General features: G+C 49.4%; 48 protein-coding genes and 1 rRNA gene (1 of these 49 running past the window's edge). 28 read left to right on the forward strand and 21 right to left on the reverse strand.

Annotated features, from left to right (window positions below; all coding sequences use genetic code 11):
* Together IE064_RS10955 and gmhB are read right to left on the reverse strand one after the other, a co-directional pair.
* A 16S ribosomal RNA gene (locus tag IE064_RS10955) occupies positions 1–118 on the reverse strand; the annotation flags it as partial.
* A gap of 300 nt (positions 119–418) precedes the next feature.
* Positions 419–976: a D-glycero-beta-D-manno-heptose 1,7-bisphosphate 7-phosphatase gene (gene gmhB / locus IE064_RS10960; protein ID WP_189617856.1), complete on the reverse strand. Its 558-nt coding sequence runs from the start codon at positions 974–976 to the stop codon at positions 419–421.
* Between the two features lie 410 nt (positions 977–1,386).
* Between gmhB and IE064_RS10965 the strand changes: the two genes are divergently transcribed.
* On the forward strand, positions 1,387–2,463 hold the full coding sequence (locus tag IE064_RS10965; protein ID WP_189617857.1) for a ketoacyl-ACP synthase III: 1,077 nt from the start codon (positions 1,387–1,389) through the stop codon (positions 2,461–2,463).
* 83 nt (positions 2,464–2,546) lie between these two features.
* Here IE064_RS10965 and IE064_RS10970 read toward each other — a convergent pair whose 3' ends face one another.
* From IE064_RS10970 to IE064_RS11020, 11 genes are all read right to left on the reverse strand, one after another.
* Complete coding sequence (locus IE064_RS10970; protein WP_189617858.1) at positions 2,547–3,221, reverse strand: exonuclease domain-containing protein; 675 nt, start codon at positions 3,219–3,221, stop codon at positions 2,547–2,549.
* A gap of 1 nt (position 3,222) precedes the next feature.
* Complete coding sequence (locus IE064_RS10975; protein WP_189617859.1) at positions 3,223–5,070, reverse strand: DUF294 nucleotidyltransferase-like domain-containing protein; 1,848 nt, start codon at positions 5,068–5,070, stop codon at positions 3,223–3,225.
* Between the two features lie 115 nt (positions 5,071–5,185).
* Positions 5,186–6,919, reverse strand: coding sequence for a sodium:solute symporter family protein (locus IE064_RS10980; RefSeq protein WP_189617860.1), 1,734 nt, complete (start codon positions 6,917–6,919; stop codon positions 5,186–5,188).
* A 12-nt stretch (positions 6,920–6,931) separates the two neighbouring features.
* On the reverse strand, positions 6,932–7,198 hold the full coding sequence (locus tag IE064_RS10985; RefSeq protein WP_133039975.1) for a DUF4212 domain-containing protein: 267 nt from the start codon (positions 7,196–7,198) through the stop codon (positions 6,932–6,934).
* Between the two features lie 270 nt (positions 7,199–7,468).
* Positions 7,469–8,089 (reverse strand): thiol:disulfide interchange protein DsbA/DsbL, encoded by a 621-nt coding sequence (locus IE064_RS10990; protein WP_189617861.1) that lies wholly within the window; start codon positions 8,087–8,089, stop codon positions 7,469–7,471.
* Positions 8,090–8,118: 29 nt separating this feature from the next.
* Complete coding sequence (locus IE064_RS10995; protein WP_373295262.1) at positions 8,119–8,952, reverse strand: NAD(P)H-binding protein; 834 nt, start codon at positions 8,950–8,952, stop codon at positions 8,119–8,121.
* A gap of 36 nt (positions 8,953–8,988) precedes the next feature.
* Positions 8,989–10,188 carry a cyclic di-GMP phosphodiesterase gene (locus IE064_RS11000; RefSeq protein WP_189617863.1) on the reverse strand — a complete coding sequence of 400 codons (1,200 nt, stop codon included), beginning with the start codon at positions 10,186–10,188 and terminating at the stop codon, positions 8,989–8,991.
* Between the two features lie 140 nt (positions 10,189–10,328).
* Positions 10,329–10,814 carry a DUF2919 domain-containing protein gene (locus IE064_RS11005; protein ID WP_189617864.1) on the reverse strand — a complete coding sequence of 162 codons (486 nt, stop codon included), beginning with the start codon at positions 10,812–10,814 and terminating at the stop codon, positions 10,329–10,331.
* Positions 10,815–10,898: 84 nt separating this feature from the next.
* A complete protein-coding gene (ligA, locus tag IE064_RS11010; RefSeq protein WP_229799985.1) occupies positions 10,899–12,914 on the reverse strand; it encodes an NAD-dependent DNA ligase LigA in 2,016 nt (671 codons plus the stop codon).
* A 109-nt stretch (positions 12,915–13,023) separates the two neighbouring features.
* Complete coding sequence (gene zipA / locus IE064_RS11015) at positions 13,024–14,001, reverse strand: cell division protein ZipA (RefSeq protein WP_189617866.1); 978 nt, start codon at positions 13,999–14,001, stop codon at positions 13,024–13,026.
* 22 nt (positions 14,002–14,023) lie between these two features.
* The gene (locus IE064_RS11020) at positions 14,024–17,434 is read right to left on the reverse strand and encodes a chromosome segregation protein SMC (RefSeq protein WP_189617867.1); all 3,411 of its coding nucleotides are present in this window, start codon (positions 17,432–17,434) and stop codon (positions 14,024–14,026) included.
* A 210-nt stretch (positions 17,435–17,644) separates the two neighbouring features.
* Between IE064_RS11020 and cysZ the strand changes: the two genes are divergently transcribed.
* Positions 17,645–18,415, forward strand: coding sequence for a sulfate transporter CysZ (cysZ, locus tag IE064_RS11025; RefSeq protein WP_189617868.1), 771 nt, complete (start codon positions 17,645–17,647; stop codon positions 18,413–18,415).
* Between the two features lie 237 nt (positions 18,416–18,652).
* A complete protein-coding gene (cysK, locus tag IE064_RS11030) occupies positions 18,653–19,621 on the forward strand; it encodes a cysteine synthase A (protein WP_189617869.1) in 969 nt (322 codons plus the stop codon).
* A 72-nt stretch (positions 19,622–19,693) separates the two neighbouring features.
* Here cysK and tehB read toward each other — a convergent pair whose 3' ends face one another.
* On the reverse strand, positions 19,694–20,557 hold the full coding sequence (gene tehB / locus IE064_RS11035; protein WP_189617870.1) for an SAM-dependent methyltransferase TehB: 864 nt from the start codon (positions 20,555–20,557) through the stop codon (positions 19,694–19,696).
* Positions 20,558–20,662: 105 nt separating this feature from the next.
* On the reverse strand, positions 20,663–21,154 hold the full coding sequence (locus IE064_RS11040) for an Hsp20 family protein (RefSeq protein ID WP_133039965.1): 492 nt from the start codon (positions 21,152–21,154) through the stop codon (positions 20,663–20,665).
* A gap of 309 nt (positions 21,155–21,463) precedes the next feature.
* On the opposite strand from IE064_RS11040, the gene IE064_RS11045 reads away from it, so the two are divergent.
* Complete coding sequence (locus IE064_RS11045) at positions 21,464–22,474, forward strand: glutathione S-transferase family protein (RefSeq protein ID WP_189617871.1); 1,011 nt, start codon at positions 21,464–21,466, stop codon at positions 22,472–22,474.
* Positions 22,475–22,476: 2 nt separating this feature from the next.
* On the opposite strand, the gene IE064_RS11050 is transcribed toward IE064_RS11045, so the two are convergent.
* On the reverse strand, positions 22,477–22,704 hold the full coding sequence (locus tag IE064_RS11050) for a DUF3389 family protein (protein ID WP_133039963.1): 228 nt from the start codon (positions 22,702–22,704) through the stop codon (positions 22,477–22,479).
* A 155-nt stretch (positions 22,705–22,859) separates the two neighbouring features.
* Between IE064_RS11050 and IE064_RS11055 the strand changes: the two genes are divergently transcribed.
* From IE064_RS11055 to pstB, 7 genes are all read left to right on the forward strand, one after another.
* Positions 22,860–24,740 (forward strand): M1 family metallopeptidase, encoded by a 1,881-nt coding sequence (locus tag IE064_RS11055; RefSeq protein ID WP_229800000.1) that lies wholly within the window; start codon positions 22,860–22,862, stop codon positions 24,738–24,740.
* Between the two features lie 307 nt (positions 24,741–25,047).
* Complete coding sequence (locus IE064_RS11060) at positions 25,048–26,772, forward strand: acetolactate synthase 3 large subunit (RefSeq protein WP_189617872.1); 1,725 nt, start codon at positions 25,048–25,050, stop codon at positions 26,770–26,772.
* Entirely contained in the window at positions 26,772–27,269 is a 498-nt protein-coding gene (ilvN, locus tag IE064_RS11065; protein ID WP_189617873.1) for an acetolactate synthase small subunit, read from the forward strand. The genes IE064_RS11060 and ilvN overlap by 1 nt, the downstream gene beginning before the upstream one ends.
* A gap of 173 nt (positions 27,270–27,442) precedes the next feature.
* Positions 27,443–28,489 carry a phosphate ABC transporter substrate-binding protein PstS gene (pstS, locus tag IE064_RS11070; RefSeq protein WP_189617874.1) on the forward strand — a complete coding sequence of 349 codons (1,047 nt, stop codon included), beginning with the start codon at positions 27,443–27,445 and terminating at the stop codon, positions 28,487–28,489.
* 66 nt (positions 28,490–28,555) lie between these two features.
* Positions 28,556–29,491 carry a phosphate ABC transporter permease subunit PstC gene (gene pstC, locus IE064_RS11075; RefSeq protein ID WP_189617875.1) on the forward strand — a complete coding sequence of 312 codons (936 nt, stop codon included), beginning with the start codon at positions 28,556–28,558 and terminating at the stop codon, positions 29,489–29,491.
* Positions 29,488–30,318 (forward strand): phosphate ABC transporter permease PstA, encoded by an 831-nt coding sequence (gene pstA / locus IE064_RS11080; RefSeq protein ID WP_189617876.1) that lies wholly within the window; start codon positions 29,488–29,490, stop codon positions 30,316–30,318. Before pstC ends, pstA begins: the two co-directional genes overlap by 4 nt.
* A complete protein-coding gene (gene pstB / locus IE064_RS11085; protein ID WP_189617877.1) occupies positions 30,318–31,130 on the forward strand; it encodes a phosphate ABC transporter ATP-binding protein PstB in 813 nt (270 codons plus the stop codon). The genes pstA and pstB overlap by 1 nt, the downstream gene beginning before the upstream one ends.
* A 108-nt stretch (positions 31,131–31,238) precedes the next feature.
* Here pstB and IE064_RS11090 read toward each other — a convergent pair whose 3' ends face one another.
* Positions 31,239–31,883 (reverse strand): MBL fold metallo-hydrolase, encoded by a 645-nt coding sequence (locus IE064_RS11090; RefSeq protein WP_133039956.1) that lies wholly within the window; start codon positions 31,881–31,883, stop codon positions 31,239–31,241.
* A gap of 218 nt (positions 31,884–32,101) precedes the next feature.
* Between IE064_RS11090 and IE064_RS11095 the strand changes: the two genes are divergently transcribed.
* Positions 32,102–33,388: an alpha/beta fold hydrolase gene (locus IE064_RS11095; RefSeq protein WP_373295264.1), complete on the forward strand. Its 1,287-nt coding sequence runs from the start codon at positions 32,102–32,104 to the stop codon at positions 33,386–33,388.
* Between the two features lie 217 nt (positions 33,389–33,605).
* On the forward strand, positions 33,606–33,803 hold the full coding sequence (locus IE064_RS11100; protein WP_133039954.1) for a DUF4250 domain-containing protein: 198 nt from the start codon (positions 33,606–33,608) through the stop codon (positions 33,801–33,803).
* Here the strand turns inward: IE064_RS11100 and IE064_RS11105 are convergent.
* The 3 genes from IE064_RS11105 to fadI form a co-directional block, all read right to left on the reverse strand.
* The gene (locus IE064_RS11105; protein WP_189617879.1) at positions 33,800–35,818 is read right to left on the reverse strand and encodes a DNA topoisomerase III; all 2,019 of its coding nucleotides are present in this window, start codon (positions 35,816–35,818) and stop codon (positions 33,800–33,802) included. The two genes, IE064_RS11100 and IE064_RS11105, sit on opposite strands and share 4 nt — an antisense overlap.
* Positions 35,819–35,953: 135 nt before the next feature.
* Entirely contained in the window at positions 35,954–38,083 is a 2,130-nt protein-coding gene (gene fadJ / locus IE064_RS11110; RefSeq protein WP_189617880.1) for a fatty acid oxidation complex subunit alpha FadJ, read from the reverse strand.
* A 6-nt stretch (positions 38,084–38,089) separates the two neighbouring features.
* Positions 38,090–39,400: an acetyl-CoA C-acyltransferase FadI gene (gene fadI / locus IE064_RS11115; protein ID WP_133039951.1), complete on the reverse strand. Its 1,311-nt coding sequence runs from the start codon at positions 39,398–39,400 to the stop codon at positions 38,090–38,092.
* A 367-nt stretch (positions 39,401–39,767) separates the two neighbouring features.
* On the opposite strand from fadI, the gene IE064_RS11120 reads away from it, so the two are divergent.
* From IE064_RS11120 to IE064_RS11190, 15 genes are all read left to right on the forward strand, one after another.
* Entirely contained in the window at positions 39,768–40,724 is a 957-nt protein-coding gene (locus IE064_RS11120; protein WP_133039983.1) for an AAA family ATPase, read from the forward strand.
* Positions 40,725–40,726: 2 nt separating this feature from the next.
* Positions 40,727–41,665: a DUF58 domain-containing protein gene (locus IE064_RS11125; RefSeq protein WP_189617939.1), complete on the forward strand. Its 939-nt coding sequence runs from the start codon at positions 40,727–40,729 to the stop codon at positions 41,663–41,665.
* Positions 41,662–42,180, forward strand: a complete 519-nt coding sequence (locus tag IE064_RS11130; RefSeq protein WP_189617881.1) for a DUF4381 domain-containing protein — start codon at positions 41,662–41,664, stop codon at positions 42,178–42,180. Before IE064_RS11125 ends, IE064_RS11130 begins: the two co-directional genes overlap by 4 nt.
* Entirely contained in the window at positions 42,174–43,157 is a 984-nt protein-coding gene (locus tag IE064_RS11135) for a vWA domain-containing protein (RefSeq protein ID WP_189617882.1), read from the forward strand. The genes IE064_RS11130 and IE064_RS11135 overlap by 7 nt, the downstream gene beginning before the upstream one ends.
* Entirely contained in the window at positions 43,154–45,208 is a 2,055-nt protein-coding gene (locus IE064_RS11140; RefSeq protein WP_189617883.1) for a VWA domain-containing protein, read from the forward strand. The genes IE064_RS11135 and IE064_RS11140 overlap by 4 nt, the downstream gene beginning before the upstream one ends.
* On the forward strand, positions 45,202–46,833 hold the full coding sequence (locus IE064_RS11145; RefSeq protein WP_189617884.1) for a BatD family protein: 1,632 nt from the start codon (positions 45,202–45,204) through the stop codon (positions 46,831–46,833). Before IE064_RS11140 ends, IE064_RS11145 begins: the two co-directional genes overlap by 7 nt.
* 159 nt (positions 46,834–46,992) lie before the next feature.
* Positions 46,993–48,444 carry a sodium/proline symporter PutP gene (gene putP / locus IE064_RS11150; protein ID WP_189617885.1) on the forward strand — a complete coding sequence of 484 codons (1,452 nt, stop codon included), beginning with the start codon at positions 46,993–46,995 and terminating at the stop codon, positions 48,442–48,444.
* A 343-nt stretch (positions 48,445–48,787) separates the two neighbouring features.
* The gene (locus IE064_RS11155; RefSeq protein ID WP_133039945.1) at positions 48,788–50,086 is read left to right on the forward strand and encodes an OmpP1/FadL family transporter; all 1,299 of its coding nucleotides are present in this window, start codon (positions 48,788–48,790) and stop codon (positions 50,084–50,086) included.
* Between the two features lie 121 nt (positions 50,087–50,207).
* Positions 50,208–50,921, forward strand: a complete 714-nt coding sequence (locus IE064_RS11160; protein ID WP_189617886.1) for an SIMPL domain-containing protein — start codon at positions 50,208–50,210, stop codon at positions 50,919–50,921.
* A 142-nt stretch (positions 50,922–51,063) separates the two neighbouring features.
* Positions 51,064–52,092: an efflux RND transporter periplasmic adaptor subunit gene (locus IE064_RS11165; RefSeq protein WP_373295263.1), complete on the forward strand. Its 1,029-nt coding sequence runs from the start codon at positions 51,064–51,066 to the stop codon at positions 52,090–52,092.
* Between the two features lie 15 nt (positions 52,093–52,107).
* Positions 52,108–55,353 (forward strand): efflux RND transporter permease subunit, encoded by a 3,246-nt coding sequence (locus IE064_RS11170; protein WP_189617887.1) that lies wholly within the window; start codon positions 52,108–52,110, stop codon positions 55,351–55,353.
* A 1-nt stretch (position 55,354) separates the two neighbouring features.
* The gene (locus IE064_RS11175) at positions 55,355–55,567 is read left to right on the forward strand and encodes a YgaP family membrane protein (protein WP_189617888.1); all 213 of its coding nucleotides are present in this window, start codon (positions 55,355–55,357) and stop codon (positions 55,565–55,567) included.
* Positions 55,568–55,581: 14 nt separating this feature from the next.
* Positions 55,582–55,953 (forward strand): rhodanese-like domain-containing protein, encoded by a 372-nt coding sequence (locus tag IE064_RS11180; RefSeq protein WP_189617889.1) that lies wholly within the window; start codon positions 55,582–55,584, stop codon positions 55,951–55,953.
* Positions 55,954–56,046: 93 nt separating this feature from the next.
* On the forward strand, positions 56,047–56,394 hold the full coding sequence (locus IE064_RS11185) for a VF530 family protein (RefSeq protein ID WP_189617890.1): 348 nt from the start codon (positions 56,047–56,049) through the stop codon (positions 56,392–56,394).
* 162 nt (positions 56,395–56,556) lie between these two features.
* Positions 56,557–57,030: a hypothetical protein gene (locus IE064_RS11190; protein ID WP_189617891.1), complete on the forward strand. Its 474-nt coding sequence runs from the start codon at positions 56,557–56,559 to the stop codon at positions 57,028–57,030.
* A gap of 447 nt (positions 57,031–57,477) precedes the next feature.
* On the opposite strand, the gene bla is transcribed toward IE064_RS11190, so the two are convergent.
* Positions 57,478–57,671, reverse strand: the 3' end of a protein-coding gene (bla, locus tag IE064_RS11195; RefSeq protein ID WP_189617892.1) for a class A beta-lactamase. It continues 694 nt past the right edge of the window; 194 of the gene's 888 nt are visible here — the last part of the coding sequence; its start codon lies off the right edge, out of view; its stop codon occupies positions 57,478–57,480.

A 57,671-nucleotide genomic window follows, 5' to 3' on the forward strand; every position in this document is an offset into this window, starting at 1 on the left:
ACTCACCCGTCCGCCGCTCGCCGGCAGAGTAGCAAGCTACTCCCCGCTGCCGCTCGACTTGCATGTGTTAGGCCTGCCGCCAGCGTTCAATCTGAGCCATGATCAAACTCTTCAATTAAAAGTTTTTCGACTCTAATGAATGACTGTTCTATTCGAACACTCTTCAGTGAGTTTTAAATCGTTTTGCGATTTCATTCACTGCGAGTGCCCACACAGATTGCTTGATATTTTGTTAAAGAGCGAATAAAAAGCCGCGCCACAAATCAGCTTGTGTCAGCGACTTATTCTGGACCGTTGCATCGGTCAGTGGATGCGCATTATAGGGAATCGATTTTTTTGTGCAACATCTAAATTGCCTTAAATTTGCTTAACACTACACGGATGCTTAGTTTTCAGCCAAAAACACTATTAAACACTATTAATTACCCAGTTTTGAAAGGTACGCTGGCACATCTGCAATTGAATCCAGAACGACTGTTGCCTCGTCAATGCCTTCTTGGGTTAGCGCTTTACCACTGCGGACCAAAATGCGTACCGGGATTCCGGCAGCTTTTGCAGCCCGCATGTCATCGGCTTTGTCACCTACGAGTGCGCTGGCAGATAGATCCAATTTCAGGAATTGCTGTGCACTTACTATCATTCCAGGCTTGGGTTTGCGGCAATCACAATCCTGTTTATACTCGCCAATCCCCTTGTCGGGGTGATGGGGACAATAATAGATACCATCTAGATCAACGCCTTTATCAGCAAAGTTCCAATCCATCCACTCTGTTAACTGATGAAATTGGTCTTCACTATATAAGCCACGAGCAATACCCGCCTGATTGGTGATAACCACTAATTTAAAACCCTGCTGTTTTAGGGCCAGACAGGCGTCAAATACTCCTTCAATATACTGAAAATCATCTATTTGGTGGACATAACCGTGATCAACATTAATCACGCCATCCCGATCCAGAAATACAGCTTTGTTCACGCTAGCGCTCTCCCACTATTTTGTTGGCTATATTATTCCATTGCGTTGACGAAAATGCATCGATGGATTATCGCCAGTGAGCTAGATAAGTCAGTTAGCGTAAATAATCGATAAAAACCATCATTGTCCACATCCTGACGCCATTTTCCCCTGCGACATGCTTTATTTATGCGCTGACTAGGGGTAACCTTAGCCACAGCAATTAGGGTGAATATAGTATACTAGCCGTTATTGCACTGAGTCGTCTGGCGATAGCCGTTATTCTGAACCAATAGCACAGAACACCAAACGTCGGGACGCTAACATCTCTCTGCAGCTTTATGCCAAAGCGCCAGCGCTGCAGTTAAGCCGATAAGTGAACAGCAAATTGAAAGAACCGTCTCGGGTGATTTCTTAACGAGAGATTTTCCATGCAGTATGCAACTATTACCGGTTGGGGCAAATGTGTACCACCAGCCATTCTGAGCAATGATGATCTGGCAACCTTCATGGAGACATCCGATGAATGGATTAAACCAAGAACCGGGATCAGCCGCCGCCACATCAGTCATGTCAATACATCAGAGATGGCTACTGTCGCCGCCAAACACGCGCTGGCCGCTGCAGGCATAGAGGGCAGCGAACTTGACATGATTATCCTGGCAACTGCCAGCCCTGACACTTTGATCCCCAACATCGCTTCTACCGTACAAGCCAATATTGGTGCTAACTGTGCGGCCTTTGATATCAACGCTGCCTGCAGCGGTTTCCTGTATGGAATGGGATTGGCTACTGCGCAAATAAAAAGTGGCCAGTGCCAGAAAGTTCTAGTTATCGGAGCAGAGCGCCTGAGTTTTTATATTGACTGGTCACGCCGAGAAACAGCGGTACTTTTTGGTGATGGTGCAGGGGCTGTGGTGCTTGAGGCTTCTGATATCGCTGGCGGTGTACTAGGGTACGAATTGAATAATGACCCAGAAGGCCGTGAAATTCTGAAAGCCAGCTTTGGAACCTCAATGGATCGTTATGTTGCCGAGTCACTAGATTTCTACATCCAGTTTGATGGCAAAGAGATCTTCAAACGTGCCATCCACGGTATGAGTACCCTCAGCGCCAAAGTTTTAGATAAATGTGGTATTGAGAAAGATGATGTTGACTGGGTAATTCCACATCAAGCAAATGAGCGCATCATTGATACCTTAGTACATAAAATGAAAATCCCGCCAGAAAAAGCCTTTGTGAATATTGCCGAATACGGTAATACCTCTGCCGCGACCATACCTATTGCAATCTGCGATGCATTGACCAAAGGGATGATCCAGCCAGGACAACACATTTTGTCTTGTGCTTTTGGTGCCGGACTCACCAGTGCCGCATTGTTGCTGAAATGGGGCGAACGCATCACACCGCTGAAAACATCTGATGCAACGCTCCCCCCCTGCGATGAAACTGGATTGCAGTTGATCCAGAAAGCAGTGAATTATTTCTGTCATCGCACTCAAAAATAACATCAAGCTGATTTGCTGAAATGACTAAAGCCCTGCTTTCATAACAGGGCTTTAATTTTATCTCCTTCCTGAACCACTATGGCTCACGGCCACCATAAAAATTCAGCAACGGCCACATGAGGATCGATGGATGCTGTCTGCGCTAAAAACAGTTCACCGCAGGCAATTGCATCCATTAACGCATTGTGTGCGGCATAAACAGGTAGATGATAACGTTGTCGACATGCACCAAGTCTGAGACATCCCTGAGGCAGAATATGGCGTTCACGTAACAATCGGCGCCGTTCAATCTGCAGGGTGTCCACCACCGGAAATCGCAACGCGGAGCCCGGTGCTTTCGGCACCAACGCCGATAAAAATGCCAGATCCAGTGGCGCATGGTGGAAAATCATTAACTTGCCCATAACCCGCTGCAATAACCAAGACAACAGATGCTGCTGTGCCAGTGTCTGTGCTTGCAAATGGCGGTCAACAATCCCATGAATGACGGCGCTTTGGCCGACACTGCCACTGATGCCAACTAACTGGTGTTCAGCTGTGGCAAGTTGCAATCGCTGCTGTATTAAGGGCACTAAACCGACAGAAATAATCTGATTTTGCTGCGGTTCCAGTCCCGTCATTTCCATATCCACTGCAACTAATGATACGTCAGACAAAGGGCGTTGCAGCAGTGGATGTAAACTCTGATAATATTCCCGCAAAAGAGGAGCGGCACCGCGCGCCCGCCATGCCAGAGACAATTGTTGCCACGGGCTCATTTCAGAAGCTCCGCATAAATTTAAGCTTCAGCGCAGCCTGCGCATCGTGAACAACCTTGAAGGCATCTCGCAGTTGATGGCGCATCAATGATGACAATGCCTGGGGCCGGAGATAATTACTGAGTGCTTCTCGATTCTCATACTGACGCCCTTGGTTAGCCAAACGCATATGCGCAATAAACTCCAGTGCATCGGCTAAATTGAGACCATCTTTTCGCGTGAGAATCCCCTGCGCAATTAACACACGAATACGTTTAGCCGTGTTGACTTCATTAATCCCGGCAGACAACGCATATACGCGAGCAATATCGTTGATCAACACACTGCCCCGATGTTTGAGGTCTATGCCCTTTTCCTCAGAACCGTCGCGTTCCAGCACAAACTGTCGAAAAAATCCGAGTGGTGGAGATTCGCTCAAGGCATTGCCGGCCAATGCAGCCAAAAAAATATCGTTATCACAAGTGGTAGCTAACACTTGGTTCTGCAGCGCTGTAAACAGACTTTCTGGCCCGAAAACACAGCGCATGTCAAAGAATATACTGGCATGCATCAATGCTTTGGGCTCCGGCGTATTCACCCAACCGGAAAATTTCTGCTGCCAATTTTCTAACGACATTCTCCATGCAGGATTCTGCGCCATAATGTCACCGGGACAAAACACATAACCACAGTCATTAAGCCCACTGCACACGGCATGTGTCAGTGCATCAAAGTAAGCTGTTGCCGCCGCGTCCGGCTCCTTTGCCAATAACAAGCCATTATCTTGATCTGAACAGGCCATTTGGTCCTGCCGGCCCTGGCTGCCGAATGCCAACCAACAGAACGCTAGCGGAGGCTCGCCGAGCAATGCTTGATTTAACTGGATAAGCCGTCTGGTCAAAGCATCAGTCACACTGGTAAGGATACGGCCAATCTCTTCAGCTCGGGCATCTGCACCAATGAGATTTTGCAGCAACAACGGGATCTGTTTACTGACATGAATAAGACTGGCAACATCCTGCTGTCTTTCTATTTCGCCAATCAAAAATATCGGTTGAGAGGATTGACTGCGAATAATATCGGTACTGGTCACCATGCCGACCGGTTGGCCATTTTCCAATACCGGCAAATGGTGAATATTATGCTGACTCATTTGCAACATTGCTTCAAATACTAAAGCATTGGCATCAATAGTTACCGGAGCGGAAGTCATTGCCTGATATACAGGTACATTACCATTTAATCCCTCGGCCAAAACCCGATTACGCAGATCTCTGTCAGTCAGTATCCCCACCAATTTCTGATTATCGATAACCAAGGCTGAAGAAACGCGGTGCTTACGCATCAGTTTTGCGGCATCACAAACCGGGGTTTTATGATCCACACTCACAGGCGCCATCACCATTAAACTGCTAATACGGTTTGCCGTCATTAACGCTACATTATGTGAAGCTTTCTGGTGCCGTAAACGCTTGGCATACGCCCGGTTAAAAAAACGATCAAACGCCCGGCAGCCAGCTCGCAGCTTTTCAAACAGGGACAACGTCAGGTGATAAACCAAACCATCTTCCAAGATCAGCACCTTGTTGCTGATAGACTCCCCAGACATCAACGATGGAAAACCGAAATAGTCTCCCGCGCCCAGCCGGTCTAATAATTCCCCCTCCGCATTGCGCACTTCAAAAGCCCCACTGCGAACAATGTAAAGCATGGGGTTTTCGGAGCTAAGTGGTACCGAGCCCGAAACTTTGCTGTAGTAGCCAATGCTGACACTGCGACTGCACTCTTCCAATAGTTCCGCAGGTAACTCATTAAACGGGGCAATTTCGGCCAGGAAATTACGGATGGGCAACAATTCACTTTCGTCCATAGGATTAGTCTGCCGCGTTATCGATGCGTTAATAATGGCTGTTGTTTTACTATGCAGCCATCTGCCTTTGGTCTAATAAAAAAGGCGCCGAAGCGCCTTTTTTATTAATTAGTTATCAGTGACTATGTGCACTATCCGCTCCTTTAGGGAAACGAATGGACTCCACCATTTGTTGCACATCATCGGGAACCGCAGCGGTCATTTTACTCACCACAGTTGCCACCACAAAGTTGATAACCATCCCGATCAAACCGATACCTTCGGGCGAGATCCCGAAGAGCCAGTTAGCGGGCACGTTAGCGGCCGGATTAACAAATTTGAAGTAGATGATATAAGAAGCGGTAAAGCCCAAACCTAATACCATCCCCGCGATTGCACCTTCTTTATTCATGGACTTGGAGAAAATCCCCATAATGATTGCCGGGAACAATGACGCTGCAGCAAGACCGAAGGCAAATGCCACCACCGCGGCCACAAATCCTGGAGGATTAACCCCAAAGTAACCAGCGATCACAATACCTATCGCCGCAGAAATACGGGCAAACATCAGTTCCTTCTTGTCGGAAATATCCGGCATGAAATTTTTCTTCAGTAGATCATGCGACACCGAGGTAGAAATCACCAATAGCAACCCTGCAGATGTAGACAATGCTGCTGCCAGACCACCAGCAGCCACCAGCGCAATCACCCACGCGGGCAAACCCGCAATCTCAGGCGTTGCCAATACGATGATGTCGTTGTCAATCTTCATCTCATTAGTTGAGCTGTCGTCAATTTTGCCTTTGCCATAGAACATTTTGCCGTCACCGTTTTTATCATTCCATTTGATAAGCCCGGTCTGTTCCCAGTTTTTGATCCAAGATGGTGCTGTTGCATGCGCCACGCCCTGACCATCAGCGCCATTGATTGTTTCAATCATGTTAACGCGAGAGAATACCGACAACGCGGGCACCGTGGTATAAAGAATGGCAATAAACACCAGAGCCCAACCAGTACTGGTACGTGCATCCTTCACTTTAGGAACGGTAAAGAAACGCACAATTACATGCGGCAAACCTGCGGTTCCCACCATCAACGCCGCAGTAATTGCAAAGACATCAATGGTACTCTTGGCGCCTTCGGTATATTCATTGAAACCAAGCTGAGTAGATAGGCCATCCAGTTTTTGTAGTAGATAAACCCCCGTATCATTTCCTGCGGCATCCAACACAGTAGAACCGAAACCAATCTGCGGCAGTACATGTCCGGTCATCATCACCGAGATAAAGATAGCTGGCACCATGAAAGCAAAGATCAGTACACAGTATTGGGCTACCTGAGTGTAAGTAATGCCCTTCATGCCCCCCAAAACCGCATAAAAGAACACAACAGCCATACCGATATAAACACCGGTATTCACGTCCACTTCGAGGAAGCGAGAAAATACCACCCCTACCCCACGCATCTGTCCAGCAATATAGGTAAAGCAGATGAAGATGGCACACACCACAGCGACGACTCGGGCGGTCTGTGAATAGTAACGTTCACCAATAAAATCTGGCACGGTAAATTTACCGAACTTTCTTAAATAGGGAGCAATACACAACGCCAGCAGTACATAACCACCAGTCCAGCCCATCAAATACACGCTGCCGTCATATCCCACAAACGAGATGATCCCCGCCATGGAAATAAAAGATGCGGCTGACATCCAGTCAGCTGCAGTAGCCATACCATTCATCACTGGCGGGACCCCACCGCCAGCAACATAAAATTCTTTGGTAGAGCCGGCTCTGGACCAGATGGCAATACCAATGTAGAGCGCGAACGACAGCCCTACAATCAGAAATGTCAGTGCTTGAACATCCATAGTCTGTTCCCCTTAGTCTTCGTGTACGTTATATTTTTTATCTAAGGCGTTCGCTTTGAAGGCGTAGATAAAAATCAGCGCCACGAACACATAAATGGAACCTTGCTGCGCAAACCAGAAGCCCAGTTTGAAGCCCATGAAGTGAATATTGTTGAGTACATCTGCAAACAAAATTCCACAGCCATAGGACACCACGAACCAGACAGCCAGCAGTCCCAGCACCAGACGCAAGTTTTCACGCCAGTAGCTCAGTGCCTTTTCGTTATTTTCAAAGCCCATTGTGCGACTCCCCATTACTAATTGTTATTAAGTCACATTTAATCTAGCAACCGCGACTTAGCTCACAATCAAGACCTTAGTCTAACCAACGTGCTACAACTGCTTAACATGTTTAAAAATCATATATAAATCATAATGTAAAAAATAAATTAGAAAAAAATGATTGATAGTGACTAAGCATTAGAATTAGACCAATGTCGAACAGCAAATGCCTTGAAAAAGACAAAAAAAGACCGGCAAATGCCGGTCATGAAGGCGAGATAATTGTGATTAATCCGGTTTTTTAGCGAGAAAAAGGATCAATTCTGAAAGCGCTTCTGCGTCTGAAACATTAGCCTTGATCAGATACTTGCCATTCACCAGTAAAGACGGGACACCCCGAACCTGTGCCAATTGAGTTTGCGCTTCGTAGTTTTCCATTGCTAGCTTAGCATCGGCAGAGCCAATGGTCTTTTCCAACAAAATTTTATCAATTCCCTGACTGACAAAAAAAGCCTCAAGATCTGCTTCAGTAGTGAATGGCTGATGTTGTTCATGAATGCGTGCAAATATCTTACTATGCACCTGATTGACAATTTTAAATTTCTGCGCCAAATAGTAAGCTTCTTGGCTCAAGACCCAGGCGGGACGGCGCGCACCGACAGGAGTACGCGCTAACGTTACTTTACCTTTGAGCAGTTGCGCAGTCTTCTCAATGACGGGATCCTGTTGATAACAATGTGGGCAGTTATAAGAGAAAAACTCCCTGACAACTGGTTTAGTGGTTTCTGGAATGCCAGTTACCGTAATGTAATCCTGACCTTCTTGATATTCTGCAGCGGTGGCGGGGATCAGCACGGCACTTAACAGTAGTAATGCCGTGGTAGTTTTGGCCACAAATGAAAACAGCATGGTTCCCCCTCATTGGACAACATAATCAACTAAATGCAACTGTCACAGGCCTGCAACAGCGAATTGGCATCAGTATATCGATAACTAAAACCAAGATCTCGGCAAATAAATGAACCATCGATACGTTTACCCAATGTGCGAGGTTCTTCCGCAACAAATTGTGGCACAGGTAATCCCAACTGCTCAGCCGCTAGGCAGTAAAAAGTCTGCTTATCTAGGGTCAAAGGAGCACTCAGATTATAAACTGCCGCCGGTTGAGGAGCCTTAAGTATGGATATCACTGCAGCAATACAGTCATCAAGATGCACCAAATTTACCGCTTGCGAGGCACCTGTTAAACCTGTTCGTCCCGCCATAAAACGACCTGGATGCCTCGCAGGCCCTACTAACCCGGCAAAACGAATAATGGTGACATTGCGTTTATCAGATGCCAACTGTTGAAACATCCGCTCTGCTTGCTGCAAGACGGCGCTACTACCAGAGGTTGCCAGTTGCAAATCCGCCTCCGTCAGAACCCCCTCTTGCTGGTAGGCGCCAGTGCTACTGACAAATACCAGTCGCTGTACCCTGCTCTCTTTGACCAACGCCGCCAGTTGTGACAACTTGTGCAGATAATCATCCTCCCCCCGGCGTAATCCCGGCGGAATATTCACCACTAAAGCGTCGCAATCTTCAAGTAAATCAGCGGGTAGTGGCTGACTAGCTGTCAGTTGCAGCACAACACCTCGAATACCTGCAGCGGTTAACGCCGCGGCACCTTCGGCCGTCGTCTTACTGCCAGACACTGTAAAACCCGCCTGTTGCAACGCTTTTGCCAGCGGCAAGCCAAACCAGCCACAACCGAATACCGCAATATGTTTCAACCTCATTCTCCTGTTGATATCCCCACGCTGCAATCGCTATCCCTGCGGGCAGAAATAGAAACTGATGCCCGCTCCCGGATTTAGGGTTTTACGCGCCCCCTCACTGAGTTCTTCCAGTTTGAGCATACTGTCCACACTAGTGTCTTCCTGTTGTAAGAATCGATAACGCCCTTTACTGCCATCGCGCTGGCAGCACCAGACTTGGGGTTGTTTGACATCATCGGTAGTCACCGCCACTTTTGCCAATGAATTATCCGTCAGCTTCACCAGCGTTCCTGGTGGATAGATGCCAAGGACTTTCACCAACGCCTGGATCAGTGTGTCACTGTGCTGCGCGGCTCGAGTTTTAAATAGGTATCCTAAAGCAATTTGCGGCGATACGATTTCTTCGCGCCACAACAAACTATCGTAATCATTAACCAACGCCACTATCTGAGTGGTAATCGCCAGTTGTTCAGACTTCAATCCATCGGGAAAACCACTGCCATCAATAAATTCGTGGTGATGTAGCACAATATCTAATACATCCTCATTGAACATGCCGCTGCGTCTAAGCAGTTCTTCCCCATAATTAGGATGCATCGCAATGAAATTCTTCTCTGGCACTGTCAAAGCGCTACGCTTATTGCGTATGACTTCGGGCACCCTTAATTTCCCGATATCATGCAATAATGCGCCAGTGGCAATGGTGCGTATTTGTGGTTTAGTCAGTTGCAACCCTTTAGCTATCATCATCGATAAAGCGGCGACGGACACGCCATGCTGTGTCGCTGAGGCATTAGGCTCACCGGAGGTTACCAAGGCCAGCTTTACCTGCTCAGCACTGTACAACTGGTCGAGCATGGTTTCCACCAGTATGGAGGTCTCACGACTCGCGCCTTCAGGGTCACTGACGATTTTACCAAACGCCCCACGGATGCCATTAATTGCGCTGATAAACTGCGTTTGGCTCTGGCGGATATGTTTTCGTGCCAGTTTCTCCTGCTCTGACATCACCGCATCGCTATTTTTGGGCTTACGCACCTGCTGCGTTGGCTGACGCTCTGTCTTAAGCTTTCCAGATAAAAGGATGACATAGGGAACACCCAACTGCTGGATCATTTTAATTTGAGTGTCTGAAGTAATCTCTATCTTATTAAATAGAAAGGGATGATCCGTCCATGAAAGCGGTAACTTGACCGTAATCCCCTTCTGCAACTGCGACACCGGCAGATGGATCTCTTCGGTTTTGGCCACTTAGCTCCCCTATTGAATGACTGGCTACGCCTGAACAGGCCAATATTGCACGAATTTTACAACTATAGTCCAAGCGATTGAATAAGGAAGTATTTGACTATAAAAATATGATATCGCTGAACTTTTGTATAAAAACAAATCTATTTTTCCGCTATTTCAGCGTGTTTTGACCAGTCTGAGACATAGACCTTCAGATGTCTTGAGCGATATAAATACAACGCCGACCAGAACAGAAATAACCCGTCCAGCGCCATTGGCCAGTCAAACAGAAAACGGCTGTGACTCAACCGTGTAAAAAGCAACGCGGCTTCCAGTCCCAGCAACCCCATTAATAGAATGCGCAGTGAGCTAAACGCACTACGGCACCACTGCGGTTTACGTCGCCGCTCTGCAATCACCAAGAAAAACGCCAACACCGCGCCGCTACCAGCAGCAAGCGCCGTCAGAAAGTCGACCTTTTCTGGATAAAACAATTTCACCAGCTCGGCGCGATCGCTGGTAATCGTTAACGACATCACCAATATCGCCCAGCCGCGCGCTAAAAATAATAACAGCAAGTACAGCATCAGCGGCGGCCGCACGTGTCCGTTATCATCGAGCCAATGTACATCATCAATGGTGAACATCTTCTTTCCAGAAATTGGGAAGCAGGAACCGATCAGATGGCGCTATTCTTTGGCTTTTTCAAGTCACCAGCAAAAAATTACCATTTAGCCGTTGAACATTGTCAGAAGCTGCTGTTCATCAATCACTTTAACCCCAAGCTCTGTTGCCTTAGCCAACTTAGAACCCGCCGCTTCCCCCGCCACCACGCAATCGGTATTTTTAGAGACACTGCCAGCCACTTTTGCGCCTAAAGCTTCCAGTTTCGCTTTGGCGTCACTGCGGCTGAATTGTGTCAACGTCCCCGTCAGGACCCAGGTCTGGCCTTTTAGGGGCAGGGTTTCTGCAGCTGGCGTTTCAATGGCGGGCCAGTGGATACCAATATCATTGCTCAGCAAGGCATCAATCACCTGCTGGTTGTGGGGCTGTGCAAAAAAATGTACTACATGCTGTGCCACCACATTGCCCACATCTTCCACGGCCATTAACTGCTCGACGGTTGCCTGCCGCAATGCTCCGAGCGTTTTAAAATGCTTAGCAAGGTTGGCTGCCGTGGCTTCGCCGACTTCGCGTATGCCAAGGGAATACAGGAACTTGGGCAAGGTTGTAGATTTTGCGGCGATCAACGCAGCTTTGAGATTTTCCGCCGATTTCATCCCCATGCGTTCCAATGATGCCAAGGTAGAAACACTGAGTTGAAACAGATCAGCCGGGCTTTCTATTAACTCTTTGTCAATCAGTTGCTCAACAATTTTATCGCCAAGACCATCGACATCCAGCGCCTTACGTGAGGCAAAATGCTTTATCGCCTCTTTACGCTGCGCCTTGCAAAACAGTCCCCCACTGCAACGGGCGACCGCTTCACCTTCAATACGTTCCACCAGCGAGCCACATACCGGGCAATCATGTGGAAACGCAATAGCCTGTGCATCTTCTGGGCGTTTTTCCGGTACCACTGCCACGACTTGCGGGATCACATCACCCGCACGGCGAATAATCACAGTGTCGCCTACTTTCACGCCTAGACGTTCAATTTCATCAGCGTTGTGCAGCGTTGCATTGGATACAGTAACACCGCCAACAAACACCGGTTTCAAACGAGCCACAGGCGTCACGGCCCCGGTACGGCCGACCTGAAAATCCACGCCTTCGAGCACTGTCATCTCTTCCTGTGCCGGAAATTTATAGGCAATCGCCCAGCGCGGCGCCCGCGCCACAAATCCTAAGGACTGCTGGGCAGCAATACTGTTGACCTTAAACACCACCCCATCAATATCGAATGCTAACGTCGGACGCCGTGTCATGATCTGCTGGTAGTAGGCTTCTACCTCCGCCAATGAGTCCGCCAATTTGATTTCACTGCTTACCGGTAAGCCCCACTGCTGCAATTGTGCCAATTGGCCACGATGGGTATCTGCCATGACAAAGGATTCCGGTTCAACGACCCCTAGGGCATAAGCATAAAATGCCAAAGAACGCGAGGCGGTAATTTTGCTATCAAGTTGTCGCAGACTGCCCGCCGCGGCATTTCGTGGGTTAACAAACACCTTTTCATTTCGCGCGCGCGCACGTTCATTGAGCGCTTCAAACGCGGCCCGTGGCATAAACACTTCGCCTCTCACTTCCAGCAATGGCGGATACCCAGTACCACGCAGCTTCAGCGGAATCGATTTAATGGTACGTATGTTCTCGGTGATATCTTCGCCTACCGCCCCATCACCACGGGTCGCCGCCCGCTCCAGCAGCCCATTACGGTAGAGGATACTGACAGCCAGCCCATCCAGTTTCGGCTCGCAGCAGTACTGCACATTGCCAATTCGATCGCTAACGCGTTTATGGAAGGCTGAAAATTCCGCATCATCAAACACGTTATCTAAACTCAGCATCGGCTTGAGATGAGTGACCTGCTCGAATTTCGCCAAGGCAGTACCACCCACACGGCGACTGGGGGAATCAGGTCGCAACAGATGAGGATTTTCAGCTTCCAAAGACTGTAACCGCCGCATCAAACGGTCGTACTCAGCATCGGGAATGGACGGATTATCATCCACGTAATAGCGGATATTGTGTTCGTTGATCTCACGGATCAGTTGATCAATTTCTTGTTCTGTTGTGAGTTGCATAAAAAGGTCCGCTGAAAATAAAGGCCGCATCAGCGGCCCGTATTGTAACTATTTATTATGGTGCAAATTATTATGGTGCAAAGCGCCGAAGGAACCTCGCTAACCATTATCAACCGTTAACTTTAATGCGTTCCAGATATTCTTTCTTGGTGGACAGCTGCCACGGATTGCGCTGACCGTCCAGCAGTAAGGCATCCAGATCGTCTGCCAATTGCGAGGCAGAGTTAAGCATAATGGAGAAACTCATCACCGGGTCCGAAGCGCAGGGCAACGTCATAAACAACACCACGCCATGGGTGGTAAATTGTTCCATATTGTCGGGATCAAAAACCCCAGGTTTCACCATATTGGCCAATGAGAATAACACCTTACCATTCCCGGCATGATCTTCATGGCGATGAAAAATCTGCATATCGCCATATTTAAAATTTAGCGCTAATAAGCACGGCAGTAACTCAGCACCACTCAAGGTTTTACCTGGCCGGGCAACCACATGCAGCACCAGCACATCACGCGGCTCAACAACGGGGGGTTCTGCCGTCTTGTTTGCGGTTGTCACGGATTCCATCCGTGGTTGCTCATCTAGCTCTTCGACATCCAATGCTTCTGCTGTAGCCGAACTTTGTTCATCCGCCGCTAGCCCAAGTTCCATCTGCAACTCTTCTTCAAACAGTTCTTCGTCACCCAGTAACGACTCCTGTCGCGATGCTTTACTGCTTTTACGGGAGCGTTCGGTGACTGCTGACAGCGCAAAATCATCAGCAGCGCCATCGGTGTCTACCATCGATAGTGGCTCCTGTTCGTCAGCCAGAGGCTTAAACTTGACGTTTTCCGGCCGTACCCGATTGGATTTCAATTTTGGCGGCTTATCATCCGGAGACGCTTTTCGAACCCTGACTTCGCCAATACCATCAGAGTCAAAACCCTCCTGATCTCTGCGGGCAGCCTGTTCCCGATAGAAGCCCGACATCGGTTTTTCTTTCAAAGGTTTGGCTTGCTGTTTGCGAATAGACCAGAACCCGTGAACCAAAACGGCGATGATGGCTATTGCAGCCAAGACAGCCAATACCAGTCGAAAATATTCCATTGGTTACCTGTTATTCCTGTTGTTATCCTGCATCGGCCATGGCCACTGCTTCTTCAATATTGACCGCGACAATACGCGATACGCCAGGCTCGTGCATGGTTACCCCTATCAGCTGATCGGCCATTTCCATGGTAATTTTGTTATGGCTGATATAGATAAACTGCACATTTTGCGACATCTCCTGTAGCAGTCTACAGAAGCGGTCTACGTTGGCATCATCCAGTGGTGCATCTACTTCATCCAACATACAAAATGGTGCTGGATTGAGCCTGAATATAGCAAACACCAATGATAAAGCGGTCAACGCCTTTTCTCCACCGGAAAGTAAGTGGATTGTGCTGTTCTTTTTTCCCGGTGGCCTTGCCATGATGGTGACCCCGGTTTCCAGTAAATCATCATCCGTGAGTGCCAGATAAGCACTGCCACCACCAAAGACTTTGGGGAACAACTCACCCAAGCCACTATTAACCTGTTCGAAGGTGGTTTTAAAACGGCTGCGGGTTTCACGATCAATACGGCGTATTGCCTCTTCCAAACTCGCTAGCGCCTGATTTAAATCCTTATCCTGTTCATCAAGGTAATTTTTACGCTCTTTTTGTTGTTCGAATTCGTCAATGGCCGCGAGGTTGATGGCCCCCAAACGGCTGATACGATTTCGCACAGCGTCCAATTCAACCTGCCATTTGTCGGTAGACGCATCCGTAGGCAGAGTATCGGCTATCGCCGCCAACTGGATTTGCTGCTCCTGTAACTGCGCCAGTTGACTCTCCGCTTGTCCTTTTAACCCTTCGCGACGTAACTTTAGCGTGCTGATAGAGTGAGTCAAGTGTTCAGCCTCTGCAAGCTGTTGTTTTTGCTTTAAAGAGAGACTTTCAGACTGTTTTTGCAAATCAGCAATGTGCGTGCGGGTCTGCGCCAGTGATTGTTGTTGCTGTTGTTGCATCCCCAGCAATTGCTGTAACTGCTGCTCCAGCACGTCGATGGCATCCCCTTCTGGGGTGTCTTGTTGGCGGTATTCCTGAAGTTCTGTCAGTTGTTGCTGCAATTGCTGTTGTTGTGATTGTAATTGAGTCGCTTGCTGTTGAATTAATGCTAGTGCTGTCTGCTGTTCATTCAATTGCCGGTTAGCATCACGCAGTTGGCGTTCGGTGTCATTAAGGCGGCTTTTTAAGGCGATCCGTTGTGAGGTCAAAGCCGATGCTTGTTCACTAAAACGTCTATCGTCACCTTGGCGTTGATAGAGTTCATCATCGGCCGCAAACTGGCTTTCAATCAGCGCTTCCAGATCTAATTCACAGTTCGCAATACGCTCTGCCAGCGTATGTTTGTCGTCTAGCAATTGCTGTCGCTGCTGCGCCTGCTGCTGCGCTCTTGCCACTATATTATCTAGCGCCATCTGCGCCTTAGCATGTTGCAGTTGCTGTTGCTGCAACTGCTGCTGTCCTTGTTCAAGCGCTATCGTCGCTGCACTGGCAGATTGCTGTGCACGCTGTAACGCTTCCTCAGCGGCAACAAGTTGTTGCTCGGCCTCGGTGATCATGGCTGCTAGTTTTTCCTGCTCCGCCGCCATAGCGACCAGTGAATCTTGATTGGCTTGCAATGACCAACTGAAATCCCGCCCCCAAACGGAACCTTCGGCACACAGAATAATCTCTGACGGTTCCAGTTGTGATTGTAACCTTTGCGCATCTAACGCGGTGTCGGCCCAACGGATCCGTGCCAACCAGGGGCTAAGGTTTGCAGGCGCGGTCACCGGCCCCCAGCGTTGCGGCTCGATCCGACAAAAACCTGACCCGTTGGCGTTATCGGTTATCGCTTTGGCCAACAGCGGACTTAGCCATTGTTCAACCGTTTGTTCCCAACCCGCGGCAATGGTGATTTCCTGCCACAACGGTGGAAATTGGCCACTGTCCGCCTGCGGCTGCTGGGCTGCAAGCCATTGGCCTAACATCTGATGCCGCATCTGCAATGCTGACAACTGTTGCTTTTGTTCCTGCAACACTTGCTGCTGCTGTTGCTGATAACGTTGCGCTTCCATTTGTTGCTGTTGCAACAGCACTTGCTGCTGCTGCAGTTGTTGCAGTTGACTCTGCGCAGCGGCTAACTGCGACACCAATGCTTGCTTGTCAGCATCATCGCCTTGAGACTCACTGGCAAGCCGTTCGGTAATCCTTTGTAATTGCAGGCGGTCTTGTTCCATCTGCTGTTTCAAATGTTGCTCTCGCGTGGCCGCCAATTCCTGCTGGTGTCGCAGTTCACTTAGCGCCGTCGTCGCCTGCCGCGATTTTTCACTGACTTGCTGTAGTTGCGCTTCCAGAGTTTCCATCTGCCCCGTCAGTTCCCAGTGAGTTTCGTCTAATTGCTCCTGAGTGGGCTGTAGCGCGGTCAGCGAAGCTTGTAACTGCTGTTCTTTCTCGGAGACCTGCAGCAACTGGCCTTGCAACTGTTGCTGTTGCGTTTGTATCCGCGCCAATTCCTTCGCCAAATGCTGATCCTGATCGCGCAGAAATTTGATCTGTTGTTCAGTTTTGGCAATTTCTGTGTTGGACTGGTAATAATCTGCCACCTGACGCTGTTCGATGTCTTCCTGATCATCTTGCTGCAATTTGAGTTCAGTTAGCTGCAAGCCCAAATGTTCCGCCGCCGTTTGCAAGCGCAGTTGTTCTGTCTCTAGCCGAGAAATTTCGCTATTTTCTGCTTCAGCTAATTCGTGCAGTTCTAGATAACGCATCACTAACAGTTGCGCATGCAGAGTGCGTTCCTGTTGCTTGTATTCGCGGTAGCGCTTTGCCGCTTGTGCCTGAAGCGTGAGTTTTTCCAACTGCTTACCCAGCTCTGCGCGAATATCACCAAGACGGTCCAGATTTTCACGGGTATGACGAATACGGTTTTCAGTATCGCGGCGGCGTTCCTTATAACGGGAAATACCCGCAGCTTCCTCAACAAATATCCGCAACTCCTGCGGTTTACATTCAATCAGCCGCGAAATCGTGCCCTGGCCGATAATGGCATAGCTGCGCGGGCCCAGACCGGTGCCCATAAAAATGTCTGTAATATCCTTGCGACGACATTTCTGACCATTGAGATAGTAAAGATTTTCGCCATCGCGGGAGACCTGCCGCCGCACTGCCAGTTCATCATAACTGGCGTAGGCACCACCAATACGGCCTTCAGTGTTATCAAACACCAGTTCCACACTGGCCACTGACACCGGTTTACGGGCATTTGACCCATTGAAAATCACGTCTGCCCAGGAATCACCCCGTAAGTTTTTGGCAGAACTTTCTCCCAACACCCAGCGCACAGCGTCAATCACATTGGATTTACCGCAGCCATTAGGGCCAATGACCGCTGTCAGCGGATTCAGAAAAGGAATTTTGGTGGCATCGACAAACGATTTAAAGCCCGCAAGTTTTATCTGTTTGAGTCTCATCTATTTCCGATGCCAATCGCTTGAAAAATAACGCGGATATCTATCGGCGCCAATGAATGTTAACGCCTCTGAAAAGTTAACTCACTTTAACAAAGCGCCATGCATTTTGTAACGCTTTTTATGCACTTATCAAAGATTTTTACTTGTTTTCGTGCGCCCGGTTACTCAAAATCGGCAACATCATGTGATGCTTTTTTCGAGGGGTTCATTATGCCATCGTCGCTTACTCAGAAGAAAAGTGGCATCAGCTACTTTATTGATGGTTTCAGTTTGATAAAACGTCCAGGGTTAAGGCGTTTTGTACTGATCCCATTGTTGGTGAACTTGGTGCTTTTTGGTATTGCTATCTATTTTGCAGTGCAGCAATTGGATGTGGTGTTTGGTTGGATCCAAAACCACCTGCCCGATTACCTCAGTTGGCTTAATGTGATCCTCTGGCCATTAGCCATCGTGACCTTACTGGTGCTGTTGTCATTTATCTTTAGTTCAGTCATGAATTGGATCTCTGCCCCCTTCAACGGCTTATTGGCGGAAAAAACCGAGCAACTGCTGACGGGCAAACCACTCAACACTGGCGGAGCGTTGGATCTGGTAAAAGATCTACCACGCATTTTTGGCCGCGAGTGGCAGAAACTCAAATACTACCTGCCACGCGCCATCATAGTGCTGTTACTGTTTTTCGTGCCGGTTGCAGGCCAAACGCTTTTCCCGGTGATCTGGTTTTTCTTCAGTGCCTGGATGATGGCAATCCAATATTGTGACTATCCTTTTGATAATCATAAAGTGGCCTTTCATGACATGAAATTTGCGTTGCAACAGACCAAAGGCACCAGCGTCAGTTTTGGTGTAGCTGTGACGCTGTTCTCCATGATCCCGGTGTTAAATTTTATTGTCATGCCAGTTGCCATCTGCGGTGCAACCGCAATGTGGGTCGAGCGTTATCGTGATGCCTACCGCAATCCTAAAGTGGCACCGGAATAAGTTGTCACTTATCTGAGTAGATGTCCGCTACGGCGGACATTTTTTATGTGGTCACTTATACTCAAGCAGAATATCTTTCCTTTCCCAGGCAAGCATCGAACAGTGAGACTTTAGGTAATTGCCAATATGATGACGTCATGTAATAACCAAATTGCATAACGAATAACAAAGATTCACTTCTCTTTGATATAAAGGGACTTATGCTTGATGGGTGCAATTTAAGGAGCTAATAAAGCTATGAGCAAAATCTTCCAAGATAACTCTTACACTATCGGTAACACCCCTCTGGTACGTCTTAATCGTATCGGCAACGGCAACATTCTGGTCAAGGTTGAGTCACGTAATCCAAGTTTCAGCGTCAAATGCCGTATCGGCGCGAATATGATCTGGGATGCTGAGAAGAAAGGTTTGCTCACCAAAGACAAAGAACTGATTGAACCGACTTCAGGTAACACCGGGATCGCCCTCGCTTATGTAGCCGCCGCTCGCGGTTACAAACTGACGCTGACCATGCCCAATACTATGAGTCTGGAGCGTCGCAAACTGCTGAAAGCGCTTGGGGCCAATCTGGTACTGACCGAAGGCGCGAAAGGCATGAAAGGTGCCATTGAAAAAGCCGAAGAAATACGCTTAACCGATCCAGATAAGTACATCATTTTGCAACAATTCTCAAACCCGGCGAATCCAGAAATTCATGAAAAGACCACCGGTCCAGAAATCTGGAATGATACCGACGGTAAAGTCGATGTAGTCATTGCCGGTGTGGGTACTGGCGGTACTATTACAGGGATCAGTCGCTATATCAAAAAGACCCAAGGCAAGGCAATTACCTCAGTTGCCGTAGAACCTGCAGAGTCACCAGTGATCACTCAAACACTGGCAGGCGAACCGGTACAACCCGGACCACATAAAATCCAAGGGATAGGTGCCGGTTTTATTCCTGGCAATCTGGATCTGGAGCTGATTGATCGAGTGGAAACCGTTACTTCCGAAGACGCCATTGCCATGGCACATCGACTGATGAAGGAAGAAGGCATTCTAGTGGGGATTTCCTCAGGCGCCGCAGCGGTTGCCGCCGTGCGACTGGCAGAACTGCCTGAGTTCAAGGATAAAACCATAGTAGCAATTTTGCCTTCAGCAGCAGAACGGTATCTGTCTTCTCCGCTGTTTGTCGGACAGTTTAGCGATCTGGAAAATCAGCAGTAATCCCCTCTTTACACGTTCTGATAAAAACCCGCCTTTTAGCGGGTTTTTATTTTCTTTGAGCTTAATATGTCATCATGGCTTACGGGCTAATAAGGTGGCAAAACGTAACTTGATATAGTTACCTTGCTCATCACGCTTGTGTAGCTCACCAACGTTCTCATTGTATTTAATGATGTCCCAACCAGCATAATAGTTAAGCAACTCATTGGCTTTAAAGGTGAAAGGAAACCCTACGGTACACGGAAAATCCTCGGTATCCATGGCTGACACGATCAGATTAACGCCCCCCGGCAGCGTATGTTGCTGCATCTGCGCTATCAAGCCCGGTACTGTTGCCGGTGGCAGAAACATTAAGACGACCGTGGATAGAATGAAATCAAATGCACCTTGGATCTGTAATTCGGTCAAGTCCTGCTGGCTGGCACGGATACCACTTAACTGTTCATCAGCAATCAACCGTTGCAGGTAGGCAACGCTCTCACTGTTACGGTCATAGCCTGTGACATCAAAGCCGTGCAAATGCAGATACAGGCTATTGCGTCCATGTCCACAACCCAGATCCAATGCTGTGCCAATCCGCAAATGCGGCATGGCAGCCACCACTTCCGAGTGGGTTTTGCTGAGATCGTACTGTTTTTTGAGGTAATACTCTTCAGGCGCACAGAAAAAACTCAGTTGGCATTCGATGTCGTTTGACATCGATGCAATCCGATGCCATTGCTGCGGTGCAATCATCGGTGGTTGTTGTTCTACATCAAACACCAGAGATTCACTTACCGTACCCGACTCTGTGAGCAGTTCAAACGTCAGTTGACCCTTGATTATTTTTAGTTGAGCCCAAGTGCCGGCCTGAGTGTTGTGACACTGCTTAAAAACATCAGGCACGGTATCTTTATGCCATAATGGCAACGTTTTATAGCAAAGCAACTGTTCCATGGGATCCTCTTGTCCTACTTCAGTGCGCAATCAATAGCACCTTAAAAAGCACAAAGCCAGTCCCTAGGACTGGCTTTTAATGCAGACTGACTCGCCGAGTAACGGTTAGGCGGCTGGCGTGGCTTCTACGGCTTTCGTCCGTACAGTGGTGGTTTCACCTTCTAACACTTTATCGCTATTTGAACCGATCTCTATCTTACGCGGTTTCATCGCTTCAGGGATTTCCCGAACCAAGTCGATATTCAGCAGGCCGTTTTCCAGGTGAGCACCTTCTACAGTGACGAAGTCTGCGAGCTGGAAGGTTCGTTCAAATCCACGTTCAGCAATTCCCTGATACAGGTACTGACGCTCGGTTTGCTCGGTATTCTTGGTGCCTTTTACCAGCAGTTTTTCACCTTCACTGGTGATCTCCAGCTCATTCATCGCAAACCCGGCAACTGCCATGGTAATACGGTAGTGGTTTTCGCCCAACAGCTCGATGTTATAGGGAGGATAACCGGCATTGCCATTATTATTGGCAGCCAGTTCAGCTAAACGGGCAAGACGATCAAAACCAATAGCGCTGCGGTAAAGTGGAGTCAAATCATAGTTACGCATAGTCATATCCTCGTAAGCAATATGTAAAGTTAACGGGCCGAACCATTCGCACCCGGTTTACGGCGACCGCCCAATGGCGCGGTCTGTATCGGCAATATTATTTTACCGCCGATAGCAACTAGATAAGGTCGTGGGACCCGTTTTCAAGGGGGATAATGCTCAAAAGGTCAATATTTATACAAAGCACATAACCATGGGAATGGTATGTCATTTCTATTTTTTAGGATTAAAGAGGCGAATTTTACTGCTTTATATCAGACTATATCGTTAATACACTTAACCTCTCGGCAATAAACGTAAGGGGGACTCATGGGATTACTGCAGCAAGGCCAATGGGTTGATCAATGGTATGACACGGGCAAGTCTGAAGGTAAATTCGAACGAGAAGCAGCGCGCTTTCGCCATTGGGTGACAGCCGATGGCAATGCTGGCCCTACGGGTGATAGCGGTTTTAAAGCAGAAGCCGGTCGTTACCATCTTTATGTTTCGCTCGCCTGCCCTTGGGCGCACCGCACGTTGATTTTCCGCACATTAAAGAATTTGGAATCCCTGATTGCCGTAACGGTCGTCGAGCCACACATGTTGGAAAATGGTTGGGAGTTTGCAGGTTCCAAACAAAGCCACAATGCGCGACACATTCATGGCGCCGAAGCCGATCCGTTGTATGGCAAAGACTATCTGTATCAGCTTTATCTGCAAGCGGCGGCAGATTATTCCGGACGAGTCACAGTTCCAGTGCTGTGGGACAAACAGCAAAATACTATTGTCAGTAATGAATCCGCGGATATTATCCGTATGTTCAATAGCGCCTTTAACCGCCTGACGGGGAACTCGCAGGATTATTATCCTAAGCCACTGAGATCAGAGATAGATGCCCTGAACGAACGCATTTATCACAATATCAACAACGGGGTGTATCGGGCAGGATTTGCCTCTAGCCAACAGGCTTACGAACAGGCATTTGACGATGTGTTTAATACTCTTGATTGGCTGGAACAACGTTTATGTGAACAACGTTATCTAACGGGCAGCCAACTTACCGAGGCCGACTGGCGCCTATTTACTACATTGATCCGCTTTGATGCGGTATACCATGGGCATTTCAAAACCAATCGCCAGCGCTTGGCAGATTATCCGCAGCTATCGGCATACTTGCGCGATCTTTACCAACAACCGGGTGTCGCTGCCACGGTGAATTTTGAGCACATCAAACAGCATTATTACTATAGCCACGGTGAAATTAATCCCACACGCATAGTGCCTAAAGGCCCACTACAGGATTTTTCGCTGCCACATCAACGCCATCGACTGGACAATTGAGTCTACTCAGGGGTGACCCCGTAAAATTCGGCTAATTGCTGCAGTTGGGTATCATTATCCAGTGACAGTTGCCACCGCACAGCACCTGCATCAGCCAGCAGTAATCTGGCTGATGCTAACAAGCGAATATCTTCTGCCAGAACTGTCATCACAACCGGTGATGACTGCAATCGCACCTGCAGTTCACGCGAGTTGAGAATCAAGCGCCCACCCGAGAAGTTCAGATTCACTGTGACAGTTCCTTACATTTTTGACATCCAGATAAACCAGCGAATATTGCATGATAACGCTGACAGTAACTGCCCAAGCAACTGCTCGGCATTATAATGGTCCGTTTTGTAAAATAACAGATAAGCCGCCAGCATATGGAGGTTGTCTGTTGCTGATGATTTATAAGGAATCTGCCTTGTTGTTAATACCTATTCTACGGCGGCTTGGTGCCATACTGACACTACTGCTGTTAGTCACTCCAGGTGCTCATGCCGTTACCGACAGCTTCAGCTATGCCAATATTCAAGATGTACAAACAAGGCATATCGATCTGCAACTGGCACTCGACTTTGACCATCAGCAGATCCTTGGCGTCACCACGCTGACACTGCATTGGTCCAAGCCAGGTGCATCACTGGTACTTGATAGCCGCGATCTCACGATCACCAATGTTGAGGGACTTGATCTACATGGCCGCTGGCAACCACTGGCCTTTACACTCGCGGCAAAAGACCCGGTACTGGGCCAAAAGCTCACCATAGACACCAATAAGCTGAAGCCACTTAAAGTGCGTATCAGCCATGCCAGTGCCGCCGCTGCCAGTGGACTGCAGTGGTTAACTGCCGCCCAGACACTAGGCAAGCAACAACCCTTTATGTTCAGTCAGAATGAAGCCATTCATGCACGGAGTTGGTTACCGCTGCAGGACACCCCGTCGATCCGCGCCAGCTATAATGCCACAGTAACCGCGCCCAAAGGCCTGACAGTGCTAATGAGTGCCGACCGCCACCCAGTAAGCGACACGGTGACCCGCTTTGAGATGCCACAGGCAATCCCGTCATACTTGATCGCCATCGCTGCCGGGAACCTCGCCTTTGCCGCGTTTGATGCCCGCTCGGGAGTATGGGCGGAACCCGAACAACTAAAACAAGCACAGTACGAATTTGCTGATACCCCTAAAATGATCAATACGGTCGAGCAGCGCTATGGTCGTTATCGCTGGGGACGTTACGATTTGTTAATTCTGCCGCCAAGTTTTCCTTTTGGTGGTATGGAAAATCCCAAATTGTCCTTTATTACGCCGACCATTATCGCCGGAGATCGCAGTCTGGTCAGCGTTATCGCCCATGAACTGGCGCACTCTTGGTCCGGAAATCTGGTAACCAATGCCAGTTGGCAAGATTTGTGGCTCAATGAAGGTTTTACCAGTTATGTTGAAAATCGGGTAGTAGAAGATCTTTATGGTAGCGAGCGAGCCAAAATGGAGCTGGCGATTGCTTATGGTGAACTACAAAAAGAGTTGCCAACACTGCCCACAGCCCTAACGGCACTGCATGCCGATCTCAAAGACAGCGACCCCGATACGGCTTTTAGTGGCATTCCTTACACCAAGGGACAACTATTCCTGCTATTTCTGGAGCAAAAATTTGGCCGTAAGCATTTCGATACTTTCGTAAAACAATATTTTGCCCATTTTGCGTTTGGCAGTATTGATACCAATAGCTTTGAGCAATATCTGCAACAACACCTGTTGGCGCTATATCCTAATGTTGTCAGCCAACAACAAATACACACCTGGCTATACGGCACCGGCTTACCCGAGTTCACACCAGTCCCTCAATCAGATGCCTTCAAAGTGGTAGATGCTGCCAGAAATGCCTGGTTAAGTGGTACGCCACTGCCGCAACTGGCTACACAAGAATGGAATGCCCAGCAATGGCTGCATTTCTTGCAGCAAATGCCAGCCGCAACCAGTCAACAGCCACTGACAAGCGCACAGTTACAAGCGCTAGATAAACAGTTTAATTTCAGCACGACCGGTAACGATGAAATTGCGTTTTCCTGGTTTTCACTGGCATTGGATTACAACGATTTTGCGGTTAAACCAGCGCTAGGCCAATATTTGCAACGCATTGGTCGCTTACGCTTGGTGTTACCCCTGTACGAAAAGCTCGCCAAATCACCAGAGAGAGCCTGGGCAGCAAGAATATTCTCACAGGCCAAAAGCGCTTACCATCCGTTGACAAGCAGCAGCATTGCACCGCTATTTCAATAACGTTTACCACCGCAAAAAAATAAAGCCCGTCATCACGACGGGCTTTATGTAAATCTGGTCTGGGTCTTGGTGAAAATCTCTCATGTTGCCAAAATGTATTAGACCTATGCTTGCAAATTCACTTTTTTTCAATATGATGAATTTCTGTCCATCTGGACGAGAACCCCTACCTTACAAGGTGATAAGCCGCAATGGCCGGGTTCAGGGTGGCGAGGATTACCCTCCTTGCCGATGATTAGAGCGATTACCGTCGCTGTAAAAGTTACTGTTTACCGTAACGGTATCTTATTTTTTTAAGGAAATAACAATGGAGATGCTTTCCGGCGCCAGCATGATCGTGCGATCACTGATCGATGAAGGCGTTAAACATATCTTTGGCTACCCTGGTGGCTCCGTTCTGGACATCTACGACGCACTACACGAAAAATCGGATATTGAACATATTTTGGTTCGTCATGAACAGGCGGCGGTGCATATGGCTGATGGCTATGCACGTGCCACTGGCAAAGTAGGTGTAGTGTTGGTCACCTCAGGCCCAGGTGCAACCAATGCCATCACTGGCATTGCCACCGCTTACATGGACTCCGTCCCACTGGTGGTTCTTTCAGGTCAGGTGCCAAGCAATCTGATTGGTAACGACGCCTTTCAGGAGTGCGACATGATCGGCATCTCGCGGCCAGTGGTGAAACATAGTTTCTTGGTGACGGATCCGAAAGAAATCCCCAATATCATCAAGAAAGCGTTTTACATTGCCGCCACTGGCCGTCCCGGGCCGGTGGTGGTAGATCTGCCGAAGGATTGCCTAAATCCGGCGCTCAAATACGAATACCAGTACCCCAAACACGTTAAACTACGGTCTTATAATCCGACCATTTCTGGTCACAAAGGCCAGATCCGGCGGGGATTGCAAGCACTGCTGGAAGCCAAAAAACCAGTACTGTACGTGGGCGGTGGAGCCATCATTGCTGAATGTGCACCGCAAATCCGCACATTGGCGGAAAAACTCAATTTGCCAGTAGTCAATACACTGATGGGGTTAGGCGCATTTCCGGGAAGTCACCCACAGAACTTAGGGATGCTGGGCATGCATGGGGTGTATGAAGCCAATATGGCAATGCACAACAGTGACCTGATCTTCGGTATTGGTGTCCGTTTTGATGACCGTACCACCAATAATGTTGCCAAATATTGCCCCAATGCCACCGTGATGCACATTGATATTGATCCCTCATCTATCTCTAAGACCGTGCATGCCGACATCCCGATTGTGGGCTCTGCAGACAACGTATTGGACGAGATGCTGGAGCTACTGCGGGAATCGGAACTGTTCCCCGCACAGGATGCAGCCGCGCTGGAGAACTGGTGGCAGCAGATCACGGGTTGGCGTGAGCGCCATTGTCTGAATTATCAGAAATCCAATGAGCGCATCAAACCGCAACAAGTGGTAGAAGTGTTGTACAAGCTAACTCACGGTAATGCTTATGTGGCATCCGATGTCGGCCAGCACCAAATGTTCGCCGCCCTCTATTATCCGTTCGATAAGCCTCGGCGTTGGATCAACTCCGGCGGGCTCGGCACTATGGGTTTTGGTCTACCGGCCGCCATGGGCGTCAAGATGGCGTTGCCAGATGAAACCGTGGTGTGTGTTACCGGTGATGGTTCAATTCAGATGAATATCCAGGAGCTGTCAACCGCCTTACAATATGGGGTTCCGGTCAAAATCATCAATCTTAACAACCGTTTTCTGGGTATGGTTAAGCAGTGGCAGGACATCATCTATGCTGGTCGCCATTCTCAGTCTTACATGGACTCAGTACCTAACTTTGCCAAAATTGCCGAGGCCTATGGTCATGTGGGCATGACTATCAGCAATCCGGCCGAATTGGAAAGCAAACTGGCCGAAGCGCTGGCAATGACCGACAAACTGGTATTTGTCGATATCAGTGTTGATGAAACGGAGCACGTCTACCCGATGCAGATCCGAGGTGGCGCGATGAGTGACATGTGGCTGAGCAAAACGGAGAAATGCTGATGAAACGCCGAATTATTTCTGTATTGATGGAAAACCAGCCGGGCGCTTTGTCACGAGTTGTCGGCCTATTTTCCCAACGCGGTTACAACATTGAAACCTTAACCGTTGCGCCAACTGACGACGCCACCTTGTCACGGCTAACGGTGACAGTATTTGCCGATGAATCGATTCTGGAACAGATAGAAAAACAACTACATAAGTTGATTGACGTACTTAAAGTGTCCAATATCACCGAATCCAGTTACGTTGAACGCGAGCTGGCGTTAATCAAAGTGAAAGCCACTGGTGACACCCGCGATGAAGTCAAACGTACTGCCGATATTTTCCGTGGTCAGATTGTTGATGTCACGCCAACGTTGTATACCATTCAGATGACCGGGACCAGCGAAAAACTGGATGCCTTCGTACAATCATTATCGGAAACGACGAAAGTGGTAGAAGTTTCTCGCTCTGGCATTGTCGGCCTAGCACGTGGCGATAAATCAATGAGAGTATAGGATTTATTTTTATCAAGTCGCCATTATTCAAAAGCTCCTCTAGGAGCTTTTGTCATTTTCTCAACGCAAAAAAGCAAAATATTTCCAGTTGTCACATAGCTGTCATTTAGCAATGTTAAAAATTGCACCGTCAATTAACCAAACGACGGAAAGTCACTTTTTAGGATTGCTATATGAACAACTTGCTTAAAGGCGCCCTGTTAGGTTGTACCATTGCCGCATCAGCTTCTGTATATGCAGATACTGTTATCAACGGTGCCGGTGCTACCTTCCCATACCCTGTCTATGCTAAGTGGGCAGAGCAATACAATAAGGAAACCGGTGTTAAGTTGAACTATCAGGCTATCGGTTCTGGTGGTGGTATCAAACAGATTATCGCCAAAACGGTAGACTTTGGGGCTTCTGATGCACCACTGGACAAGGAAAAACTGGACAAAGAAGGTTTGGTACAGTTTCCAGCCGTAATGGGTTCAATCGTGGCCGTTGTTAACCTGCCTGGCATTAAGGCTGGTGAGCTGAAACTGACAGGTGAACTGCTGGCAGACATCTACCTGGGCAAAGTGAAAAGCTGGGATGACAAGGCAATTGCCGAGCTGAACAGCGGCGTGAAACTGCCTCATACTCCAATTTACACCGTGCACCGTTCAGACGGTTCAGGTACCACTTACAACTTCACTGATTATCTGGCACGCGTAAGCAGCGACTGGAAGTCAAAAGTAGGTGTTGATAAAGAAGTTGCTTGGCCACAGGAAGCCCATCAGCTGGGTGGTAAAGGTAACGCCGGTGTCGCTAACTTCGTTAAACGTACCAAAGGCTCTATCGGTTACGTTGAATATGCTTACGCGAAAACCAACGATCTGGCCTATACCCAGATGAAAAACAAAGATGGCAAGTTTGTTATGCCAACAATGGAAGCATTCCAGGCCGCTGCCGCTAACGCAGACTGGGCTAATGCTCCTGGCTTCAAACTGATCCTGAACGACCAGCCAGGTGCCGCTTCTTGGCCAATGACTGCAGCAACCTTCATTCTGATGCACAAATCTCAGGCAAATGAAAATACTGCCAAAGAAGTGCTGAAGTTCTTTGAATGGAGCTATGCAAATGGTGACGCGCTGGCCTCTCAGTTGGAATACGTACCAATGCCAGATAACGTTGTGAAGATGGTTGAAACCATGTGGCACAGCGATATCAAAACAGCCGGTGGCAAAGCTGTTTACTAAGTGTTATTCGAATCGAGCCCTCGCCTCTGGCGGGGGCTTAGCCATTTCTAAAAAAGTTGTGACTTTATGACTGCAATATCGTTAAGAGCACTTCCTTGGCAAGGTGACGATCTGTTTCGTCGGGCTTGCCTCACCAGCGCGGGACTGATTTCCGTGCTGATGTTTGCCATTCTGCTGTCGCTGTGTATTGGCGCTTGGCCAGCGCTGGAAAAATTTGGTGTGGGCTTTTTCTTCAGCAGCGAATGGAATCCAGTGACCAAAGAGTTTGGTGCAGCCAATGCACTGTACGGCACACTGGTATCGTCTGTCATTGCCGTTTTTCTCGCGCTCCCCGTTGGCCTTGGCATTGCGATTTTTCTATCTGAACTCTGCCCTGTTTGGTTATCTCGGCCCCTGTCTATTGCGATAGAACTGCTAGCAGCGGTCCCGAGTATTATTTACGGTATGTGGGGGCTGTTTGTCTTTGCTCCTTGGTTTTCTGAAGGTTTTCAGGTGTGGGCCGGAGAGCATCTGTCCGAGTTACCCATCATTGGTCAACTGTTTAGTGGCCCGCCTATGGGGGTCGGTCTGTTAACCTCTGGCATCATCCTGGCATTTATGATCCTGCCAATCCTGACCTCGTTGATCAAAGAAGCGCTGTCAACAGTCCCCAAAGTGTTACGTGAAGCCACTTATGGTATTGGGGCCACGCAGTTTGAAGTAATTATCAAGGTACTGTTGCCAGCCATTAAAGGACCGATTTTTGGTGCCTTAATCTTGGCATTGGGGCGAGCACTGGGCGAAACCATGGCGATCACCTTTGTGATAGGTGGCGCCCAGAGTATTGAATCCAGCCTGTTTATGCCGGCAACCTCGATTTCGGCCACAATTGCCGAACAATTCAATGAGGCAACCGGTGATATGCACATCTCAGCCTTAATCGGACTGGGTCTGGTGCTGTTTATGATCACCTTTATCGTGATGGGCACCGCCCGCGTGCTGCTGCGGAGGAAAGCTCAATGATCCGCAAGTTTAAAAATCAGTTGTTCCGCGCCATGTGTGTGCTGGCTACCTTAATAGGACTGGGCATTCTGGTGATCATTCTGTTTACCCTGTTTCAAAAAGGGATGGCGGGTATGAGTTGGAGCCTGTTTACAGAAGTCACTCCCGGCCCTGGCGGCGAAGGCGGACTGGCCAACGCCATTGTTGGCAGTCTCATCATGACACTGTTAGGGATTGTTATTGCGGCCCCCATCGGTATTCTCGCCGGAACTTGGTTAGCGGAGTATGGGCAGCACTCTAAAACCGCTGACACTATCCGTTTTCTTAACGGTATGTTGATGAGCGCACCGTCCATCCTCATCGGTTTGTTTGTTTATGAGATGGTGGTGGTATTTATGGGCCACTTCTCGGGTTGGGCCGGTGCTATTTCGCTGGCGATTATCGCATTACCAGTCATCATCAGCACCACTGAAGAGATGTTGAAACTGGTGCCCATCACCTTGCGTGAAGCGGGCGCAGGTCTTGGTACTCCACGCTGGAAGGTGACCGTTAAACTAAGCTATCGCGCTGTCAGCACCGGCATTATCACCGGCATTCTGTTATCGGTAGCCCGTATCAGTGGTGAAACTGCCCCACTGCTATTTACCGCACTTAACTCCAGTTTTATGACAGTGAATCCTAACGAACCGATGGCAAACCTACCGGTGACCATTTACCAATTTGCAATGAGTCCTTATGACTCCTGGAACCAACTGGCCTGGTCAGGCGCACTGCTGATCACTATGGCTATTTTGTTTTTGAACATTATTTCTCGGGTACTGCCCCAGTTGAAAAAGCGGAGGTCGTGATGAGTCTGGTCGCGCAATTAAAAGATTATCAACAACCCCAACAGGTAAAACCGCTAGTACAGCGGATGGATATCAGGGATCTGAACTTTTACTATGGCAAGGACAAGCAGGTGTTGTTTGATGTCAGCATGCCGATTTATCAGAATCGCGTCACCGCGATGATTGGTCCGTCCGGCTGTGGCAAATCCACGCTGTTGCGTTGTCTTAATCGTATCTATGAGCTGTATCCACATCAGTATGCCGAAGGCAATGTCATGCTGGGTGAACTCTCAGTATTGGACAGGAAAGTAGACCTGAACGATCTACGTGCCAAAATCGGCATGGTATTCCAGAAACCCACGCCATTTCCCATGAGCATTTATGACAACATCGCCTTTGGGATCAAGCTGTATGAGCGGCTGTCCAAGAAAGATATGGACCATCGCGTTAAAGAAGCGCTACAGCAAGCGCAGTTATGGAATGAAGTAAAAGACAAGCTACACAGCGAAGCATCTGGCCTTTCTGGCGGTCAGCAACAGCGTTTGTGTATTGCTCGCACTATTGCCCTAAAACCCGATGTGATCCTGATGGATGAGCCCACCTCAGCCTTGGATCCCATTGCGACCCAAGGCATTGAAGAGCTTATCACCGAGCTGCGTAAGGAATACACTATCGTAATTGTGACTCACAATATGCAGCAGGCCGCCCGTATTTCTGACTTCACGGCATTTATGTATCTTGGCGAGCTGATCGAGTTTGGTGAAACCAAACAGGTGTTCCAGAATCCGGTGAATGACCGCACCCGCAAGTACGTTAGCGGTACTTTCGGTTAACGGTGAGTTAAGTGTGTAAAAAGGCCCTGCGGGCCTTTTTAGATTCGATTTAAAGCTGCCAAATAACGCGCCGACACCGAGGCTGGCGTCATACTCGAACCAAAGCCATTATTGCAGCAGTTGGTCTGCCACAAACGGATTGCTCTGGCGCTCTTCCGCAAAAGTTGACATCGGCCCATGGCCTGGAACAAAGCGGGTATCGTTCCCCAACGGCCACAGTTTATGGCTAATTGAATCGATCAACGCTTGATAACTAGAACCAGGGAAGTCAGTACGGCCGATAGAACCCCGGAACAAGACATCCCCCACAAAGGCTAATTTGTCTGCCTCAGACCAAAAAACCACGTGACCCGGTGTATGTCCGGGACAATGAAACACCTTCAGCACGCTGTTACCAACGGTAACTTCATCACCATCTTGTAGATATTGGTTGGGCTCAAATGCCGCACTCGCCGGGAAGCCGAATTTTTGGCTCTGAATAGGCAGTTGCTCTAACCACATTTTGTCAGCCACATGTGGACCGATAATCGGCAACCGCTGCTGTTCAGCCAGCTTAGCGGCGCCACCAACATGATCGATATGTCCGTGCGTCAGTAAAATCTTTTCCAGCGTCAGTCCATGTTCACGCACAGCATCGAGGATCCGGTCAATGTTGCCACCGGGATCGATCACTGCGGCTTTCAGCGTCTGTTCACACCAGACAAGGCTGCAGTTCTGTTGGAACGGCGTTACGGGAATTATTTGATATTTCATATAGTTGTTACTCTCAGGCTGGTTTTATCTGTCCATGATAAACATTGCCATCATCGATCAATTACCAGCAATAAAATTTGATCCGAGCCATAAAAGCTATGAGCGATTGCCAGTTTAGCTTTTCCCGTCAATGAAAGCGCGAGCAAATTACTTTTTGGGCATCCTAAGGGGCATTTTCATTGTACAATCGCTCAAAAATTTTGCTAAAGATGACCATGATGGACAATATTACACAACTCGAAGGAATGCGATGCCATAAGCATTATTTCAGCTTACCCTTAGACTATTCCGCGCCCCAGGGACAAACCATTCAAGTGTTCGCACGCGAACTGCAAGGGTTACAACCAGGCGCACAAAATCTACCATTGTTATTATATTTTCAAGGTGGGCCAGGTTTCGCCGCGCAGCGGCCATTAGCCAACGGTGGCTGGATAAAACGCGCCCTACAGCAATATCGAGTACTGCTGCTAGATCAACGCGGCACTGGTTTATCATCACCCGTCAGTTACCGGACGTTGGCTGGGTTAACTGCCGTCCAACAGGCACAATATTTGAGCTATTTCCGTGCTGACAATATCGTACGGGATGCCGAAGCTATTCGTCAGCAGCTCAGCCCGCAAGCGCCCTGGAGTGTACTCGGTCAGAGCTTTGGCGGTTTCTGCATCCTACGTTACCTCAGCGTCGCGCCCGAAGGACTGCAACAAGCCTTTATTACCGGCGGTATTCCTTCGCTGACGCGCAGTGCCGATGAGGTCTATCGCGCCACTTATCAACGGGTTTTAAGCAAAAACCGCGAGTTTCAACGCCGCTTCCCTGATGCGCCAAAGTTACTCAACACACTGGCTGCGCACTTGAGACAACATCAGGAATACCTGCCCAATGGCGATCTGCTGACGGTAGAAATGCTGCAACTGCTGGGGATCCATCTTGGCATGATGCAAGGGCCTGAAGCCGTCTATTACTTGCTTGAACAAGCGCTGGTATCGGGAGTCAATGGCAGCACTCTCAACCCGCTATTTGCCGAGCACTTCACCCAGATGTTGAGCTATCACACCAATCCGTTATATGTGCTGTTGCATGAAGCCATCTATTGCCAGCAAACATCATCGGCGTGGGCCGCCCATCGTCTACGTGCTGAATATCCAGAATTTTCGCCGGAAGCTGACGAGCTGCTACTTACCGGTGAAATGGTATATCCGTGGATGCTGCAACAGATAAGCAATTTGCGTCCTTTGCAAGAATGTGCCGAATTGCTGGCCAGCAAGCAGGATTGGCCGACACTCTATAATCTGCAACAGCTTGCGGCTAATAAAGTACCGGTGGCTGCCGCTATCTACAGTGACGACATGTATGTGGAGCGGAAATTCAGCCTGGAAACTGCCGCGCAGGTTGCGAATCTCCGTTATTGGCTGACTTCCGAGTACGAGCACAATGGCATTCGTATCGACGGCGAACATATATTGGAGCGGTTAATAGCGCTGAATAACGGCTCACAGTTGCGCTGATTTCAGTTCTGCTTAATTAGGCAACGGCATAATATGTCTCGGTTTCGTTGCCAATACGTGACCATTTGAATTGAATAGTCTTTTGAGGTCTGCCCAGGCGGCAGGCCTTTTTTATGGCAATAGTAAGGTGCAAATTCCCATTATAATTTTATGGTTATTTCCACGATATCAGCCGTTCAGTAGCTATGCTTAGAAGATGTTCCGGGAGGTATCTATCATGCAAGATCTGCAACAACTGCCGGCCGAGATCCTGCTCGGTATCGTCAATGAAAAACTCCGTCTGCATTGTCAGGACAAACAGGCACTGTTATACGAACTTGACTTATCGCCTCAGCTATTGGAGCAGAAATTAAATCAATTCGGTTATGAGTACGATATGGTGTCTAATCAGTACCGCAAAGTACGTGATGTCTAGACGCTAGGCTTCGTCTCTCCCGGTTTAGGTCTCGCTTGGCGCCTAGCTCGCTGACCGGAATTAGCCTTTGCCTTGTTGTTCTTATCAGCCCTGTTGCTCATGTTCGATGTCGTTTTTCTGCCAGTTCGGCGGAAACTTCGCGGCTGGTTTTTTATCCCGGACAGTGCTGTTGGCAAGCTGTTCTGTGCTTGGTTAACCAACTCGGTAAGCTGCTGCAATAGTGGCTGCATAAATGCCTGATATTTCATTTCACGACGACTGATGGCCTCCAGACTGCTTTCCCACTGTGCGGTCATATCCGGTGTTGTGGCAACGTCCGGCAAGCTGTGGATCAGCCCGATGCCAGCCGCTGTAGCCAGAATACTCTTGCCTTGCCGCTGTAAAAATCCCCGTTTAAACAGTAACTCAATGATACCGGCGCGAGTGGCTTCGGTGCCGAGACCATCGGTTTCCTTAAGTACTTTACGAATTTGTGGATCGCTGACAAAGCGACTAATTCCGGTCATCGCGGCTAACAGTGTGGCATCGGTAAAATGCTTGGGTGGCTGGGTGACTTTTTCCAGCAATTCGCCATTCACACATTGCAGTTGTTGACCCGTCTTGAGTGGCGGCAAGCTTCCGGCTAATGCCTCCTCTTCATCATGACTCGTTTCCTGCCGGAACAACTGTTTCCAGCCCAGTTGTTGTTCCTGCTTGCTCTTGGCAATAAAAAGGCCACCAGCAATCTGCAACTGAACCTGTGTCTCTAGATACTGATAATGGGGATAAAACTGTGCCAGATACTGCCTGGCAACTTGCAGATAGACTTGCCGTTCGCGTTGAGACAAGCCTGCAAGATTAGCCACTTTGCGGGTAGGAATAATGGCGTGGTGGGCATCAACTTTACTGTCATCCCACGCTTTAGATTTGCGTTTAGCATCGGGGGGTTCACACCCTTGTAGCAGTTCTGTCGCGCCTTTGCTGATGACCGCAATGATCTCTGCAGCGTCAGTAAATTGCGCCTGTGGCAGATGACGACTGTCGGAGCGCGGATACGTCAGCAATTTGTGGCGTTCATACAATGCTTGCGCCGTGTCTAGTACCTCCTGCGCGCTCATGCCAAAGCGTTTATTGCAATCTATTTGCAACGCCGAAAGACTGTAAGGCAGCGGTGGTGCCTGTCGTTTGGGTTTGCTCTCTAGTGCAGCCACCGTTGCAGTTTGTCCGGTGATGCGTTGAATAACGTTCTCTGCAAGGCCTTTTGCCAATACGCGGCCGTCCTCGTCCATCCAAGGGCGACAGGCGTCACTTGGCTGCCAGCGCGCACGGAAGCTGGCACCATCGTCACATTGCAGCTGTGCCCACACCTCATAAAACGGCTTTGGTTGAAATGCGGTAATCTCTTCATCTCGACGCACCACCAAGCCTAGCAACGGTGTCTGCACTCGACCTACCGACAAAACCCCCTGATAACCGACCTTGCGCCCCTGCAAGGTATAAGCCCGCGACAGATTCATACCATACAGCCAGTCAGCACGACTGCGCGCCAGGGCTGAGGTGGATAGTGGCACAAACTCCCGATTACTGCGCATCTGCCCGAGAGCACGACTAACGGCCTGAGGGTTTAAATCACTGATAAGCAACCGTTGTGTCGCCGACTGCTTATTACTACTGGTACCCAGATAAGACAGCACTTCATCCACCAATAACTGCCCTTCTCTATCAGGATCGCCTGCATGGACAAGCTGGTCAGCCTGTTTGATCAGTTTTTTCAGTACGGCAAGCTGAGTACGACTGCCTTTTTTGGGTAATAACTGCCATTGCTGCGGCACAATGGGTAGATGCTCCGCCCGCCAAGACTTATATTGCGGATCGTAAGCATCTGGGGTCGCCTGCTCTAGCAGATGCCCAATACACCAGGACACACAATCACCATTAGCCGCCTCAATATAGCCTTCATGTTTGCGCAACGGCTTAGCTAACACATCAGCAATAGCGCGGCCAAGACTCGGCTTTTCAGCAATATATAAAATCATAGCCCTATAGTGCTGTATAAATTTACAGTAAATTTAACCCGCTTTACCATAAACTGCAAACCATCATACTCAACACGCCCATCTACAAGTAAAAACGCCCACTGTTGCGGGCGTTTTGGGGCAAAGTGACAAATGTTATCCAAAAAAGCGCTGGCCTGTCGTTGCCATCGTTTTCAACCGTTCACAGGGGGCAAAACGTTGGCCAAACTGCTGCTGGTAGCCTTCAAGGATCGCCACCAGCTTGGCCGCCCCTAGAGTGTCGATATAGTGGAATGGTCCGCCTAAAAATGGCGGGAAACCGATACCGAAAATAGCACCAATATCACCATCACGAGCGTTTCGGATAATACCCTCGTCCAAGCACCGCACTGCTTCATTTAACATCTGCACCACGCAACGTTGTGCCAACTGCGCATTCTCTGAAGCCACGCCGGGGGTGATGCCCAGCACCTTATAGACTGAACTATCCACCTGTTTTTTATTGGATTTCTTTTTACCATAAAGATAAAAACCCTTGCCGTTCTTACGCCCTTTACGCTCATCTTGCAGCAGTTTTTCAAACGCCGCTGGGGCGCGGAAACGTTCGCCCAGCTCTTGTTCCAGAATTGGCGCAATCTTGGCACCGACATCAATGCCCACTTCATCTAACAATGTAATCGGACCTACCGGGAAACCAAACTTCACCAGTGCCTGATCAAGATGCTCCACACTCTGGCCTTCCAACAACAGTTGTGCTGCTTCGTTCATGTAGAGCGCTAGAATACGATTGACATAAAATCCGGCACCATCTTTTACCACTATCGGGGTTTTTCCCTGCTTACGGGCAAAAGCAACAGTGGTGGCGATGGTTTCAGAAGATGTTTTCTCATGGGCAATGACTTCCACCAATGGCATCTTTTCCACGGGTGAGAAATAGTGCAAACCGATAACATTTTCTGGTCGGCTAGCCACGGCAGCAATCTGGCCGATTGGCAAAGACGACGTATTGGACGCAAATACCGTATGTGCAGTACATTCGCGTTCAATATCCTGCACCATCTGATGTTTGAGTTTTAGATCTTCAAACACCGCTTCTACCACGATATCCGCATCGTGTACGCCAATATATTCTGTGGTGGTACTCATCAGCGCCATCTGTTTATCCCGCTGCGCTGCACTTATATGGCGCCGCTTAACACCTTTATCCAGCAGTTTATAGGCGTAGGACAAGGCATTAGACAGCCCTTTTTCGCTGATATCTTTTACCCGCACCGGCAACTTGGCCTTGCTGATGGTGACCGAGGCAATACCACCGCCCATCAGACCACCACCCAGCACAACCGCTTTTTTCAGCGGTCTTGACTCAGAGCCGTCAGCTCCGGTTTCTTTTTTCATTTCGGTAGTGGCAAAAAAGATCGAACGCAGCGCGGCGGATTCAGCCGTCATCACTAATTCACCAAAATAACGGGATTCTGTCGCCAAACCTGCAGCCATGCCTTCATCGGCACCAATGCGCACACAATCAATTATTTTTGGCGGCGCGGGATAATTTCCCTGAGTCTTACGTTCTACTTGCTTTAATGCCTGATCGAACAATATATTACGGCCAAAGTGAGTGCGCTCCAGCGCCAGTTCCATCAAGGTTGCTTTGCGCTTAGGGCGTTTCTTGCCCTTTTGCGCCAGTTCTATCGCCGCTTGCAACAAAATGGTCTGGGGCACGACATCGTCGACCAAGCCCATTTTCAATGCCTGTTTCGGCCGGATTTGTTTACCGGTTAACATCATATCCAAGGCTTTGGCGATGCCAATCAGCCTTGGCAAACGTTGAGTGCCGCCACTGCCAGGCAACAGTCCTAACTGTACTTCCGGTAACCCCAGCATAGTTTTGCCATCGTCAGTGCAAACACGCTTATGGCATGCCAGTGCCAACTCAAGCCCGCCCCCAAGGCATGCGCCATGAATGGCCGCAACAACCGGGATCTCTAATTTTTCCAGTTCACCAAACACTTGATGTCCGGCGGCGGATAGCTCACTGGCTTTATCACGGGTATCACAGGCATCCAACATGGCAATATCCGCACCCGCAACAAACGAGTCTTTTTTACCGGAGATCACCACCAGCCCTTTGATGCGCTGATCGGCGCGGATCTGCGCCAGCAGTTCGGTCATTTCTGGGACAAATTCGGCCCGCAAAGTGTTCATAGTTTCGCCGGGAACATCCATTGTCATCACAGCGATGCCATCATCTCTGACATTGAGATCAAACGTTTTTTCTGTCATTTCCATGGCCTTTTACTCCACTTCCAGGATCATGGCGGCACCAAGGCCCCCGGCGGCGCAGGCGGTGGTCAGCGCAGTTCCGCCACCACGACGTTTCAACTCGTTACACACCTGAGTGATCAAACGAGTACCTGTCGCCGCAAAAGGATGTCCATAAGCCAGTGAACCACCCAGCACGTTAAATTTGCTCATATCGATATCGCCAATGGCGCGGCTCTGTCCCAGCTTCTCTGCGGCAAAGGTCTTTGAAGCAAACATCTGGATATTGGCCAGCGTCTGCGCCGCAAAAGCTTCATGCATCTCTATCAGATCCAAGTCTTCCAGTTGCATCCCTGCACGTTTCAGCGCCAGTGGTGTTGCATATGACGGCCCCATCAGCATATCTTGCCAGACTTCAATAGCGCTGAAGGCATAGCTCTTGATATAGCCAATAGGCTGATATCCCAAGGCTTTGGCTCGGCCTTCACTCATCAGCAATACCGCTGAAGCACCATCGGTCAGCGGTGTGCTGGTTGCCGCCGTGACCGTGCCATGTTTGCGATCAAACACTGGCTTCAATTTGGCGTAGGACTCCAAGGTGGAATTGTCACGGATATTGTTATCACGTTCGATAAAGCTGTCGTATGGCGGCACATGGGTCACCATCACTTCCTCTTTCAGCTTGCCTTCAGCCCAGGTCTTGCTGGCAAGTGTATGCGAGCGGTGCGCCAACGCGTCCTGATCGGCGCGGCTGATATGGTAGCTTTTGGCCATCTGCTCGGCGGTTTGTCCCATCGATAACCCAGTGGAATACTCAGCCACCGCCGGTGGAACCGGTAACAGATCTTTCGGCCGCAGTCGGCTGAGCACTTGCCATTTTTGTTTCAGACTGCGCGCCTTGCCTAAATCCACCAGCGCAATCGCCAGTTTTCGAGAAACACCGATAGGCAATAAAGAGGAGGAATCAGCGCCGCCAGCAATGCCGATGTCAATATTGCCAGTCATAATCGCTTCAGCCACATTTACTGTGCTTTGAAAACTGGTAGCACAAGCGCGGGTGACACTGTAAGCATCGGTGGTCACCTTCATGCCGGTTCCCAGCACAATCTCTCTGGCAATGTTAGGAGCAGCAGGCATCTGCACCACCTGACCATACACCAGTTGTTCTACCAGTGCCGGGTCAAGCTCAGTGCGCTGCAGTAATTCAGCCACCACCATTTTGCCCAGATCTACGGCTGGCATGCCATGAAAGGCCGTCGCCTGACGAGCAAACGGTGTACGCAAACCTGCCACAATGGCAATGCGTTCGCCCTTGGCATTGGTTACCTGCTGTCTGTCACTCATCTGTTATCCTCGTTATATTTGGTCCATGACCACAGACTTAAATTTCCTAGTCAGACATACACCCAACAGGTCTGACCATCAAAATGTGATCCGATTCTAACTTCTTCTCGATAGGTTTTAAACACTTGTTTGGATTTTCCAGCGGATAAATTATCGGCAACTGCGAACGCTGCGGGATAATTCCGGCCTAGCACGGGTCTATGACTACAGTGCAGATGATGTACTTTCGTGCTAACAACCGAATCTGTCTTAAGAAAAATTAACTTTTAATTCATAGCATTTTGTACTTCAATCGCCCTGTAATATTCCGCACAATGACAGGAAAACCTTGCAGCCGAAGCTGCGCGAGCTGGATAAGAGAAGCCCTATGCCGTTAAGTCGTTTTCACGCATTAAGAACATACCTTGACCACGTCATCGTCGGTCAGCCGTCATTAACTGAAAACCTGCTGCTGGCACTGATCGCCGATGGCCATTTGTTGGTAGAAGGCCCACCAGGACTGGCAAAAACCCGCGCCGTCAAAGCGCTGTGTGACGGTATTCAAGGGGATTTTCACCGGATCCAGTTTACCCCGGATCTCCTCCCGGCAGATTTAACCGGAACCGACATCTATCGGGCACAAACCGGCACCTTTGAATTTGAAGCCGGACCGATATTCCATAATCTTATTCTGGCCGATGAGATTAACCGCGCGCCCGCCAAAGTGCAGTCGGCACTGTTAGAAGCGATGGCTGAAGGTCAAGTGACCGTCGGTAAGCATTCTTACAAGTTACCACAACTGTTTTTGGTGATGGCCACGCAGAACCCGTTAGAAAATGAAGGCACCTATCCGTTGCCGGAAGCACAACTCGACCGCTTCTTGATGCACCTGAATCTGGATTACCCGAGTGCAGACACAGAGTTGGAAATTTTGCGGCTATCACGTAATGAAGCCAAAACCCGCAGCATGGAAAAGATGACGCCTATTTCCCAGGACGACATCTTCAATGCCAGAGTACAGGCGCTGGAGATTTATCTGGCCGAACCACTGGAGCGCTATATCGTTGATTTGGTGATGGCGACCCGGCAACCACAGCGCTACAGCGACGAGTTAGCCAAATGGCTGGAATATGGTGTCAGCCCTCGCGCCACCCAGTCCATTGAACGCTGCGCCCGCGCCCGAGCTTGGTTATACCAGCGAGATTTTGTGGCACCGGAGGATATCCAAGCCGTGCTGCCTAACGTATTGCGCCACCGCCTATTGCTAAGTTATCAGGCGCAAGCGGAAGGAGTAAGCCGAGATGAAGTGATCAACCATATTCTCAGCCAGGTGGCCGTGCCCTAATGATGTCTGAGTCTGAACATACGCTGCCGTTATTTGCTGATGGCGTGCATCTGAACGAAGCGGAATTGCTGGCGTGCAGAAACCTAGCACGGGCATTGCCAGATAACCAAGTGCGTGCCAGAGCTGCACTGGCCGGTAATCGCAGTAGCCTCATCAAAGGCCGCGGCATGGAGTTTGCCGAAGTGCGCCATTATCAGCATGGTGACGATGTTCGCACCATCGACTGGCGGGTCACAGCACGCACTGGCAAAGCCCACACTAAGCTGTTTGTGGAAGAGCGGGAACGTCCGGTTTTACTGCTAGTAGACCTAAAACACAGCCTGTATTTTGGCTCAACCTTGCTGTTGCAAGCGGTGCAAGTCGCCCATCTAGCAGCCACCTTGGGCTGGAAAGCCATTCAGCAAGGAGACCGCTTGGGGGCCTTAATTGTTGGTGAAAACAAACGCCGCGAACTGAAGCCGCGGACCCGTGAACAAGGGATCCTTGCATTGATATCGGCGCTGATAGAGGTACATCAGCAACAGCTGCAAACACTGCAGCAGCGTACCCCCGAGCCTTCGGCATTAATGGCGCAGAGTTGTCGGCAACTCGCTCGTTTAACGAAACCTGGCTCACAGGTGTGGCTGATCACTGACGGCAGCGGCTTTGATGATGAATGTCGGCAACCGCTGTCAGATCTCTGCCGCCATAGCGAGGTATCAGCCTTTGTGATCACCGATCCGCTACGCAACGGTAGTCTGCCATTACCCAAACGTTTTGCATTACCGGTGCGGGATCAGGGGCAGTCTTTACTGCTGGATCGCCACAGTTATGACGCTTGGCTCAAGCGACAACAGCATGCCTTAGCGCAATTTGAACAGATGATGCAATCACTGCATATCCCCGTGCGACTGCTTGATGCCGCACGCAACCTCAACCAACAACTGAATTTGTTACGATGATGCCGACTTCTGCAACTGCCAATCCAGCGCTGAGCGCCATGAAGGATATCAGGTTGCCTCCTGAGATAGGCTTCTGGCCGCCAGCGCCTGCAGTATTGGCACTTTTGGTGCTGGCGATGTTGTCACTCATCGCCTTGAGCGTGTGGCTGTATAGACGCCACCAACGGTTACAACGCCAGCAAGCCCCGGCCAAAGCTGCGCTACAACTGTTGTCACAACTCGATACTGAAGATCCGCAACTGATGCTGCACCTCAGTGCCTTGCTGAAACGCTGTGCCATCAGTTACGGTGGCCGTGAACACGTTGCCAGCCTTACAGGCGAGCCTTGGTATCAGTACCTGGACCAAGCATTGCCAAGCAAGCAGCAGGGGAAATTCCAGCGGTTACTGCAACAGCGTTACCAGATGCATCCCGCGGCCGAGGATGCAGAAGAACTCATAACGCTGTGTCAGCAATGGCTGCTATGCGCGCCGAGTTTTTATCGACGTGTAGGCAAAGGAGGCAAGTCATGCTAAATCTCGCTTGGCCTTGGTTGCTACTGTTGTTGCCGTTGCCACTATTGATCCGCTTCCGGCCTCAAAAAGTGGCCGGAGGTCAATTACAAATGCCGGGCATTCGCCAATATGCAATAGCCGAAATGCATAACCCAAAACGGCGGCCTTGGATGATTTGGCTGTTATGGTCCTTGCTGGTTCTGGCAGTAGCACGACCACAATGGTTAGGCGACCCCATTGAGTTACCAACCCAGGGGCGCGACCTGATGGTTGCCGTGGATCTGTCAGGCAGTATGCAGATTGAAGATATGGTACTGAATGGCAAAACCGTTGATCGCTTTAGCGTGATCCAGAAAGTCGTCAGTGATTTCATCGAACGCCGCGCGGGTGATCGTATCGGCCTGATACTGTTCGCCGACGCGGCGTATTTACAAGCGCCGCTAACACAGGATCGCCGTTCCGTTGCCCAATATCTCAAGGAAGCACAGATAGGTCTGGTGGGTAAACAAACGGCAATTGGTGATGCTATCGCGCTGGCGGTAAAACGGTTTGATAACCTCGATAAAAGTAATCGCGTATTGGTACTACTGACCGATGGCTCCAACAACGCGGGCAGTATTGACCCAGATCAGGCCGCCGCGATTGCCGCCAAACGTAATGTCACCATCTACACCATCGGGGTGGGAGCGGATGTGATGGAGCGCCGCACTTTATTTGGTATCGAGCGGGTCAATCCATCTGCGGATCTGGATGAAGACCAGTTAAAACGCATCGCCGATGTTACCCATGGTAAATATTTCCGCGCACGCGACCCGAAAGAACTGCAACAGATTTATCAGGAAATTGACCGTTTGCAACCGATAAGCCGAGATCCGCTTACTTACCGGCCGCAGTCTGAGCTGTTTTACTGGCCACTGGGGCTGGCATTACTGCTTAGTTTAGCATTGAGTCTGAGTATGACATTGCCCACAGGAAAATCTGCCGGGAGGTCTCAATGAGTCTGCATTTCATCCGCCCGGAATGGTTTATCGCCCTGTTGCCATTACTATTGGTGTTGTGGTCAAAGTTGAAACATCAAGGTGAGCACTCCCAGTGGGATAAGTACATCGCCCCTCATCTCGCAAATGTACTGATCAGCAAAGGCGACCAGCAGCGCCGCCACTGGCTACCTCTGGTGACCAGTTGTTGGCTGTTAGCCGTATTGGCATTAAGCGGTCCTGCCCTATTCAAAAAGCCGCTGCCGGTCTTCGCGTCTACCCAAGGCCGTGTCATTGTGATGGATATGTCGCTGTCGATGTATGCCACTGACCTGACGCCCAATCGCCTGACACAAGCGAGATTCCGGGTCACCGATTTACTGAAAGGGCTTAAAGAAGGTGAAACCGGATTGATCGCCTACGCCGGAGATGCATTTGTCATTAGTCCACTCACGCGCGATAGCAACACTTTATTAAATCTGTTGCCAACACTCAGCCCAGATATTATGCCAGTGATGGGCTCCAACTTGCCGGCAGCACTCACTAAAGCCAAGGAATTATTGTCGCAGGGGGGGCATATTAAAGGCGATATCATTCTGGTCACCGATGGCGTGGAAACTGCGCAGCTTAATGCGGCCAAAGCGGTATTGCAGGACACCCATTATCGGCTAGGCGTATTGGCGTTAGGGTCTACCCAAGGCGCACCAGTACGTTTGAGCGATGGTCAACTTATGCGTGATAGCAGTAATCAAGTCGTGGTACCTGGCACCAATTATGGGCAGTTGAATGAACTTGCACAAAGCTGTCATGGTAGCCTGATCCCCTTTGCCAACGATGGCTCAGACCTAATCAAGCTGCGGCAGTGGCTGAGTACTGATGAAGATGCCCAAGCCACCCACCTTGCAGGAGATAGTTGGATAGATCTCGGCCCCTACCTAGCATTACTGCTGCTGTTGCCTATGCTGGCGATGTTCAGATATGGCTTGCCCGTCTGGCTGTTAGTGCTGCCATTGTGTGGCAACTTACTAACACCAAAAGCACAGGCCAACACATGGGATAACCTGTGGCATACCCGAGATCAGCAGGGGATGCAGGCATTTAAGCAACAAGACTTTAAGACTGCCGCAGATAAATTTGCCAACCCCGCTTGGCAAGGTAGCGCCTTATATCGCGCTGGTGACTATCAAGGTGCACTTAAGGCTTTTGAACAAGATAAAAGCGCGAACGGTTACTTCAATCAAGGTAATGCATTGATGCAGATGGGTGAATATGACGAAGCGATAAAACGCTACAACGAAGCACTCAAAAAAGAACCTGATATGAAAGATGCCCAAACGAACTTAAAAATCGCTAAAGAACAGGAAAAGCAAAAGAAAAACAAACAAAAACAGAATAACAATGATCAGTCTGGCAATCAAAAACAGCAGGGTACTGATAAACAGAATAAGAACAATGACCAGGCCGATCAACGAGACAAAAAGGAAGGCGACAACTCTGAACAGAATAAACCTGAGCAGCAACAGTCACCTCAGGATCAGCAGCAAAATAGTGGTAAAGATAATCAAGGCAGTCAACAGCCGCAGCAAGGTGATAAATCTGCTAACAAGCAGGAGCAACAGCAAGCATCCCAAGGGGAAGACTCTGCCGCTAAGGACAAGGCTTCTTCTAAATCCTCTGCTACCGATAATAAGCAGCAGGAGCAGACAGCAGCGGATAAATCATCGGCAGCAAACCAGCAGCAAGCAGCAGCGTCAGACAGTGCACCACAGAACGCACAACCTGCACCACAAATGCAGGCTGATGCTAGTCAGGATAACCAGACTGACGCGGCGAAACAGCAGGCAAATGCCAGTGCTGCCCAAACAGCGGATAAACCCGCGCCACAAAACCCGCAAAATGGTGCTGTGGCGGCATCCAGCCTGGATAATCAGGACAAGTTGCCAGCAGATATGCAGCGGGCATTAAAAGCTGTGGTTGACGATCCGGCCGCACTGCTGCGCAACAAAATGCAGTTGGAATATCAAAAACGCCGGCAGAACGGCGATATACCCAAGGAACAACAACAGTGGTAAAACTACGCTTTCCATTCTGGCTGCTTCTGGCAACCCTGTTGCCACTGAAAGCACTGGCATTGACCGAATTACAAGCCTCTGTCGATAAGAATCCAGTATCGCAGGGAGAGTACGTTGCATTAACGGTGACGGCAGATGACGATCTGCAAAGTCAGGCTCTGGATACCTCCGCGCTACTGAAAGACTTTATTGTGGGCCGCACTAGCGTTGGTCGCAGTACCCAGATCATCAATTTTGATACTCGCAAAGAAACCCGCTGGCAGATCCTGCTTGCGCCCAAACAGTTGGGACAGGTCACCATTCCGGCATTTGAGATTAACGGCGTCAAATCCAATCCGATCCAGCTACAGGTGGTGGATTCTGGCAGTCAACCACAACAGATGAAAAACCTGTTTTTACGCACCAGCGTATCCAGCGATGAAGCCTATATCGGCCAGTTGCTCACCTACAAGGTAAAGTTATATCTGGCGGTTGATTTGCAACGGGGTGTACTGTCGACCCCCAATATTGAAGGCGCTCAGATCAAACAGGTAGGCGATGATAAAGACAGTAATGAAATCGTTAATGGTCGCCGCTATCGGGTCATCGAGCGTACCTATAGTATTGTTGCCGACAATCCGGGCAAGTTAATGATAAACGGCGTTAATTTCTCTGGCGATGTGCTGATGAATAGTCCGAGCAGCGGGATGTTTTCCTTCCAAGAAAGTCGGCCGGTACAGGCGCAAGGTGACAGTCTAGTGGTCACCATCAAGCCCATTCCTCAAGCTTATGTGGGGGATTGGCTGGTGGCCGATTTAGTGGCATTACAAGAAGACTGGAAAGATAACCAAAGCTATGAAGCGGGACAACCCATTACCCGCAACATCACACTGCTGGCCTCCAATGCCGATGAAACCAGCTTACCAGATCTGCATATTCCTCTTCCGGCCGACATGCGCAGCTACCCCGATAAACCCGTCAAAAAAACCTATGTTCGTAACGGTCAGATGGTAGCTAAGTTGACCCAAACCATCGCCATCGTGCCAGCCAAAGCGGGTAACTACACCTTACCGGAAATCAAAGTGGCCTGGTGGAATCCGCACCTAAACCAAGAAGAATATGCCACGCTACCAGCACGGCATATTAAGGTGAAACCAGCCAGCAACGCACCAGCGCCAGATCTGAGTGTCGCCACGCCACAGGCAGTACCGACCGCACACGGTTACTGGCCGCTAGCTACTGCCGTTTTTGCCGGACTGTGGCTACTAACACTGGGATTGTGGTGGCGGGCTCGCAAAACACCCATGGTGGATGCTCACCGCGAAATTGTCACAGCGCCGCAGCCAGCCGTTGCAGCACCATCCTTACAGACAGCCATTGCCAACGATGATGCCGCACAAGTGCTGAATGCATTAATAAGAGAAGTCGCGACTATTACTGGCAAAGAACTGTCACTTGGACAGCTAGCGTCAATCGCACCCACACTGGCTGAGGTCGCAGCGCAGATCCAATCAGCACATTACAGTCGCACACCAACGGATACGGCGCCTTTGTACCAAATATTGCTGCAAGCATTGGCGCAATTTCGTCACCAATATAGCCAACAAAAACAGCAGAAATCGCCGCTGTCATCGCTTAATCCATAACAGCGGACAATTTCCAACCGTGGGGCCATCTGGCCCCTTTTTTCGATGACGGTTTTGTGTGAACAAGCGCAACATCCACAACAGCATTGTGAGCCACTTCAAATATCTGCTAGGATGACGCCACAACAATAACAACCATATAACAAACAATAAACTCCCATGCAGATCGACACACCTATCGCTGTTACCTTTATTGGTTATCTCGCTGCCATGCTGGCAATCGGTTACTGGGCGTACCGGGCAACTGATTCACTCGACGACTATATTCTGGGAGGCCGCAAGATGGGCCCGGCAGTCACTGCGCTCAGTGTCGGCGCATCGGACATGTCTGGTTGGCTGTTACTCGGCCTCCCTGGCGCGGTATATCTTGGGGGCATGGGTGAAGCCTGGATTGGTATTGGCCTATTATTCGGGGCTTGGCTCAACTGGCTGTTTGTTGCTAAACGCTTACGGGTATACACACAAATGGCCGATAACGCCCTCACCCTCCCCGACTTTTTTGAGAAACGTTTTGCCGATAAAAGCGGCCTGTTAAAACTGGTGTCGGCGCTAACCATTCTGGTGTTTTTCACCTTCTATGCCTCTTCCGGCATGGTAGGCGGTGCCATCCTGTTTGAGAAAGTATTTGGCATGGATTATCGCCTGGCGCTGGTCGTCGGTTCGGTCGTCATCGTGGCCTATACCTTTGTTGGCGGCTTTTTTGCCGTCAGTTGGACCGATTTCTTTCAGGGATGTCTGATGTTACTGGCGCTGTTAATTGTCCCTATCAGTATGTTTACCCATCCTGAAAGCCATAAAAGTCTTGATACGCTAGACCCCGCTTTGCTATCACTTTTCAGCGACAAAATGACATGGATTGGCCTGCTATCAGCCTTAGCCTGGGGCTTAGGCTATTTTGGTCAACCTCATATTTTATGCCGATTCATGGCAATACGCAGTACCAAGGAGTTGCCAGTGTCGCGCCGCATCGCCATGAGCTGGATGCTATTGTCCCTCCTCGGGGCATTAGCCACCGGGATTGCCGGAATACTGTACTTTGCTGATAAACCACTGGATAACCCAGAAACTGTCTTTATCCACCTGACACAAGTGGCATTTAACCCATGGATTGGCGGTATTTTGATTGCAGCAATTCTGTCAGCCATCATGTCGACTATTGATTCGCAGTTACTAGTATGCTCCAGCGTAGTCACTGAAGACTTCTACCGCCGCTGGATACGTCCAAAGGCGTCCAACCGCGAACTGATGGCGGTGGGGCGTCTAGCAGTACTGGGAATTGCCATCTTGGCCGGTGTTATTGCGCTGAATCCGCAAAGCAGCGTCCTAGGGCTGGTCAGTTATGCCTGGGCTGGCTTTGGCGCAGCATTTGGCCCGGTGGTTCTGCTATCACTATTTTGGCACGGCTATAGTCGTCAGGGTGCCATCGCCAGTATCATGGTCGGCGCCGTTACCGTAGTGCTGTGGAAACTGGCCAATGGCGGCATTTTTGCATTATACGAATTGTTACCAGGCTTTGTTTTCGCCACCATTGCGGGCGTTGGCGTCAGCCTGCTGTTTCCGCCAGCGGCAACCACTGTCAAGCAATATCACACCATAAAGCAAGCACTCTAATATTGATACCCGTGCAGCTAAGCGTACATCTGTTAGCTTAGCTGCATCACCATAAAGAGATGCTAATTGCCGTTATATTTCCCATTTATCAGGCCTAATTTTTTATCAACATAATAAAAATCAATGAAATAGTCATACCACACTCAAGTATTGCTGCCCCACTAGCATAATTTTTCATCGATCTACTGCACAGATTTCCGCGTTCTGTTAAACAACACAGGTGTAAGCTGCTGGTCGGACTTGTTAGCACAGAAACATCCCCCTAACATGCCCGCTGATTTAACGGGGACGTTGGCGTCAGCCAATAGATAAGCGCAACATTATTAAGAGAACAACAATCAATATGACTAACTTCAGAAAATCGCTGCTGGCGATCAGCTTGATGCTGGGCGCTACTCAGACTTATGCTGCTGGGTTTCAGCTTAACAGCCAGTCAGCAACCGGTATCGGCCGTGCTTTCGCGGGTGATGCGGTAATTGCCGACAACGCCTCGGTATTGTCACGCAACCCATCCGCGATGGCGTTATTTGATCGCGCTGCACTGTCTACTGGGTTGACTTATGTCAATATCGAAGTTGACGTGAAAGATGTGAATTTTGCCGATGGTCAAGTTGATTTAGGCGGTATTGATGATGCGGGAAGTACCAAACTCATCCCGAATATCTACTATGTGCAACCGTTAAATGATAAATGGGCATTCGGAGTAGCGGCATTTTCCAATTTTGGTACTGGCACTGACACCAGCTCGCTGCTTAAAGGTGCTACTTTTGCTCCCTACGATTTGATCGGTAACACTGAAGTCACCACAGTGACGCTGAATACCAGCCTGTCATATCGTATTAATGAAATGTTCAGTATCGGTGCCGGTGTCGATGCCGTGTACGGCAAAGGTAACCTTACCCGTTACGCAGGCAATATCCCATTAGTGGATGTGGATGCCGATGGCGTGGGTTTCGGTGGTATCCTAGGCGCCACCTTCGAATTGAATAAAGATAACCGCTTTGGTCTGAGCTATCGTTTCAGCCCAACAGTCACAGTGACAGGCGATATCAATGTGATGACCAGTCAGCAGCTTCCTGGGCTAGGAACACAGCAGATTGCCATTGACTACAACGAACTGGATGTACCTTTAGCCGATATCGCTCAGTTTGCCGGGTTCCACCAGTTGACCAACCGCTTTGCGGTTCACTATACCGCACAGTACACCTTGTGGGGCGACTTTGACCAGATCACCACTAAACAGGGTACCGCTACCATTGCCACCGGCAGCTATGCGGGCACTGAAGTGGCCACCAATGTGAAGGCACCGCTGAAAGAATATCACTGGAAAAACTCCTGGCTGTTCAGTGTTGGCGGTACTTATACCGTTAACGACACCCTGACGCTGCGTGCCGGTTATATGTTCGATAATGGTGTGGTGGATCAACTCGGTTCACTGTCTATCCCTGACTCCGATCGCCACTGGTATACCCTTGGTGCCAGTTATCGCTTGTCAGACAGTATGACGGTTGACTTGGGCGCAGCGCTGGTGCGTGGTGTTGAAGAATCACTGACAGAAACCAGTGCGCTGGCCGGTGACGTTAACGCACATACCAAATCTACCGCGACTTACTATTCAATGCAGTTCAACTATCGTTTCTAATCGCTGAAACCGCGTTGCATACGGATTAAAGCGGGTGACCTGTTCGCCCGCTTTTTGCTATCTTGGTGCCACCTCTTATGGAAATTTCCAATTTGTTTGTGCACTCAAGGAGTCTCACGGAATGAACAAATCATCGGCATTGGCGGCAGCGCTGTTAGGCGCATTTATCTGTGGCGGGCTGTATCTGCTCGGCAGTGGCATTGGCAACAGCCTAGTTGCCATGAAAGCCATGGATCGCGTGGTCACGGTTAAAGGACTGGCAGAACAGGAAGTGAAAGCCGATGTGGCAATCTGGCCTGTGGCATTTAATGATGTCGACAACGACCTGAATAATCTCTACAGCTCGGTTCAGAAAAAAACCGACAGAGTAATGAAATTCCTGTTGGAACAAGGTTTTACTCCAGAGGAGATCAGTGTATCGCAGCCTTCGATAGAAGACCGTCAGGCACAGGGATATGCTGACCCAAACGTTAAATTTCGCTACAACGCCAAAGTGACACTGTCGGTTTATACCCAGCAGATAGACAAAGTCTTGCAGAGCCGTAAAAAACTGCTGGAACTGGCAAAAGACGGCATTGCGGTGGCACAGAATTATGATAGTCGCACCGAGTTTATCTATACCGATTTGAATAGTATTAAGCCACAGATGGTGCAGCAGGCAACAGAGAATGCCCGGGAAGTGGCAGAGAAATTTGCCCGCGATTCACAATCTTCACTTGGCAAAATCAAAAATGCCAGTCAGGGGACTTTTTCTATCAGCGATCGCGATAGCAATACCCCTTATATCAAACGCGTCAGGGTGGTCTCCACCCTTACCTATTATCTGAAAGACTAATGTTAGCGGCGGCCTTCATGGCCGCTTTTTTCTTGTTAATTCAGGGTTTACTTAATTTTTTCTTTTTTCACGTACGCTGTTGCGTATTGAGTGATCATCCATTAGAATTTTCTCATAAATAGGTTTTATGAGATAAAAAACTATGCGAGGACTGTTGTTAACTACCGTGATGGTGGGGTTAGGACTGGCGGTCAGCCCGGCGCTGCAAGCCGCAAATGAAGTGGCAACTGTGACGGTGACGACTCAGAAAGCGCCCCATGTTCTGGTGCTGGATGGCACGTTGGAAGCGGTGAAATCGGCTACCGTTTCTGCGCAAACCAATGGTCGCATTGTGAAACTCAATTTTGATGTCAACGATCTGGTACCCGCGGGTGCTTCGCTGTTGGAGATCACCAGCAAAGAGCAAGGCGCATCGTTGGCCGCCGCCGAGGCCGAATACGCCCGAGCACAAGCGTTAAATGTGGAAGCGCAAAAAACGTTAGAGCGTTACCAAAAACTGTTTCCTCAGGGTGCCATTTCCAAAGGCGCAATGGATCAGGCGATTGCCAATGCCAAATCCACTCAGCAAGCCGCTAGTGCCGCCAGCGCCCAGATCACCAAAGCCCGTGAATCATTGAAATATACGGTGGTTTCGGCCCCCTATTCTGGTGTGGTTACCGCCCGTCATGTAGAGGAAGGGGAAACCGTCAGCCCTGGGCAGCCACTGCTTTCCGGCTACGCCACCGACAAAATGCGAGCGGTTATTCAGGTGCCACAGCGCTATCGAGATGCATTGATTAAAGCGGGTATGGTAGAGGTATCATTGGCGGATGGTCGGCAGTTCAAGGTGACCAATCCGGTGATCTTCGGCTTTACCGACACACAGAGCCATGCTTACAAGGTGCGTTTGCCGCTGCCAGAGAATACGCCAGCATTGCTGCCTGGCAGTTGGATTAAAGCCCGATTCCCTGTGGATGAACGGGAGATCACCTTAATTCCACAAAGCGCGCTCTACAGTGTTAATGAACTTTCTGGCGTGTACCTGAAACAAGGCGATAAATTTGTGTTGCAGCAGGTCAGATTGGGTGAAACCCGCGGAAACGATGTAGAAGTGCTAGCCGGATTGCAGGCGGGAGACGTTATTGCCGCTAACGCTTATCAGGTGTTACTCACCCATCCTGTACAGCAGTAAGCGGGAGCCAAGGTTATGAGTAAAACAACAGGAACAGGTATTTCCGGTCGCGTAGCGGCCATGTTCCAAGACAGCGCCATTACTCCATTACTGGCGTTGCTGGGATTATTGATGGGGCTGTTTGCCATCATAGTCACCCCCAAAGAAGAAGAACCGCAGATTGATGTGACCTTCGCCGATGTGTATATCCCCTTCCCCGGCGCCAAACCTGCCGAAGTTGAACAACTGGTGACTCTGCCAGCAGAAGAGGTGATTTCGCAGATTAAGGGCATTGACACGCTGTACTCGTTTTCGCGTCCCGATGGCGCGCTGATTATTGTGATCTTTAAGGTTGGCGTGCCGCGCAATGACGCTATCGTCAAGCTTTACAATCAGATCTATTCCAATCTGGACAAACTGCCGTCGGGTGCAGGAGTTGGTCAACCCCAAATCAAACCTATGGGGATCGATGATGTCCCGATTGTTAGCCTGACACTGTGGTCAGAAGATCCGCAGATTTCAGCGCAGCAACTGACACATGTGGCACATGGTCTGGAAACCGAACTCAAACGTATCCCTGGCACCCGAGAAGTGAGCACTGTTGCACCTCATGATTTGGTGCTAAATGTCCGTATCGACCCACAGCGGATGAACTACTACGGTGTCAGTTATGACAAGATCCGCACGGCGCTGACCGCCAACAATTCCGTGTCAATGCCTGCGTCGCTGGTACAGGGCAATCAAGAGATTAAAGTCCAAGCGGGTCAGTTTCTGCAATCGGTCGATGATGTAAAACAGTTGGTCGTGGCGGTCAATACTGATGCCAACGGCCATGCGGCCCCAGTCTTTCTTCAGGACTTAGCCGATATCAGCCTTAAAGCCGATATTCCAAACGCCAGTGCCTGGCATTACAACACTGTACGTGACGGTAATAAGTTACCGGAAGGTCTGTTCCCGGCAGTGACTATCTCTATCGGTAAAAAACCCGGTGAGAATGCCGTTGATGTCGCCGATGCCGTTCTCGCCAAGGTGGCCCAGACCCGTAACGTGCTGATCCCTGAAAAGGTTAACATCACCGTATCCCGTAACTATGGGGTAACCGCGGCAGACAAATCCAATACGTTGATCTTCAAGCTGATTTTCGCCACCACCGCTGTTGTGATCCTGGTGCTGTTCACTATGGGGCTGCGGGAAGCATTAGTGGTGGGGATTGCGATTGGTATCACGTTGGCGATTACTTTGTTCGCTTCTTGGGCCTACGGCTTTACACTGAACCGGGTGTCGCTGTTTGCGCTGATATTCTCGATTGGCATTCTGGTAGATGACGCCATTGTGGTGGTGGAAAATATCCACCGTCATATGTCAATGGGCAAACGTTCCTTCAAAGAGCTGATCCCAATAGCGGTTGATGAAGTGGGCGGTCCAACGATTCTGGCCACTTTCACCGTGATTGCGGCGCTGTTACCTATGGCGTTTGTCTCTGGTCTAATGGGGCCGTATATGAGCCCTATTCCCATTAACGCTAGCATGGGGATGCTGATTTCCTTGTGTGTCGCCTTTGTGGTAACGCCTTGGCTCAGTCGTCATCTGCTCAAAGCGCACAAAGGAGACAGCAACCACCCGGATTCAGTGAATCCCAGAATGCTTGGTATCTTCACCCGGTTGATCAAACCGTTTCTTGACAGTCGCAAGGCACGTTTAGGTTTAGCAGGGGGTGTAGCTGCCCTGATCATCATGGCAGTTGCCCTGCCAGTGGCGCAGCTGGTGGTGCTGAAAATGCTACCTTTCGACAATAAATCGGAATTTCAGGTGATTGTTGACATGCCAGAAGGCACGCCGGTTGAGCAAACCGAAAAAGTACTGAAAGCGCTTTCCGGTTATCTGTCCACCGTGCCCGAAGTGCGTAATATGCAGTTGTATGCAGGAACGCATGCACCGATTAACTTTAACGGATTGGTGCGCCATTACTTCCAGCGCAGCACACAGGAAGCCGGTGATATTCAGGTCAATCTGACCGATAAACACCACCGCCATCGCGACAGCCACAATATTGCGCTGGCGGTACGTGGGCCGTTGCAGGCCATTGGCGAAAAATATCAGGCCAATGTCAAAGTGGTAGAAGTGCCGCCAGGACCGCCCGTGTGGTCACCGATTGTTGCCGAAGTTTATGGGCCCAGTGAATCTATTCGCGAGCAAGCGGCCCATGAATTGATGGATTTGTTCCACAAGACCAAAGATGTGGTGGATATCGATATCTACCTGCCCGCCATGCAGCAGAAATGGCAAGTCAGTATTGACCGTAGCAAAGCCAGCCTGCTGGGAGTTCCTTACGCCAATATTGTGGATTTGGTGGCAACCTCGGTGGGCGGCAAAGATGTCAACGTGCTGCACAAGAGCATGCAAAAATCCCCGGTGCCAATCCGTCTGGAACTGAGTGAAGCAGATAAACCGGATCTTACCCAGTTGCTGTCGATGAAACTCGATAGCCAGTTCGGTGGCACAGTGCCACTGTCAGAATTGGTAAAGATCAACAAAGGCACCATTGATATGCCGATCATCCACAAGAACATGATCCCGATGATCATGGTGGTGGCCGATATGGCCGGGCCACTGGACAGCCCGCTGTATGGAATGTTTGAAATGGCATCTGACATCAACAGCCCTAACGGTTTAGGCTTTGACCAGTACTACATTCATCAGCCAGATGGCCTTAATGCCGTCAGTGTAAAATGGGATGGTGAATGGAAGATCACTTATGAAACCTTCCGTGACATGGGCATTGCCTACGCTGTCGGTATGATCGCCATCTATCTGCTGGTGGTAGCGCATTTCCGCTCCTACCTAGTACCGTTGATCATCATGGCGCCAATTCCACTGACGATCATAGGCGTAATGCCGGGACATGCCTTGTTGGGCGCACAGTTCACGGCGACATCCATGATTGGCATGATCGCACTCGCGGGCATCATAGTGCGAAACTCCATCTTGTTGGTGGACTTTATCAATCTGGAAACTGCGGCGGGTCGACCGTTTGAAGAAGCGGTGATCCACTCAGGCGCAGTGAGGGCCAAACCCATTATTCTTACCGCTTTAGCGGCAATGATTGGTGCCCTGTTTATTTTAGATGACCCGATTTTCAATGGCTTAGCTATCAGTCTGATCTTCGGTATCTTTATCTCTACCCTGCTGACACTGGTAGTTATCCCTGTACTTTACTATGCGGCAATGCGTAACCGTATTGCACATTTAACCGAAATGGCCGAAGAAGCCAAAGGAGCGTAATATGTCTGTAGAACGTGCCACAATGGCGTTTGCCGGTTTTATGGTGATGCTGTCCATGCTGCTCACCGCCACCGTGCATCATGGTTTTATCTGGCTGACACTGTTTGTGGGTGCCAACCTGTTCCAGAGTGCTTTCACTCGTATCTGCCCTGCCAGCATGCTGATGCGTAAACTGGGCATGAAAACTGAAGCTGAAATCGCCCTGAGCAAATAATCGGAACTTTACGCATGTTAAAAATAAGCTTGTTAGTGCTGCTGGCAGTGGTGGTGTTTGTCAGTGTGCGCGCTTTTGGCAACAACGGTACACAGGATCCCGCTACCGCCTTCGCTAAAATAGCTAAAGGGGCCAAGGTCATTGATGTCCGCACCGCCGAAGAATTTGCTGCCGGACATTTACCTGACGCCACCAATATCCCTTATGAACAGATAGTGCCAGCACTACAGCAATTGGGGATAGCGAAAGACCAGCCGCTGGTATTGTATTGTCGCAGTGGTCATCGTGCGGGCATCGCCAAGGCCGCGTTAGAAAAAGTAGGCTACAGTGATGTCTACAACGCTGGAGGTTTGCAGCAACTGCAAGCATTTAAAGCACAGCACTAGATTGCAGCATACTTCGAATTGTTAAGCCTCATACAAATGTGGAACTCGTGCTAAAATAGCAGCGTCTTCCCAACATTTGTATGAGGTTTTCTTTTGGTCACTCCCGCAGACGACACCCCGCAGACAGGCAATAAAGATCCGCTGCATGGCATCACGCTAGAAAATCTGCTGAAAGCATTGGTTGCTCATTATGGTTTCGACGGCCTAGCACAGCAGATTAATATCCGCTGTTTCAATTTCGAACCTAGTATCAAATCTAGCCTCAAATTTCTGCGAAAAACGCCGTGGGCCAGAGCCAAAGTTGAGCGTCTGTATCTGACGATGCAAGGGTTACCGGTGCCTGATTATTTGCGGCAAGCCCCTGCCAGCGACGTCAAAACCACTAAAATAAAAGCCACAGAAACCACAACGCAACTCAATACTGACATATGGGGCAAATAGTCGCAGTTGTTATTTTTGAATACTAGAATATGTGATCTATCTGACACTCCAGAATAAATTATCCCCCGTCAGGCAGTGTCGCTATCAAGTTTATGATTAAGTGGCCGTTGTCTCAGTCATCACTTAAACCGTCGTCACTGATAACCCCAAGGGGATAACAAGATGAACGTGAATGGATTAAACCAACTCAGCGGTCAAAACAGTTCGCTGAAATCAATGACCGTCAATATCACTCCCGAAGAGGATACCTCTACCGTTGCCGCCACCATCAGCAGTGACAGCAATAGTGATACTGAAGACACAGTTTCCATCTCTGCCGATGCGCTGAAAGCATTGTCATCCGATAACGGTGCCACACTGCATAACAATGCCACCCAGACAAAAGCTAGCGCCGCGGATAACAGTAAAGAAGATGATTCCGATCCTGTCGCCAGAATCGACAAACAGATTGAAGAGTTAAAACAGCAACTGAAGGAACTGCAGCAACAGTTGCAAGATCTGCAGGGAGATAACTCCAAACAAGCTGATGATCAACGAAAGCAACTGCAGGCAGAGATGGGAATGATCAGCGGCCAGATTACCATGCTAAGTAACCAGAAAGCCAAGCTCGAAAATCAGAAAAGCAGCGACAGCTAATCTCTCTTAGGCAACCAGCATCTCCGGCGGCCATTGATGGCGATGCTGGCTGAATGGTAGTTACTAAAAACCAAGGGTGAACCAAGACTGATAGGCAAGTAATGCAAATGGTAGCAACAATCTACCGTAATGCTTACCGCCTGCGGTGCTTGTTCGCTAATGAGATAAGACTCAGAGGAAAGAAATAGTAGCTGAACTATTTTCACTGCCTAAATAGCTGTTCCTAATTGCGCTTCACCCGAGGAATAGAGGTTATTCCGATAAGTCGACCCTCCGCGTCAGGGATGGCGCGGTGGAGCCCCATGGACGGGTTTATGCGTGTCGACGTTGGGAATGGCCTCTGTGATCTGGTATTGAGAACACTTATTTAGATAACACCGAGGGGGAAATAACAGCTTGCCGCTAGGCTCTCACCAAGAACAGTGATTTGTTCGAATTACACTATTTTCATTTCTGTAAATGGCGCGTCACGATTTGGGTCGCCGCCGCTAACACATCTTTGCGGGCTTTAGCATCTTGTTGCTGCTGGGTAAAATAGGTCACTAAGATCAGCGGTGCATGGGCTTCTGGCCAGATGATGGCAATGTCATTTGTCGTACCATATTCCCCACTACCCGTTTTATCGCCTACAACCCAAGACG

Source organism: Shewanella fodinae, from assembly GCF_014651955.1.
Taxonomy (GTDB): Bacteria; Pseudomonadota; Gammaproteobacteria; order Enterobacterales; family Shewanellaceae; genus Shewanella; species Shewanella fodinae.

Bases quoted from the DNA above. Each gene is read 5' to 3' on its own strand.
- IE064_RS11045 (WP_189617871.1), top strand. From the start codon at position 21,464: ATGGGATTACTGCAGCAAGGCCAATGGGTTGATCAATGGTATGACACG.
- pstS (WP_189617874.1), top strand. From the start codon at position 27,443: ATGAACAACTTGCTTAAAGGCGCCCTGTTAGGTTGTACCATTGCCGCA.
- IE064_RS11130 (WP_189617881.1), top strand. From the start codon at position 41,662: ATGATGCCGACTTCTGCAACTGCCAATCCAGCGCTGAGCGCCATGAAG.
- IE064_RS10985 (WP_133039975.1), bottom strand. From the start codon at position 7,198: ATGGGCTTTGAAAATAACGAAAAGGCACTGAGCTACTGGCGTGAAAAC.
- IE064_RS11180 (WP_189617889.1), top strand. From the start codon at position 55,582: ATGTTAAAAATAAGCTTGTTAGTGCTGCTGGCAGTGGTGGTGTTTGTC.
- ilvN (WP_189617873.1), top strand. From the start codon at position 26,772: ATGAAACGCCGAATTATTTCTGTATTGATGGAAAACCAGCCGGGCGCT.
- IE064_RS11090 (WP_133039956.1), bottom strand. From the start codon at position 31,883: ATGAAATATCAAATAATTCCCGTAACGCCGTTCCAACAGAACTGCAGC.
- IE064_RS11120 (WP_133039983.1), top strand. From the start codon at position 39,768: ATGCCGTTAAGTCGTTTTCACGCATTAAGAACATACCTTGACCACGTC.
- IE064_RS11105 (WP_189617879.1), bottom strand. From the start codon at position 35,818: ATGATTTTATATATTGCTGAAAAGCCGAGTCTTGGCCGCGCTATTGCT.
- fadJ (WP_189617880.1), bottom strand. From the start codon at position 38,083: ATGGAAATGACAGAAAAAACGTTTGATCTCAATGTCAGAGATGATGGC.
- IE064_RS11190 (WP_189617891.1), top strand. From the start codon at position 56,557: ATGAACGTGAATGGATTAAACCAACTCAGCGGTCAAAACAGTTCGCTG.
- IE064_RS11135 (WP_189617882.1), top strand. From the start codon at position 42,174: ATGCTAAATCTCGCTTGGCCTTGGTTGCTACTGTTGTTGCCGTTGCCA.
- IE064_RS11175 (WP_189617888.1), top strand. From the start codon at position 55,355: ATGTCTGTAGAACGTGCCACAATGGCGTTTGCCGGTTTTATGGTGATG.
- IE064_RS11140 (WP_189617883.1), top strand. From the start codon at position 43,154: ATGAGTCTGCATTTCATCCGCCCGGAATGGTTTATCGCCCTGTTGCCA.
- putP (WP_189617885.1), top strand. From the start codon at position 46,993: ATGCAGATCGACACACCTATCGCTGTTACCTTTATTGGTTATCTCGCT.
- IE064_RS11060 (WP_189617872.1), top strand. From the start codon at position 25,048: ATGGAGATGCTTTCCGGCGCCAGCATGATCGTGCGATCACTGATCGAT.
- IE064_RS11005 (WP_189617864.1), bottom strand. From the start codon at position 10,814: ATGTTCACCATTGATGATGTACATTGGCTCGATGATAACGGACACGTG.
- IE064_RS11155 (WP_133039945.1), top strand. From the start codon at position 48,788: ATGACTAACTTCAGAAAATCGCTGCTGGCGATCAGCTTGATGCTGGGC.
- pstC (WP_189617875.1), top strand. From the start codon at position 28,556: ATGACTGCAATATCGTTAAGAGCACTTCCTTGGCAAGGTGACGATCTG.
- IE064_RS11040 (WP_133039965.1), bottom strand. From the start codon at position 21,154: ATGCGTAACTATGATTTGACTCCACTTTACCGCAGCGCTATTGGTTTT.
- IE064_RS11165 (WP_373295263.1), top strand. From the start codon at position 51,064: ATGCGAGGACTGTTGTTAACTACCGTGATGGTGGGGTTAGGACTGGCG.
- IE064_RS10980 (WP_189617860.1), bottom strand. From the start codon at position 6,919: ATGGATGTTCAAGCACTGACATTTCTGATTGTAGGGCTGTCGTTCGCG.
- IE064_RS10970 (WP_189617858.1), bottom strand. From the start codon at position 3,221: ATGAGCCCGTGGCAACAATTGTCTCTGGCATGGCGGGCGCGCGGTGCC.
- IE064_RS11020 (WP_189617867.1), bottom strand. From the start codon at position 17,434: ATGAGACTCAAACAGATAAAACTTGCGGGCTTTAAATCGTTTGTCGAT.
- IE064_RS11170 (WP_189617887.1), top strand. From the start codon at position 52,108: ATGAGTAAAACAACAGGAACAGGTATTTCCGGTCGCGTAGCGGCCATG.
- ligA (WP_229799985.1), bottom strand. From the start codon at position 12,914: ATGCAACTCACAACAGAACAAGAAATTGATCAACTGATCCGTGAGATC.
- IE064_RS11100 (WP_133039954.1), top strand. From the start codon at position 33,606: ATGCAAGATCTGCAACAACTGCCGGCCGAGATCCTGCTCGGTATCGTC.
- IE064_RS10990 (WP_189617861.1), bottom strand. From the start codon at position 8,089: ATGCTGTTTTCATTTGTGGCCAAAACTACCACGGCATTACTACTGTTA.
- tehB (WP_189617870.1), bottom strand. From the start codon at position 20,557: ATGGAACAGTTGCTTTGCTATAAAACGTTGCCATTATGGCATAAAGAT.
- IE064_RS11125 (WP_189617939.1), top strand. From the start codon at position 40,727: ATGTCTGAGTCTGAACATACGCTGCCGTTATTTGCTGATGGCGTGCAT.
- IE064_RS11160 (WP_189617886.1), top strand. From the start codon at position 50,208: ATGAACAAATCATCGGCATTGGCGGCAGCGCTGTTAGGCGCATTTATC.
- IE064_RS11055 (WP_229800000.1), top strand. From the start codon at position 22,860: ATGATTTATAAGGAATCTGCCTTGTTGTTAATACCTATTCTACGGCGG.
- IE064_RS11095 (WP_373295264.1), top strand. From the start codon at position 32,102: ATGGACAATATTACACAACTCGAAGGAATGCGATGCCATAAGCATTAT.
- IE064_RS10965 (WP_189617857.1), top strand. From the start codon at position 1,387: ATGCAGTATGCAACTATTACCGGTTGGGGCAAATGTGTACCACCAGCC.
- IE064_RS10975 (WP_189617859.1), bottom strand. From the start codon at position 5,070: ATGGACGAAAGTGAATTGTTGCCCATCCGTAATTTCCTGGCCGAAATT.
- cysK (WP_189617869.1), top strand. From the start codon at position 18,653: ATGAGCAAAATCTTCCAAGATAACTCTTACACTATCGGTAACACCCCT.
- fadI (WP_133039951.1), bottom strand. From the start codon at position 39,400: ATGAGTGACAGACAGCAGGTAACCAATGCCAAGGGCGAACGCATTGCC.
- cysZ (WP_189617868.1), top strand. From the start codon at position 17,645: ATGCCATCGTCGCTTACTCAGAAGAAAAGTGGCATCAGCTACTTTATT.
- zipA (WP_189617866.1), bottom strand. From the start codon at position 14,001: ATGGAATATTTTCGACTGGTATTGGCTGTCTTGGCTGCAATAGCCATC.
- pstB (WP_189617877.1), top strand. From the start codon at position 30,318: ATGAGTCTGGTCGCGCAATTAAAAGATTATCAACAACCCCAACAGGTA.
- pstA (WP_189617876.1), top strand. From the start codon at position 29,488: ATGATCCGCAAGTTTAAAAATCAGTTGTTCCGCGCCATGTGTGTGCTG.